This window comes from Leucobacter faecis (assembly GCF_054456635.2).
This window is the reverse complement of record NZ_JBTJEP020000013.1, coordinates 1-57,671: the sequence shown is the minus strand read 5'-3', so window position 1 is coordinate 57,671 and position 57,671 is coordinate 1. Positions and strand designations below refer to the sequence as shown.

Sequence of the window (57,671 nt, the reverse complement as noted above, 5' to 3'; positions counted from 1 at the left end):
CCCGACCTCAAGGCTTCGTTTCAGTTCACGATCACGGCCCCCGCACGCTGGCAGGTCGTGAGCAACCAGCCCACCCCAGAGCCCTTTGCGGCTGGTGTTCGCCACGGCGAGCAGCTCGCAACGTGGGAGTTTGAGCCCACCCCTGTCATGTCGAGCTACATCACCGCGCTCATCGCGGGCCCCTACCGCGTCGTACGCTCAGAGCTCACGAGCCGCGACGGGCGCACGATTCCGCTTGGCGCGTTCTGCCGCGAATCGCTGGGCGAGTTTCTCGACGCCGACTACATCTTCGAAAAGACCCGCGAAGGCTTCGCGTTCTTCGAGGAACAGTTCGACTACCCGTACCCCTTCGATAAGTACGACCAGCTGTTTGTGCCCGAGTACAACATGGGCGCGATGGAGAACGCGGGCGCCGTCACGTTCACCGAGGCGTACGTGTTTCGCAGCCAGGTCACCGATGCGATGCGTGAGCGCCGCGTCGTCACGATCTTGCACGAGCTCGCGCACATGTGGTTTGGCGATCTCGTAACGATGCGCTGGTGGAACGACCTGTGGCTCAACGAGTCGTTTGCCGAGTACATGTCGACCCTGGGGGTGGCCGAGGCGACCGAGTGGTCTGAATGCTGGACCACGTTTGCCGCGTCTGAAAAGTCGTGGGCGTACCGTCAAGACCAGCTGCCGTCGACTCACCCGATCGTCGCCCCCATTCGCGACCTCGAAGACGTGATGGTGAACTTCGACGGCATCACCTACGCCAAGGGCGCGTCGGTGCTCAAGCAGCTGGTGGCGTGGGTGGGCCGTGAGCCGTTTATGCGCGGCGTGCACGACTACTTTGTGAAGCACCAGTACTCAAACACCGAGCTGCCTGACCTACTGCAGGAGCTTACGGCGCAAAGCGGCCGCGACCTCACCGAGTGGTCGAAACTGTGGCTCGAAACCGCGGGCGTCAACACGCTGCGTGCTTCGTTTACGCAGGGCAGTGACGGCGCGTTTGAGAGCTTTGCCATCGATCAGACCGCTGCAAGTGAGTACCCCACGATTCGCCCGCACCGCGTCGCGATCGGCCTGTACCGCATCTCGGAGGGTGCTCTCACTCGCGCGCACCGCGTTGAGGTCGACATTGACGGCCCGCGTACCGAAATCGCCGAGCTCGTGGGCCTCGCCCAGCCCGATCTGCTGCTGATCAACGACGACGACCTGACATACGCCAAGATTCGACTCGACGAGCGTTCGCTCGAGACAGTCGAGGGCCATCTGGGCACCATGCCAGATTCGCTTGCGCGCGCACTCGTGTGGGGCACGCTGTGGGATGCGACGCGTGACGGCGAGCTGCCCGCCTCGCGGTTCATCGATACCGTGCTCGCGCACATCGCACGCGAAGACGCTTCGACGACGCTGCGCACGCTCTTGAACCAGCTCGTACTCGCTGCGTCAAGCTACGTTGCACCGTCGCGTCGCGCGGCCACCCTCACGCGCGTGGCCGACGCGCTCTGGCAGCTCGCGAGCAACGCAGATGCTGCGTCAGACCGCCAGTTTCAGTTCGTGAAGACGTTCGCTCACCTCGCACATACGCCCGAACAGCTGGGCCACGTCGCGGCCCTGTTCGACGGGTCGGCGACGCTGCCCGGCCTCACCCTCGACACCGACCTCGGGTGGGAGCTGCTGTTTGCGCTCGTTGCGGGTGGGCGCGCGGGCGAGGAAGAGATCGCCGCCCGCCAGGCGGCCGACCTGACCGCAACTGGCAACCAGGCCGCTGCACACGCCCGTGCGGCGCTGCCGACCCTCGCGGGTAAGGAAGCGGCCTGGGCCTCGGTGTTTGACGAGAGCGACAAGCCCAACGCGATTGTGCGCGCGACCGGACTCGGGTTCTCTCGCGCCCACGACCTCGCACTGCTCGAACCGTTCGTAGACCGTTTCTTTGCGGCGCTCGTGCCGGTCTGGGAGTCGCGCAGCCACGCGATCGTCGAAGAGCTCGTCGAGGGCTTCTACCCGTCGGCACTCGCGGGTGCGCCGCTCGCGGCCGCCTCGCGCGCGTGGCTTGACGCCAACGAGGAGGCAGCGCCTGCTCTGCGTCGCCTCGTAGTTGAGCTGCTCGCAGGGGTTGACCGCGCGATCGCTGCTCAGCAGGTTGACGCGGGGGCGTAAATGGATGGGCTAGCCAACGGTGTCACCGAGGCGGCGGGTAACGCGTTCGCCGATTTTTTGGTGACGTTCAAAGTGCCGCTGAGCATTGTGATCATTGTCATCGCAGCGGGCGTCGTGAACTGGCTGTTGCGGATGCTGCTCACGCGCACCGTAAACCAGATCGTGCGCGGCGTGAAGAAAGCGCAAGACGTCGATGTGACGAGCGAGATTCAAACCTCGCCGTACATTAACGCGCGTGCGGTGCAGCGCACGCGCACCCTCGGCACCGTTGGCCGCGCCGTCATCACCTGGACGATCGCTACGATCGCCCTGTTTCTGATTCTCGGCCAGCTACAGGTCAACGTCGGCGCGATTCTCACCTCGGCGGGTATCGTCGCCGCCGGTCTCGCGTTTGGCGCCCAGAACATCGTCAAAGACATCTTGAACGGCGTGTTCATGGTGTTTGAAGACCAGCTGGGGGTGGGCGATGTGGTCACCGTGGGTGAGATCAGTGGCACCGTTGAAGACGTAGGCATTCGCGTGACGCAGGTGCGCGCACTCGACGGCACCCTGTGGTTTGTGCGTAACGGCGAGATCCTCACCCTCGGTAACTCATCGCAGGGCTGGGGACGCGCCGTCATCGATGTGACCGTCGACACCGACAACGATATGAACGAGGTCGAACGGGTAGCGATGCTGTCAGCACACTCCCTGCTCACCGACCCCGAGGTCGCCCGCAAGGTGACGGGTGAGCCTGAGGTGTGGGGTATCGAGAGTGCATTCGGTGACCGCGCCACGCTGCGACTCGCGCTGCGCACACGACCCGAGTCACAGTGGGCCGTGCAGCGCGCACTTCGCGCCGCACTGCTGCGCGAGTTTCACAAGGCCGGCATCAAGCTGGCCGCCGAGCTGCCCAAGTATCCAGGCGCACAGCCCTGACTCGGCGCACCGCCCTGACTCGGCGCACCGCCCTAAGAAGCCCACACAACCACGATTTCAGGAGGCCACCGCTTTGACCGAACTTCCCATCACTCCCGCAACTTCCGACGCTTCAAACGCTGTCGCGCCAGCGCGCACCCTCGGCGCGGGCGAGGCGGGCGGCGCCGTGACCGAGTCGTTCTGGGCGCAGGTCGGCGGCACCGACACCTTTGAGAAGATCACGCGCAAATTCTATGAGGGGGTGCGCCAGGATCCCATCATGGCCCCGATGTACCCCGAGGACGACTGGGAGGGCGCGATCTGGCGGTTGCGCACCTTCCTCGAACAGTACTGGGGCGGCCCCACGACCTACTCAGACAACCGCGGGCACCCCAGGTTGCGCATGCGCCATCAGCCATACCCCATCACTCCGGCCGCGCGCGACCGGTGGCTGCACCACATGTACGCGGCACTCGACGAGGTGGCGCTCCCGCCCATCTATGACGAGCCGTTTCGCGACTACATTGACCGCGCGGCGCACTCGCTCGTGAACCGCTTCGAATAGCCGCCGGCCAATCTTTGGGCGTGTCTGATTTGACCGCTACGGGCAGCATTTATTAAGCATTTCGGCTACGGCGCGTCGCCAGTGGTGCACTGGCGTGCAGCGGTGGCTGCCCGACCGGCCATTTTCGACACTTGTTAGGGTGAAACGGTACGAGCTGTTGGCCGGTGCTCGCCGGTACAGTACTCATCAGTACTCGACGGCGCCGACACTTCTAACGAAGGATCGAAGCTTTTGCCCGTGGCATCCGACCAACCACCCATCGATCTAGACCCAGACGCCGGCCGGGCGGCCGCGGCGCCGCCGCCGCCCCGCTGGCCCGTGCTCATCGGCTCAGCCGCGGTGATCCTCGCCATCGCACTCTGGGCGATCTTCGCGCGAGATCAAGCCGACTCAGTTATTAATGCCCTCGTCGGGTGGACCGCCGAGAATTTCGGCTGGTACTACATTCTTACTGCGGGGCTCGTCGTCTTCTTCGTCGTTGTCGTCGCGTTCTCCCCCGCCGGCCGCACCCGGCTCGGCCCAGACCACGCGAAGCCCCAGTTCAGCATGTTCACGTGGGCATCGATGCTGTTCGCGGCGGGCATTGGTATCGACCTGATGTTCTTCTCGGTGTCAGAGCCCGTGGCACAGTATGTAGCGCCGCCCGAGGGTGACGGCGGCACCATCGCCGCCGCCCGCCAGGCGATCGTGTGGACCTTCTTTCACTACGGCCCCGTCGGCTGGGCGATGTATGCGCTCATGGGCGGCGCCTTCGCCTATTTCGCGTACCGCCGCAACCTGCCGCTCAACATTCGTTCGCTGCTGACCCCCATCTTTGGTAAACGCGTTGACGGCTGGGGCGGTCACACGATCGATATTCTCGCCGTGCTCGGCACCGTCTTTGGCATCGCCACGACGCTCGGCATCGGTGTCGTGCAGCTCAGCTACGGCATGCACGTGCTGTTTGGCACGCCCGACGGCGTCGCCGCGCAGATCGCCCTCATCATCTTGGCGGTCGCGATGGCTACCCTCTCGACCGTATCGGGCGTCGAGAAGGGGATCCGGCGCCTGTCAGAAGCGAACGTGATCTTAGCGATCGCGCTGCTTCTGTGGATCACCATTACGGGTGACTCGCGCCGCATTCTCGAGGGCCTCGTGATGAACGTGGGAGACTTCATGACCGGGTTTACGGGCATGCTGTTTGACACGTTTGCGTGGGAGCGGCCCGACGACTGGATGCAGGGCTGGACCCTGTTCTTCTGGGCGTGGTGGGTCGCCTGGGCGCCGTTTGTGGGCCTGTTTCTGGCGCGCATTTCACGCGGCCGCAGCCTGCGGCAGTTCATCTTCGGCGTGCTCATTATTCCGTTCGCGTTCATCGCGATCTTCATCTCGATCTTTGGTAACTCGGCCCTCGAGATTGTGCTCGGCGGTGATGGCGCGTTCGCCGACACGGCGATGAATCTGCCCGAGCGGGCGTTCTTCGACCTGCTGCAGCAGTACCCCGCCGCCCCCGTCGTGATCGCGGTCGCGCTGCTCACGGGCCTGCTGTTCTACGTCACCTCGGCCGACTCGGGTGCCCTCGTGCTCTCGAACCTCACCTCGAAGGTGGAAGACCCCAAGCAAGACGGCAGCAAGCCGCTGCGCATCTTCTGGTCGGTCGCGACCGGGCTGCTCACGCTCGGCATGCTGCTCGTGGGCGGCGTGCCCACCCTGCAGCAAGCGACACTGATCATCGGGTTGCCCGTATCGCTGCTGCTCTATCTCGTGATGATCTCACTGTTTCGAGCGCTGCGCACCGAGGCCCAGCACCTCGAGGGGTACGAGGCTACGATGCCCGTGCGCTACGCGCCCGCCGAGACCAGCTGGCGCAGGCGGCTGCGCCGCTCGACCACGTTTCCGCACCGGGCGCAGGCCGAGCGCTATATCGACTCGGTCGCAGAGCCCGCCCTCATCGACGTCACCGACGAGCTGCGCAAGTCTGGCGTTGAGGTCGACTTCGAGCGCGCCAACGTCGAGGGCCTCGACGTGCCGTCGCTGCTCGTCACCGCGAAGTTCCCTGAGCAGCAGGACTTCACGTACCAGATCTACCCGGTCGCGCACGAGCTGCCCACCTTCGCCTACCGCAATGTGGGCGGCGCTGAATACTACTTCAGGCTCGAGGTGTTTACTGTCACCGGATCACACGGTTACGACGTTTACGGATTCGACAGCGACCAGATCATCGCAGATGTGCTGGGCCACTACGAGTCACACCTCGAGTACCTGCGCATTTCGGCGGGCGGCAGCGACGCATCCATCGGCGAGAGTGAACTCGTGATCACCGACTGGAGCGACGACTTCGAGCATCCCGAATCAGCTACCTAACCCACTTGATTGTCGCAGCGTTTCGCTGCAGAGCAGGAGAACCCCATGACCGCAACACTCTTCATTGACGGGGCCTGGTGCTCCGCGACCGCGGGCGGCAAGCGCCAGATCCACTGCCCCGCCGACGGCGCGTTCGTCGCCGAGGTTGACGAGGCAGGGCCCGAAGACACGATCGCGGCGATTCGTGCCGCACGCACCTCGTTCGACGCGGGCGTGTGGGCGCAGACCCCGGCATCTGAGCGCGGCGACTTTTTGCTGCGCGTGGCCGCCCTGCTGCGCGAGCGCAAGGAAGAATTTGCGCGCGCAGAGGCCCTCGACACGGGTAAGCGCATCGTCGAAGCCCGCATGGACATGGACGATATTGGTGCCTGCTTCGATTACTTTGGCAAGCTCGCCGCGCAAAACACCGGCCGCATCGTTGACGCGGGCGACCCCAACGTGAACAGCCGCATCGAGGTCGAACCCATCGGAGTCTGCGCGCTCATCACGCCCTGGAACTACCCGCTGCTGCAGGCCGCGTGGAAGATCGCCCCGGCGCTTGCCGCGGGCTGCTCGTTTGTGCTCAAGCCCGCCGAGCTCACCCCGCACACCGCTATTCTCATGATCAAGCTGCTCGATGATCTCGGGCTGCCCGCGGGTGTTGCTAACCTCGTGCTCGGTGCCGGATCAACGGCGGGCGCACCCCTGTCAACGCACCCCGACGTTGACCTCGTATCGTTTACGGGCGGCCTCGAGACCGGCAAGCTGCTCGCAGCGAATGCGGCGGGCAGCGTGAAGAAGATTGCACTCGAGCTCGGCGGCAAAAACCCCAACATTGTGTTCGCCGACGCCGACTTCGATGCGGCCCTCGACAACGCTCTCAACGCCGTCTTCGTGCACTCGGGTCAGGTGTGCTCGGCGGGCACACGGCTGATTGTCGAGGAGAGCATCGCCGAGCGTTTCGTGGACGAGCTCGTGCGCCGGGCTGAGGGGATCCGTTTGGGCGGTCCCTTCGACGACACCGCAGAGACGGGCACCCTGATCTCGGCCGCGCACCGCGACAAGGTGCACGCGTACGTCGAGGCCGGTATCGCCGAGGGCGCACGCCTGCGCACCGGCGGCAAGTTTGGCGAGGGCGACCTTGAGGGCGGCTTCTACTACCCGCCGACCGTGCTCGACCGCGTCGTGCGCGGCATGAGCGTGGTGCGTGACGAAGCATTTGGCCCCGTCGTGACGGTCGAAACGTTTACGACCGAAGACGAGGCAATTGCGATCGCCAACGACACGATCTACGGGCTCGCGGGCGCCGTCTGGTCGAACGAGGCGGGCCGCGGCGAACGCGTCGCGAAGCAGCTGCGCCACGGCACCATTTGGATCAACGACTTTCACCCCTACCTGCCGCAGGCCGAGTGGGGCGGGTTCAAGCAGTCGGGCTTTGGCCGCGAGCTCGGCCCCACTGGCCTCGCCGAATATCAAGAGATGAAGCACGTTTACCACAACCTCGCTCCGGCCGTCACCGGCTGGTTCCCCGAGCACTAGAAAGGCGCATCAATTGAAGACCACACACTCATTTGACTACGTAATCGTGGGCGGCGGCTCGGCCGGCGCCGCCGTCGCCGCTCGCCTGAGCGAAGACCCGAGCGTCACCGTGGGCCTGCTCGAGGCGGGCGTGCACGACGCCGACGAACAGGTAGTGCTGCAGCTTGACCGCTGGATGGAGCTGCTCGAGTCGGGCTACGACTGGGACTACCCCATCGAGCCGCAAGAAACCGGCAACTCGTTCATGCGCCACTCGCGGGCGAAGGTGCTCGGCGGCTGTTCGTCACACAACTCGTGCATCGCATTTTGGGCGCCGCGCGAAGACCTCGACGAGTGGGCGAACAAGTACGGTGCCACGGGCTGGGAGTCTGACAAGACGTACGCGCTCTACACGAAACTCGAAACGAACGAGGACGACGGCCCGCTGCACGGCAAGACCGGCCCCGTCAACATCATGAACGTGCCTCATGCAGACGAGTGCGGGGTCGCGCTGCTCGATGCGTGTGAGCAGGCGGGGATCCCCCGCGCCCAGTTCAACACCGGCAACACCGTGATCAACGGTGCGAACTTTTTTCAGGTGAACCGGCTGCCGGACGGCACGCGAGGATCGTCATCGGTGTCGTACCTCCACCCGATCCGGAGCCGCGAGAATCTTACGGTCTTGACCGGAGTGCACGTGCGCGAACTCGAGTTCGATGCCGAGAACCGCGTGACGGGCGTGCAGTACGTCGATAACGCGTTTGGACGTGCGAGCCGCATTGCGGCGACGCGCGAGGTGATCGTCTCGGCCGGCGCGATTAACACGCCGCAGCTGCTGATGCTCTCGGGCATCGGGCCGCGCGAACACCTCGAAGAGGTGGGCATCGAGGTGCGGGTCGACAGCCCCGGCGTGGGATCGAACCTGCAAGATCACCCCGAGGGCGTCGTGCAGTGGGAGGCGAAGCGCGAGATGGTGCGCGAGTCGACGCAGTGGTGGGAGATCGGCATCTTTGCGCCGACCGAGGAGGGGCTCGATCGCCCCGACCTGATGATGCACTACGGTTCGGTGCCATTCGACATGCACACGTACCGCGCCGGCTACCCCACCGCCGATGACATGATCTGCCTCACCCCCAATGTGACGCACGCCCGCTCGCGCGGCACGGTGCGGCTGCGATCGATTGACTACCGAGACAAGCCGAAGGTCGACCCGAAGTACTTCTCGGACCCCGAGGGGCACGACCTGCGCGTGATGATCGCCGGCATTCGTAAGGCACGCGAGATCATGGCGCAGCCCGCGATGGCCGAGTGGGCGGGCCGCGAGCTCGCCCCCGGCGCCGCAGCGACCACCGACGAAGAGCTCACCGAGTACATCTACAAGACCCACAACACGGTCTACCACCCGGTGGGCACGGTGCGTATGGGCCCCGTCGATGATGCGATGTCGCCGCTCGACCCGCAGCTGCGCGTGAAGGGCGTGCAGGGTCTGCGCGTCGTCGATGCCTCGGCGATGCCCGAGATCGTCACCGTGAACCCCAACATCACGGTCATGATGATGGGCGAGAAGTGCGCTGAGCTGATTCGCTCGGGCAACTAACGTTCGTTTTGTAGCACCGCGGGGAGCCGAATTTTCTCGGCTCCCCCGGCTGCGCTACGCTAGTGAAGTCGCCTCCGTAGCTCAGTGGATAGAGCAACAGCCTTCTAATCTGTCGGTCGCTGGTTCGAGTCCAGCCGGGGGCACTTATTATTTGATGCGTGAACCTCAGTTGATGAAGACGAAAGGGGCGCTCTTTGGCTCAGCGTTTTTCTTTCTCCTCTACCCGAGAATCTTTGACGCTCGCGCGGCGCGCGCTCCGCTCGTGGACGCGGCGGCAATACCTCGTCGCGGTATCGATCGCGCTCGGGTTCGCAGTGCTTGTGGGAGTGGTCACCGTGCTGATTCCCAACCCGCTATTTGCACGCGAGATCGCGACTGTGTGGTGGAACTACCCGGTGTTGCTCGTCAACTCAGTGGGCGTCGGAATGCTCGCCGCCACCTACGTGTCTCCCAGCGCAACGGGTGCGCGTGATACGACTGAAGCCACTCCCGCAGACCGTCGCACAGCACGATTTGGGCTCGCGGGGAGCCTTCTCACGTGGTTCGCCGTTGGCTGCCCAGTCTGCAACAAGATCGCGCTGCTCGCACTCGGCTACGCCGGTGCCATCACCTGGTTTGCGCCACTGCAGCCCATTCTTGCGCTCGCGGCGGTGTTACTTACCGGCATAGCGCTCGTCTGGCGTTTGAAGGGTCAAGTTGCCTGCTCAGTCACTCTGCCCGCCACTTTCGCGAGGGGGGAAGAACCATACCCCTTAACCGAGATGGAGACCAATCGATGACGTTACGGCCAGCCCCGAAGTCGCTCATGAACGCACGTAAAGGCGAAGTTACGTTTCTGATATTCGGTGCGAGTGTCTTCGCGCTGGGCATTGCTGCTGCCAGCGCGGTCTGTGTTGTCTGCGCCTACCCGGCAATTGTCGCGGTGGGCGGATAGTGCAGCACGCGCATAAACGAAGACGCTGGGCACTGCGACCTTGCCGAGTGACCCCATAACTTGATGACGAGCGGGCATTGGTGAGTGAACCGCCCGCTGACCTGCCTGATCCACATGAGTCAGGTAATGTGGTTCTCGTAACGCCCCGGGACTATTCGAGCTTTTCGGCTCGGACCCCCGGGGCAACAGCCTTTCTCCAGACAGATCTTCGTGATTGCAGGTTTTGGCCCGGCTAGGCTCGACGAATACCGGGGTCGCGCATCACACGTCGATCTATCAGTCACAGTGGGCAGGCGCGCCGCGCATTGATAACCTGGTGGAGTGTCAGAGCGGGCTGAAGCAGTGGATGCGCGGGTCGAGTTACTGAAGCGTATAACCGTGTTGGAGAACCAGCTCTCCCAGGCGAGAAATGAACTTCGACTGCTCGACAGTGTCTCAACACCGAGCAGGAACCTCACATCAGAGACTGAGAACGGCATCCCCTCCCCCGCCCACGTCCACGCCGGATCGAGTCCTGCAGAAAAAATGGCGCTGTTCAGCGCGCGCTTCATTGGGCGAAGCGATGTCTACGCAAACCGGTGGCTCAGCAAGAAAACCGGCAAGTCCGGATGGAGTCCGGCAATTCGCTACGGCAGTGACTACCGCAATCCAAGGCCGTCAGATTACCTTCCGCTCACAGCTTCTGTACTCGAACGCCACCTTCGGCGCGATCCCGATATTGAATGGCACGCAGGTTTGTACCCGCTGCTTGAGAATGACCAGTGCCGCCTGCTCGCCTGTGACTTCGATGACGGTGACTGGCGCCGCGATGCGGCCGCATATGCGGCGGCATGTAAGGAAGCGGGGTTCGACGTACTCGCCGAGATCTCGCGTTCGGGGGAAGGCGCCCACGTGTGGATGTTCTTCGACTCAGCGGTTCCCGCTGCGACAGCACGCGCCGCAGGCGCGCAGCTGTTGCGGCGCGCGATGGCGTCGTGCCCGAGCATGAGTTTCGAAAGCTACGACCGCTTCTTTCCGTCCCAAGACAAACTCCCTACCCAGTCCACCGGACGAGCGCGGTTTGGCAACCTAATCGCGTTGCCTTTGAGCGGCAATTGCCGGGCCCGATCCACCTCTGTATTCGCCGACCCCACAACGTGGGTTCCGTTCAAGGATCAATTCGCTGAGCTTGCAAAAGTTCGGCTCGCTGACGCTGAATCGTTGACCAAAATCATCGGAGCGGGGGCAACTAACCTGCTTGGGCCGGCAGAGAACCTTCCACTCCGGCCCCAGCGTGCGGCAATTCGCGCTGCGGCCAAGGAACACCTTGCCGCACCGGGTGCAGAACAGAATGTTCGACTGCGACTCGACTCGGTCTTGCATGTGCCGACCGCATCGCTGCCGGGCACCGTCATCATCGACCTCAAACATCTGGCTTCTATTCCGAATCCAGAGTTCTACCTCAGACAGGCACAACGTCGCAGCACTTATGGAACACCGCGCTTGGTCACCTGTTTTGAGCATGACGGTGAAGAATTACGGATCCCGCGCGGATTACTTGATGAGACCAGTCTGCGGCTTGAAGATGCCAGCTTCAAAGTCAGTGTCACGAAAACACGTCGCAAACGAACTTCGATCGAAGTCAAATTCAGCGGAACGCTCCACAAAGATCAGCGGGCTGCAGTTAGCGCGATGGACAAACACGAAACCGGTGTACTCGTTGCACCCCCAGGGGCGGGCAAGACCGTGATCGCCTGCGCGCTCATTGCGAAACGACAAAAGCCAACCGCGATCCTCGTCGGCAATCGCGAGCTACTGGCACAGTGGCGCACGCGACTACAGGAGTTTCTATCACTTACTGAAAGCCAAATCGGTCAGCTCGGAGCTGGTCGCCGTAAGCGGCGCGGGGTGGTCGACCTCATCATGTGGCAATCGATCGCCCACCGTGAAGGTGACCCCACCATTTTGAACGAGTACGGGCAGATCATTATTGATGAGTGCCACCGGATCGCGGCGCCTGCGATCGAGGCTGCGCTGCGCCAAGTTGATGCTCCCAGGTGGCTGGGCCTGACTGCCACTCCGTACCGTGCCGACAAAATGGACGGGCTGATCACCATGCAGTGTGGGCCGATACGCCACACCATGATGCAGGAAACCGTAGTAAAGCGAGAGCTCCGAATTCACGACACGCAGTTCGCCACAGATGAGACGGGCAGTGATGGGCCGTCGATACAAGCGATCTACACGGAGCTTGCCCATGACGAAGCGCGGAACACACTCGTGGTAGATAGCGTCCTTGATGCCGCTACTGACGGACGCTGCTCACTAGTTCTCACTAACCGGATCGATCACCTCGACACACTCATGGAGAGCATTCGTCAGCGCTCGAGCACACCCACATTCTCCCTGCATGGCAGGCTTTCACCGGCTGAACGCCGTGAAGTCCGAGACGCCCTCGCCGCACTCGTCGATAGCCGCGAGCCATTCACGCTCGTTGCGATTGACAAGGTTGCGGGCGAAGGGTTGGATCTACCAACGCTTGACACACTGTTTCTCGCTGTGCCGATTTCCTTTAAGGGGAGGGTCATACAGCAGCTCGGGCGAATTACCCGCGGCGTGGCGGCGACGTCGGGAAAGGTTGCGCTTGTGCATGATTTTCGGGACGGTAACGTGCCTCTGTTTGAGGCGATGCACGCCCGACGCCGTAGGGTGATGCTAAAAGATGGATTCACCCCCGCACCCTGAGCCGCAGCAGGAAGCAGCGCTCACCCAAACGTGCATGCGCGCGCGTAGACGGCGCATGAACAAGCTGGTATCTTAGAAGTGCAGCGCAGGTAACCCGCCAGGCATTTTATGCACCGCCGGTGAAGCGTATGACCCCCAGGCTCGCTACGGCGTCCTGGGGGTCGCATCTTTGCAGGAGGATCGTGGACATTCAGCTACACCGTCTTTATGCAGAGAACAGAGCGCCCATAGCGTTCCTCGATGAGTCCTACGAGCTGCGCGAAGGCAAGACTTTCTATATCATCGCATCGGCCATCGTTTACCCGGACGATCTCGACCGCAGTCGAACAGCCCTACTTGAGTTTTATGGTGGCGACACAATGCATGCTTCTCCGATGTACCGTCGGAATGAACTCACTTCCCTCCGCAGTGCCCTATCGCTCGCAGCCAGCCAGCACGATGGTATGGATGTTGTCGTACAGACGGCCGTCGATCTAGATGATGATCATGGGCATAGTGCACGCCGGCGATGCCTTTCATTTATCGCGCCGCTACTTCATAAGGAGGAAGGAACGACGCTTTTCGTGCTTGACTCGCTAGAGACTCCGGCCGCCAACCGTCATGACCGGTTCACGTTCGGCGATCTCCGGCGGGCCGGGACGCTTCACCGTGACGCAACTGAATACCATGCGCGCCCATCAGCTGAGCCGTTGCTCGGCCTACCTGATTTGCTTGCTTGGGCGTACCGTCAACAAATCACTCGCAACGATGCAAGCTGGTTTGCACCGTTGGCGCGCGATACCCGTGTTCACGAGCTCGAAGGCGGCTAATTTTTCATCCCAAGCACGGCTACCTGATCCGGGTCGAGACCCAGGCCCGCGCCACAGCCCCGGTGTCGCGGCTGAGGCCGGTGCCCACGACCATGCCGATCGCGATGGCGAAGATGCCCGCGACCGTTTGCAGCAGGGCGCTGCCTCCCCCGGCCGTGCCCGAAACGGTCTCGGTGAGGCCGATGAACCCCATGGTGCCGGGCACCATCATCCAGTACGCGCAGGTGAGCATTACCGATGGCTGCGGGGCCCGCGGCAGGTGCGAGACCAGGTAGATCGCGGGCACCGAGATCACGGCACCAATGAGCCCCGAGAGCGCCGCACCGAGCAGCATATGGCCGAGCAGCTGGCCCGCGTAGGCCACGCTCAACGCAAACAAGATCCAGATTAGCGAGCCCCTGGGAGCCACTGAGTAGAGGTAGTAGCCGATCGCGACGAGCACGATGCCGAGCCAGGGCGCCCACGCGCCCAGCCGGTCACCGCTTGAGGTGTGCGGGTGCGACATACCCGAAACGACCATGCCCAGGTATAGCCCAAATGCTAGCAGCGCCAGCGAGGCGAAGCCGTACAGCATGCGGCTCGCGCCCGCGATGATCTGGCCGTTTGTCAGCTCGACCGTCGCGATCGTGAGCGTCAGCCCCGGCAGCATACTTGCGATCGCGGGCGTGACCAGGCTGAGCACGCTCTGACTTGCAAGTTCGGGGGCGATAAGCCCAGCAATCGCCGTCGCCGTGAATGCCGCTACGACGGGCAGCACCAGCGCGAGCGTGGGCACGCGTGAACCCTGCAGCACGATGAGTCCCACGAGCAGCCCGAGGGCAGCGTAGACCGGCAGCGCGGGCAGCGTGGGGCTGAGCACGAGCCCAAAGCCGAGCGTCAGCAGCACGTGGCCCGCGAGCGACGCCCAAAACCCAAAGCGCGGCGGCGCCGCACTGATTCGTTTGACGCGCGCCGAGACGTCGGCGGGGTCGAGCTGCGACGCAGCCGCCGTGTGCATGAGTCGCTCGACCGCATCAACCTGATCAAGCCGCAACGGGGCGTGATTGGCGTCAAACACCGATGTCTTGACCGGGTCGCTCGACGGGTCCTCGATCAAAATGAAAGTGGGCAGCACGATGATGCGCAGGTTGAGGCTGCCGTAGGTGCGCGCGAGCGACAACAGAGACCCCGCCACCTCGTTGGTGGGTTGCGAGCCAGCAAGCAGCACGCGCCCGAGGAGCCCGAGCATTCCCACGAGCTCGGTGGAGAGGGCATAAGACAGCGTTGTCTGGTCGTCTTTTTCGAGCACCGACAGAGCGCGTTGCAAACGCGTGCGGCGAAGTTTCACTGTGACCCAAATTTCACTGTGCTGCAGAATTCACGAGCACGTTCAACCCCCCCTGGCTGGCGCCGCTACTTCTTCTTCTTACGAAACCAGGGAAAAATCGAGCCGATCACCACGCCGGCCGCCAGGAGCACTAGGAACCACGCCCACCCGGGAGCCACAAACTGAAAGCTCAGAAAGTGCAGGGTCGCGGTGCCGCGATTCGAGAAGATGAAGATCAGCGCGGCTGCCAGTATGACGAGAGAGACCACCAACTTAGTGATGTTGATGCTTTTCTCTGTCCCGTTGCCGGTGTTGTCGCTTGCACGTCCCATGTGGCTCCCTCGCCATCCAGGTATTCATTGGATTGCCTATCGCGATTGATCCTATAGGAAAGCTACCCGGCGAGGACTCACCCCACAAAACTTGCGCACTGCATCGACAACCGTCAATATAGACACATGTCTATTCAAGCGCCTGTGCGGGTCGCCCCCAAACGAATGTCTACGCTCGACAAGTGGCTCGCCCTGTGGATCGGCATCGCCATGATCGCGGGGCTGCTGCTGGGGCGTTTCGTTCCCGGCCTGTCTGAGCTGCTCACGCGCCTCGAGGTGGGCGGGATCTCGGTACCGATCGCACTGGGTCTACTCGTCATGATGTACCCGGTGCTCGCGAAGGTGCGCTACAGCAAGGTCGCCGCGATCACCGGCGACAAGAAGCTGCTCGTCTCGTCGTTCGTGCTGAACTGGCTACTCGGCCCCGCCCTCATGTTCACGCTCGCCTGGATCTTCTTGGCCGACCTGCCCGAGTACCGCACCGGCGTGATCATCGTGGGGCTCGCCCGCTGCATCGCGATGATCGTGATTTGGAACGATCTCGCCTGCGGTGATGGCGAGGCCACCGCGGTGCTGATCGCCATGAACTCGGTGTTTCAGGTCGTCGCCTTCTCATTTCTGGGCTGGTTCTACCTCACCGTGTTGCCGGGCTGGCTGGGCCTCGATTCGCAGGGGCTCGATGTCTCGGTGTGGCAGATCGCACTCAACGTGCTCGTGTTCTTGGGCGTGCCGCTCATCGCCGGCTTCATGTCACGCTGGCTGGGAGAGAAGCGTCGCGGCCGCGAATGGTACGAGGGCACCTTTCTGCCCCGGATCGGGCCGTGGGCGCTCTACGGTCTGCTGTTCACCATCGTGCTGCTCTTCGCTTTTCAGGGCGAGGCCATCACTAAGAATCCGTTCGACGTGGCCCGTATCGCGGCCCCGCTTCTCGCGTACTTCGGTCTGATGTGGTTCATTGGCATGGCGCTCGGCAAAGCAATCGGGCTGGGCTATGCGCGCACCACGTCGCTTGCGTTCACGGCCGCGGGCAACAACTTTGAGCTCGCAATTGCCGTCGCGATCGGCACCTTTGGGGCGACCTCGGGGCAGGCGCTTGCCGGTGTCGTGGGCCCGCTCATCGAGGTGCCCGTGCTGGTGGGGCTGGTGTATGTCTCACTCTGGCTGGCGAAGACCTGGTTTAAAACCGACCCCTACGCGACCGGAACGAGGGCATCATGACCGCACTCACTGACGTAACCGAGGCCGCTTCAGAGGTGTCTTCGTGCGCTCCCGTCACAGACCACGCCATCGGCACGGAGGCCGCGCAGAGCGTTGCGAGCACGCTGAAGGCGCTCGCCGAGCCCCTCAGGCTGCGCATCCTCTCGGCGATCGCCACCGACCCGCGCGGCGAGTCGTGCGTGTGCGATCTGGCGGCCCTCGCAGACGTCGCCCAGCCCACCATCTCCCACCACCTCAAGGTGCTCAAAACCGCTGGCCTCGTCACTTCGACGAGGCGGGGCACGTGGGTTTGGTACAGATTTGTACCCACTAGTACCGCCGCGGCGACCGCGCTGCTCGGCTCATTTCAGCATTCCCCAAAGGAACCAGCATGACCCTCACCACCCCTTCTGTCTTATTCGTCTGCGTACACAACGCGGGCCGGTCACAAATGGCCGCGGGTTACCTGCGGCACCTCGCGGGCGACCGCATCGAGGTCTTTTCTGCCGGATCAATTCCCGCTGACCACATCAACCCCACCGCGGTCGCCGCGATGCTCGAAGAGGGCATTGATATTACCGCCGAGGCCCCCAAGGTCCTCACCGACGCGGCTGTGCAGGCCGCCGATGCTGTGATTACGATGGGCTGTGGTGACGCCTGTCCGTTCTACCCCGGTAAGCGTTATGAAGACTGGCAGCTCGAAGACCCCGCGGGGCAGAGCATCGAGGCTGTGCGCCCCATCCGTGACGCCATTAAAGCGCGGGTCGAGCGCCTCATTGCAGAGCTGCTGTAGCTAGGACATTCCACTAGACGCACGGCGCCGGGCAACAGAAAAGGGGGTTCAGTGTTCTCATGAACACTGAACCCCCTCATTCTTCGGCAGATGCTACTGCTTACCGAGGATCCCGTCGCCGCCCTCTACGTTCAAGAGCGTGCCGGTGACGTAGCTCGATGCCGCCGAGCACAGCCACACGGCAGCGGCAGCCTGCTCTTCGACACCCGCCATGCGCTTCATCGGAATGCTTGCCGCGACAGCGTCATAGGCCTCGGGTGACGACTGCTTCCAATTCAGCAGCGAAGTGGTGAGCGTCGCACCGGGGCAGAACGCGTTGACGCGAATGCCCTTCGAGGCATACTCGAGGGCCGCGGTCTGCGTGATGCCGTTGACGGCCCACTTCGACGCGTTGTACGGCGACAGGCCGGGAGAGCCCTGCTTACCCGACATCGACGACGTGTTGACGATCGCGCCCGAGCCCTGCTTCTCCATCTGGCGCAGCTCGTGCTTCATAAACTGCATCGTGCCAAACACATTTAGCGAGAAGATGCGCTCCCAGGTGGCGCGCTCCTGCTCGGTGAAGGGAGTCGTGGGCGCCCCAATACCGGCGTTGTTGTGCGCGAAGTCGAGTGCACCCCACTTCTCTACGACGATTGCGACGGCGCGCTCAGCGAGCGTCTCGTCTGAGGCGTCACCCACGAGAATCTCGGCTTCGGCGCCCGCCTCGCGCACGAGGCACGCGGTCTCTTCAAGTCGCTCTGCGCTAATGTCACACAGCAGCACGTTGGCGCCAGCCTGCGCGAAGGCCACGGCGCTGGCGCGGCCGATCCCGTCGCCCGCACCGGTCACGAGGCCCGCTTTGCCTGCGAGTCCAAGGTAATCGTTCATGTTCTCCCTGCTTTCGTTCGAGGTGCCCGCGGGCCTAGTACAGCTTCTGCGTGCCGCCGTCGGCCATGAGTGTCTGCCCGGTCATGTACTGCGACTCCTTCGAGAGCAGAAACGCGATGATCGGGGCAACATCTGACTCCGGATCGCCAAAGCGGCCGAGCGGGGTCGACTTCAGCACCTGCTGGTACTGCTCGGGCGCAGCCTTCGACCACGCCTCAACCCCCGCGGTGAGCGCGAGCGGCGACACCACGTTGACACGAATGCCGTCGGCGGCCCACTCGTTCGCGGCCACACGCGAGAGCCCACGGATGGCCTCTTTCGCGGCGGCGTAGGCGGCCTGCGTCGGCTGGCCGCTCATCGCGGCCCCCGAACCGAAGTTCACGATCGCACCGTTCGCCTTGGCGAGCTCAGCGTGCGCCGCCTTCATGAAGTTGAGCGTCGCTTGGAATCCCGTGTTGAACGAGAGATCCCAGTCGCTCTGCTCCAGCTCGAGCAGCGGCTTTTGGCGTGAAGCGTGTGCGTTGTTGACGAGCCCGGTGAGCTTGCCAAAACGCTCGACAGCCAGCGCGACCGCCTGCTTTGCGGTCTCGGGGTCAGACACATCGCCCGCGAAGAACGCGACCTGCTCGGGCAGCTCGGCTACGAGCGCCTGGCCTGCCTCTTCGTTAATGTCAACTGCTACGACCTGTGCACCACGAGCAACAAGAGCGCGGCTGGTGGCCCCGCCAATTCCCGAGGCACCGCCGGTGACAATGATTACGCCCCCGGCGAGCTGATCCTGCGACATAGATGAGTCCTTTCGTTGACTTATGGCCGGGATTTGTATCCGTCGCCGGCCCTCGGCGGAGTCAAATTTGCGCGACCAAAAGCCGCGTGGCGGTTAGCCCGCGTGCTGCCACGCGCCCTTTGCCACCATACGCTTCTGCGCCGCAAATGCTACGAGCACGATCACGATGTTGATCGCGAGCATCACAATGATTGCGAAGAGTACGGGCTGGTAGGTCTTCGTCGCGTCGTACACGAACCCGTATGCGGGTAGCGCCACGATCGAGGCCAGTGCGAGGCCCGTCGAGGCGGTCGCGTAGATCTGCGCGTAATCACGCTTGCCAAACAGCGAGGTCACCATGGCGGGGGCGATGATGCCAATCGATGCGCTAATGAGCCCGAACAGGGCGACTGCGACGCAGATCACGATTGGGTTGTTCGTCACAATCAGCAGACCGATCGCAATAATGCCGACGATCATCGTGAGCACGGCCGTGAATTTCGAGCTGAGCATGTCGACAAGCGCGCCCAGGATCAGGGAGCCGACGAGCACGCCAAGCATGTAGATACTCATGACCGTGCCGCTGAAGGACTGCTCAAACCCGAGCTGCTCAAGGTGGTTCGGAATGTGCTGCGAGAACGAGGCCACCGAGGTGATGAAGAAGAAGAACAGCGCAAGCATCAAGAACGGTACAGACTTGCGCGCGACGGCAATCTCGATGCCCTCAGCCGAGACCGGCTTGGCCGCCACGGGAGCGCTTGCATCAAACTCAGCCTCGGGTGAGGCTTCGGCACCCAGCGGACGCAGGCCAATCGACTCCGGTGACTTGCGCAACAAGAGCAGGGTGGCAGCCACCACGATGGCCAGCGAGAACCCGCCAAGCACCATGTAGGCAATACGCCAGCCGTACGCACCAATAAGGAACGACGTAACGGGCTGCGCAATCGCACCGATTAGGCCGCCAGCGGCCGAGAGCACGCCCAGCGCGAGGCCGTTGCGTGTCTTAAACCACTGGTTGATGAGCACGGGGCCCACGATGACCGTGATGATCGTGCCGCCCATACTGAGCGGCACCGCGAGGAGGTACCAGCCCCACACCGCACTCATCAGACCGAACAGCATGATCGCGCCGGCCTGCAGTGTGATGGCTCCGAGCACCACCTGGCGCACATCGTACTTGGCGAGCAGCTTGCCGCCGATGGGCAAGAACACCATGGTCACGATCGCCGCCACCGAGAAGTACAGTGTGAACTGCCCCACACCAAACCCGAGGTCCTTCGTCACCGGAGCGATAAACAACCCCGAGGTGTTGTTCAGCGCCCCCTTGCCCAGACCGACGATGATACTAACTGCGACGAGGATCCACCATGCGTAGTGAATCCGCTTCGCGCTCTTGGGTGCGCTCACGGCTCTCCAATATTCTGCGATAAAACGAATAAAGGCCTGTTCGAGAACCGGTTTTTAACGCGTGTAGCGCAAAACTCCGGGCATGAAACAGACCAGTGTAACTCTAAGTAATATTAGCCGATCGGCGGCGCCACATTTCACCAGGGTGTCGCGAAGGTTTCAAGCAGGTTACGCGACGCGGCGGGTGTCCCAGGCTTTGCCGCGCTCACCAAGCAGGTGAACGTGCAGGTGCGGCAGCACCTGCTTCGTTGATTCCTTCAGCTTTTGTTTGACGTTGGCGAGAAACAGTTCTGGTGACATCAGCTTTCGCCGCCGATCAGGCAGCCCGATTGAGACCACCAGATGAATTGAACGACTCTTCAGCACCCTCGCTGCGATAGTTGATTCTGGTCCGCCCTTTTCTCGAGCCGACACAAGCCCAGCAAGTGTATCTAGCGCCTTGAGTGCGATCTTGCCCGGCAACTCTTCAGGTAGCGTCGTCCCTGGGTATGCGTAGTCCTTCACTTCGACGAGGTACGCCCGAAACCCGTCTGTCGCTACGAAGTCACAGCCCGAGAGCTCATCTTTGCCCGCCTTGATGCGCACCTGCTGCAAATTCTCACGATAGTGACGCCACTCGTCATACTGCTCGGCCACCCACCCCGCATCGAAGATGAATTCATAGCGCTGTTCGGTAAGCTTCACGCGTGTCATGTGAGTTCCAAATATCTCACTGACTGAGCGAGCTCTGCATCGAGTGCCGAAATATCACCAATGCCTTCGACGCTGCTATCCGACTCCGCTACTACAAAACCCTGATCGTCGCGCTGGAGGCCAACGAAGACGCTCTCAAGCGCTCGCTGCTCGGTGAGCATCTCAATTTCTCGCAGCAGAAACAAGCTGTGGGTAGCAATAAATACCTGCACGCCGGACTGCGCAAGCTCGACAATAGTTTCTGCGACTTGCTTCAATGTTTTGGGGTTGAGATTGGCCTCTGGCTCATCCCAAAACAGATAGCCACCTTCAAGCAAAGTACCTGACGCCACGAGCCGTGCAATCATGCCAAGCTTGCGAAACCCCTCAGCCACTAGGTGCATCTCAATTTTGCCAAGGCCTGGCTGCGACAGATAAAAGCGGCCGCTCTCTTCAACAACAGCACCGCCCAAGGCCTCCTGAATCGGCGCAAGTACCCGTTGAACGGTCTGCTCCCTGGGGCCGCGCCTTACACCCCGCCCAAGCAACACAGCAGTGTCACGCCACGTTTCGTCGAACTCCATCACGCGCTCGTCATAGAGCGCCGCAAGGCCCGGGTAGATAGACAGCAGCTCACGTGTTGGGATGAACGCGGGGGTCTCACTGAGGTACCGATCTGGCACCTCGGCAGTCTGCACTTCAGTTGCAGAGCGCGTTGAGAACCCGAAGTCAAGCGCCCCTATGTGGTTAAACTGCAGACGAATTTCACTTCGAGTGTGCCCCTGCTGTCGGTTTGTGAGTCGCCCAAGAGAGTCCGGTCTAAATACGCCCCGCAGCTTAGAGGCAAGTGCCCTGTTAAACCTAGCTTTTGTCGGGCGCTCATCTTCCACCTGACTCAACGGCGCCGTTGCTGAATACAACAACTTAATGAGTTGTGACTTTCCAGCCCCGTTCTCGCCGACGATCACGTTGAGGTGGGGTGAAAACGTTACATCGAGTGACGCGAAGGGCCCAAAGTTTGTCACTTGAGCGCGTGCAATCGGATTTACCGCCATCGGGCGCACTCCTCACTAATCATTCCCTAATACGCAAGCCTGCTGTCAGACTATCGCCTGCACTTTCGCTACACACCCACCTATATCAACAAATTGCACTCCCAGGCAGATCGTGCATAATTGCACTTTGTGACCCAGAGTGCAGCGAACCAAAGCCGTGAGGCCAAGATGCGGCGCACCCGCATCGCGATCACCGAGCACGCGCGCAAACTCACCGCCGCCCACGGACTCGCCGGGTTCACCGTTGAAGACGTCTGTGAACCCGCAGGTATCTCGCGGCGCACCTTCTTCAACTATTTTGCGTCGAAGGAAGCCGCCGTCATCGGTACTCCCCCCGACGCGCTTGAGAGCGATGCCATACACCGCTTCATGGCGAACGGCACCGCCGACGGCACGATCAGCCCCACGCTACTCGACGACATCGTCGAGGCGACCATCGAGTCACTGGATGAGGTCTTCGATATCGCTGGCACGATTACCCACGTGCACGAGATCGTCAGGCGGGAGCCCGCGTTTCTCGAGAAATTCATTAGTGAATCAGAAGAACTACACGCCCGGTTTGCCGCGCTGATCGCTGAGCGCGAGGGCCTCCCCCTGAGCGATCCACGCCAGCGGCTCGCAATCCAGCTCGTCGGCGGGCTCTTGCACTCAACAGTGCACGAGTTCTTTCACGCTGGCGGCACCGGCAGCATCGGGCCGGCGCTGCGCGAGGCGCTCGCGCTCAGCCGCGAACTGTTCGCGCAGCCCCCGGCACCGACACCCGCCTAAAGCTGCACGCCACACACCACACCCACCACGCCCCGAAAGGGACCTCTTCTATGCCCGCTTCCGCCCCACGGAGCACCGCGCACACCGCGCACACCGCAGACACCGCAAACACCGCCAGCCCCGCCCCGCTGCTGCTCACCCAGCGCCGCATCTGGATCATCTTCTCGGCGCTCATCGCCGGCATGATGCTCTCGAGCCTCGACCAGACCATCGTGTCAACCGCCATGCCCACGATTGTCGGCCAGCTCGGCGGTGTCGAACACCAGGCGTGGATCACGACTGCCTACCTGCTCGCGACCACCATCGTGATGCCGATCTACGGCAAATTCGGTGACGTGCTCGGCCGTCGCACCCTATTTTTGATCGCGATTGCCACGTTCACGATCGCGTCGGCGGGCGCCGCGCTCGCCCCCGATTTCACCTGGCTCGTAGCGTTTCGCGCGATGCAGGGCCTCGGCGGCGGCGGGCTTATGATCCTGTCACAGGCGATCATCGCCGACATCGTGCCCGCTTCAGAACGCGGCAAGTACATGGGCCCGCTCGGCGCGGTCTTTGGCCTCTCGGCTGTCGCGGGCCCGCTGCTCGGTGGCTTCTTCGTCGACCACATGACCTGGCAGTGGGCGTTCTACATCAACATTCCCGTCGGCATCGCGGCCTTCGCGATCGCCTGGTTCGCGCTGCGCCTGCCCAGCAAGAAGGCCACCAAGAAGATCGACATTGCGGGCGTCGTCACGCTTTCGATCGCCACGACCTGCCTCATCTTCTTCACCGACTTTGGCGGCAACCGCGCCTACGGCTGGGGCGCCCTCGAGACCTGGATGTGGGGTATCGGCCTCATCGCCGCCGCGGCTCTCTTCGTCATCATCGAAGCGCGCGCAGAAAACCCGATCATTCCGCTTGGCCTGTTCAAGAACCCGATCTTCTTGAACGCTACCGCGATCGGGTTCACACTCGGGCTCGGCATGTTCGCGGCGATCGCGTTCGTGCCCACGTTCTTGCAGATGTCGTCGGGCACCTCTGCGGCCGTTTCGGGCCTGCTCATGCTGCCCATGATGGTCGGCATGATGGGCACGTCGATCTGGTCGGGCATCATGATCACGAAGCGGCAGCGCTACCGCGTGTACCCGATCGTCGGCACGCTCGTCACGGCCGCCGCGATGGGGGCCATGACGACGCTCGCAGCAAGCACCCCCATCTGGCTGATCTGCGTCTACCTGTTCGTATTTGGCGCGGGGCTCGGCCTCATCATGCAGGTCGTCGTACTCGTCGTACAAAACGCCGTCGATGCGACCATGGTGGGCACGGCCACGAGCACCAACAATTACTTCCGTGAAGTGGGCGCGTCCTTAGGCGTCGCGATTTTCGGAGCAATGTTCACGACACGTCTCAGCGACAATCTGGGCGCCGTGTTCACGGGAGCGGGCATGGCGAACGCCGAGCAGGCCGTCGCCACGATCGACCCGCAGTCGCTCGCGCAGCTGCCCGCCCGGGTGCAAGACGGCGTGGTCACCGCCTATGCCGACTCGCTCGCGCCCGTGTTCTGGTACCTGATCCCGTTCATTCTGCTCGCGTTCTTGCTTGCCCTCTTCCTCAAGCAGATCCCGCTGTCTGACCAGGCCGGCATGGTCGCGCGCGGCGAGGCGATCGGCGGCGCGGAGGCCGAAGCCCTCGCGGCGGCAGATTCGCTCGGGGAGGCTGAGCCGCTTGCGGCGGCTGAGCCGCTCGCGCCCGCGGCAGCTGCGGGCGCGCAGCTCCCTGCGCAGCAAGGCACCGATCCGGATCGAGAATCACCCACGACCGAAACTCGATAGGATCAGCGGGTGACGACCGCCCCCAAAACAAAGCTTCCGTTCGAGGTGTGGGCGCTCGTAGCAGGCGCGTTCACCGTGGCGCTCGGATACGGGGTGGTCGCGCCCGCGATCCCGCAGTTCGCGCTCGAATTTGGGGTGTCGAACTTTGCGGCGTCGGCGATCGTGAGCGCGTTTGCGGGCATGCGACTCGTGTCAGCGCCGCTTGCGGGCTGGGTCGTGGCCCGGTTTGGTGAGCGGGCCAGCTACACCGCGGGCATCTTGATCGTGGCCGTGTCGACGGGGGCGGCGGCGCTCGCGCAGGACTACACGCAGTTTGTGGTGCTGCGCGGGGCGGGCGGTATCGGCTCGACCATGTTCACGGTCGCGGCGACCGCGCTGCTCGTGAAGCTCAGCCCGCTGAACGCGCGCGGCCGCGTGGCGAGCCTGAACGCGGCCGGATTCTTGCTGGGCGGGCTGCTCGGCCCCGTGTTTGGCGGCATCGTGGCCGGCTTTGGGCTGCGCGCGCCGTTCGTGTTCTACTTCGTGATGCTGCTCATCGCGGCCGCCGTCGTCGCGATCGCGTTGCGCGGGTCGAAAGCGGCGGGCAGCCCCTCCCAGAAGCCGGGCGACGTCGCACCGATGCTGTTCATCGACGCGGTGCGGGTGCCGCAGTACCGGGCGCTGCTCGTGTCGGTGTTCTCGTTTGGCTGGGCCTCGTTTGGCGTGCGCGTGTCGCTCGTGCCAATCTTTGTGGCCGTCGTGTTTAGCGGCGACGCCGCGATGGCGGCCTGGGTGCTCGCGGCGTATGCGGCGGGCAACGCGATCTTGATTTTTCCGTCGGGGAGGTGGACCGACACCGTCGGCCGCAGGCCCCTGCTCATCACCGGCATGATCGTGCTGGCGGTGAGCTACGCGGCGTTTCCAGCCTCACCCAACCTTCTGTTGGCGATGGCTGCGATGTTCGCGGCGGGCGCGGGGTCGGCCCTCGCCAACCCCGCCCAGCAGGCGGTGCTCGCCGATGTGCTCGGCGGCCGCAGCGGCGGCGGGGTCGTCGCCGGGTACTCGATGGCCAGCGACCTGGGCGGCGTACTCGGCCCGCTGATCGCCGGCGCCCTCGTCGATGTCGCCGGCTTTGGGTGGGCGTTTGGTGTCACCGCGATCTTGCTCGCGCTGGCGCTTTGCGGGTGGACGCTCGTGTCAGACATGCACACGCCCGCCCGCCGCGCTGGCACAAAGAATATGCGCGAGTAAATCCGTTTAACGAGCTACCATAAGCGGATTTACTCGCGCATATTTTCGGCGACGCTGCTCGGTCGCGCTGTGGCTAACGCAGCGGCTAGCCCTCGAGGTCGTCCTCGCCGGGCATCCAGCTGAGGCCGGGCTTGCCCCAGCCGTTGCGACGCTCGGCCTTTTGCGCGCCCCGGTTCTCGGGGTGCACGAGCCGGTCGACGTAGAGCAGGCCGTTCAGGTGATCGAACTCGTGTTGCATGATGCGCGCGAACCAGCCGGTCGCCGTGATCTCGAACGGATTGCCGTCGATGTCTTGCGCGCGCAGCAGGGCACGGTTTGACCGGCGCAGGGCGAAGCGCTCACCCGGAAACGACAGGCACCCCTCGACCTCTTCTTCGCCCGGCAGCCCCGGCTCGAGCGGTTCGATCCACAGCTCGGGGTTGATCGCCACGCCGCGAGCGGGAGCCTCGTCTTGATCTTCGTAGATCCACACAAACACGCGCTTGTTCACGCCCACCTGCGGGGCGGCGAGCCCCACGCCGGGTGCGGCCTCGGTGGTTTCGAACATGTCGTCGACGAGGGTGCGCAGCGCGTCATCAAACTCGGTGACAGTTTGGGCGGGGGCGTGCAGCACGGGCTCGCCTGAGATCACAATGGGAAGAACAGCCATGCCCTCAATCTTATGATGCCGACGCGCACTCCCCCTGCACGGCGCCTGGCCTTGCGCTTGGCCTTGCGCTTGGCCCTGCGCCTACGCACGCTGCGCGACGCTTGCCCGATCGCTAGACTGGGGCGGTCACCCCGTGCACTTCGGCGCGGGCATCTCACGGCAAGGAGCGAGAGTGTCGAACACCCCAGCAGAACAAATCGTTTGGATTGACTGCGAAATGACCGGGCTCGACACAGACCGCGACGGTCTGTGCGAAATCGCCGTGATTGTTACTGACTTCGACCTCACCCCGCTCGACGCGGGCTTCGAGGTCGTCATTAATCCGGGGGCTGAGGCGCTCGCGAACATGAACGATTTTGTGCGCGGCATGCACGAAACTTCGGGGCTCTTGCCCCGGATCGAGGCGGGCGTCACCCCGGCCGAGGCTGAAGAGCAGGTGATCGCGTACCTGAAGCGTTTCGTCACGGCGGGCCGCCGGCCGCTCGTAGCGGGCAACACGATTGGCATGGACCGCCGCTTCATCGCGAAGTACATGCCCGCGCTCGAAGAGAAGCTGCACTACCGCAGCATTGACGTGTCGACGATCAAGGAGCTGAGCCGCCGCTGGTACACGGCCGCCTACTTTGGTGCGCCGAAGAAGCGTGGTGGGCACCGGGCGCTCGCCGATATCGCCGAGTCGATCCAAGAGCTCGCATACTTTCGTGACACCGTCATGCTCGCGCAGCCCGGCCCCAACAAGGCAGACTCGGCCAAGGTGTCGGCAGCAGCGAGCGAGCGCTACGCTGCGCTCATCGACGGGCCGGTCACGACCGACGCGGAATAGTCGCTCCCCTGCGGCTGCGCGCGCCCCGTCATTCTGCGCACTCTCCCACCGTCATTCTGCGCGACGAAGGAGTCACTGAATCCACCGTCAACCTGGGTGACCACGACGGTCACGTCGAGTGTCGTCTCGCCGTCAGACACGATCAAAAAGAGACTCCGAGCTAGAAGTTCCTAGCTCGGAGTCTCTTTTTCATCTACTTCAAAAATTCACAAGGACAACAAGGCGCTCCCGACGACTACCACCAGCATGATGATATCCAGCGCCAGAAGAACTGCAAATGGAACCGGTGAGCCAGTAGTCCGAGCCATTGCAATCGAATGATGAACGCCAACTCCAATCAGCACAGGAACAGCCAAGATGACAGTGAGAGGAGCAAGAAGCACCGCGACCACAAACGCAAGCGAAGCAACCGCCAGGACGCTCCCCAGCCCGACGTTCTCTTTGCTGAAAACTTCATCCTGAACTGACATCATTCCTCCTTCCGTTTAACCGATGCCGCAAACGCCAACTTCTCCGAAGTGTGCGCCACCAGGACTGCCGACAACTCGAGCGCAGCCGACGGGAGACTGAACAACAACACCAGCGACGTTGAACTCGAAGTAGTGCGTACCAGCTGCGTAGCCCCAGCCTCCTACGATGCCTTGGCTTGATGATGAGCCGGTGTAATTCCAGCCGACTGCACCGGAATAACCGCCACCATCAAGATACGTTGCCGAGCTCACTCCGCCATTCCAACAAATCTGCCCAGTTGTCCAAAAGTCATATAGAGCCACCCCAATAGCGCTGAGGCCTTGACCGCGTACCGTCTCAGTACCACAAGTAGCGAAAGTAGCCATACCGTCCTCATCTATGACCTCCGTGATACGTGCCTCCACAGGAGTCACCGCATAGATAAACAGCTCGCGTTCGCTCGCGGAAAGTGCCTCCACTGCCGCAGCGGGGTCAGCAGCTTGCTCAACCTTCTCGTACACCTCCCAAGCTGCCGCATCCCTGTCTACAGATCCTAAAGCCATTGCAGGGGATGCAGTAACAGCTAAGCCAAGCATCAACCCTATGGATGCGATTGCACCTGCGAAGATACGAAACCTATTCTTAATGAACACTTCTCCTTTGAATCTCTTGTTACGCTAGCGTCTATCGCTGTCGTATCGGGATCGCAACATCCCTTATAACACCATCTCAGTCACTCACGGAAAACTCAACGGGCGCAGGTCCGAGTACGTAATGAAGATGCGCAAACGGTCGCCAACTTCCGAACGATTTTCGTCATCCTCCCTCATCGTCTTCGCCATTGCGTCGCGCTCCGGTGTCATGACGGCCGGGCGGCCGCCGATGCGACCTTGGGAGCGTGCGTGCTCGACGTTTCGGCGAGTATTCTCACGGCTCAAATCGACGCGGAGCTGCGCGAGCGTCGCCATGATCTTGCGCATAGCTTCGCCCATCGCTGTTGACGAGCCTTTACTCATCCACGGCTCATCGAGGCCGCGCAATTTCCCGTCTCGCGCTGCATGGTCACGGATGACCGAGATCGCGATGCTGTCGGCGTAATGACCCTCGGCGCCGGCATCGTCATCTTCGCTCGGCGCGGGCTTGAACGGCCAGTCACCCTCGGCCTCTGCCAGCCGGTATGCCTCAGCCAGCAACACCGTCAGCTCGGCCTGCAGCGCCCGCATGCGCGCATCAGCCTCCACGACCCGGGAGACAAGGTCGTTCAATCGCCCCCGGTTGGGGCTTTCGGCGCTGAATGGATGTTGCATGATTTCATTACAACAGCGACCACCGACATTGAGACCCCAAAAAATCGGCGTAATTACGCGGCAAAAAGAAACTCATCGAATCTTCTCGGAAACCCACAAAAACGAGACCGATGTTTAGGTTAGCCGTCTACAAAGATCGCGGCTCGACTGAACGAAGAACGTCGCCCTACGCGCGGGCGTACCGCAGCAGCAGGGTTGAGCCCGAGCGCAGCACCCGTGCCAGCTGCATGTCACGCGCAGTGGCAGGGCCTGTGGCGATCCGGCGCGCATCGCCCGCCTCGAGGCTCGGTTCGATCGTGAGGCACAGTTCATCGACCGCGCCCGCGTCGATGAGCGCGCCAAAGAACGTGGGCCCGCCCTCGCACAGAATGCGCGTGAGGCCGCGCGCGCGCAGGGCGGCGGCCGCGCGCGCTCCGTCGACTCGGTCGCCCGCGTCGTTTGCGGCCACGACCACCTCGGCGCGTCCCTCGAAGAGGTGGGCGCGGGCCGCTGAAGCCGCGGTGGTGAGCAGGATCGGAGGCACCGGCGCATCGGTGAAGATAGGAGACTCGGGGTCGAGATCGAGCGAGCGTGACGCGATCGCAAACACCGGGTGGGCGGGTTTGCCGTGTGCCTCGCGCCAGCGCGCCGAAGCTTGGTCGACGCGCATCGCCGTGTAGCCCTCGTCGCGCACGGTGCCGGCGGCGACGAGCACCACGTCGCACACGCGGCGCAGCAGCCCAAAGAGCCGCTTGTCGGCCGCCCCCGAAAGCCCTCCAGAGAGGCCGTCGCGAGTCACCGCGCCATCGATACTCGACACGAAGTTCATGCGCAGACCGGGGTGATCGAGCTCAGCGAGCAGCGCCTCGTCGGTGAGCGCGCGCCTCGTGTCGGGGAAGATGCCGTCGATGACGGGCACCTCGAAGCTTGCTGTCTCGAGGCCGACTTCCTGAGCGTGCTCGCTGTGCGTCATGGTCACTCCTTCGGGCGGCGCTGCACGTGTATGTGCGCGCGTATGTGCCTGTTACACGTTGTGTGTCGGGTGCGTGTTGTGCTCGAGGCGCACAGGCGCCCGCCACCCCAGAATAGCCTCGGTCATGCGCACCGCGTCAACGCTCTCGGAAATGTTGTGCATGCGTACGATGCGCGCGCCGTTCATGATGCACACCGTCATTGCCGCGAGCGAGCCCGAGAGTCGTTCGAGCTTGGGCTTGTCGATCACCTCGCCCACGAAGTCTTTGTTCGAGACGGCCGCCAGCAGCGGCAGCCCGAGCTCTTGCAGCTCGCCGTAGCGGCGCGTGAGTTCAAGCGTGTGCAGCGTGTTTTTGTCGAGGTCGTGGCCGGGGTCGAGAATGAGCCTGTCGCGGGGAATGCCCGCGCGCTCGGCTCGCGCCACCCGCTCGGCGAGAAACGCTTTGACCTCGTCTACGACGTCGTCGAACTTGGCGGCGGGTTTTTCTTCGCGCCACGGGCCGACGCTGTGCGTGAGCACGATGGAAGCGTCAGACCCCGCGATCACGCCGGCCATCTCGGGATCACCGAGCCCGCTCGTGTCGTTGATCACGGCGGCACCGGCGTCGATCGCGGCCCGCGCGACCGCAGCCCGGTTCGTATCGACCGACACGACGATGTCGCTTACGCGCGCTACCGCTTCAACGAAGGGGGCGACGCGGTCGATCTCCTCCTGCGTGGAGACGGCGGGGCCGCGCCCAAACGGCACTCCGCCGACGTCGATCCAGTCGGCGCCCTGCGCGTCGGCTTTGAGCGCTGCTTCGACGGCGCGGTCGAGCGCAAACGTGGCACCCTGATCGTAGAACGAGTCGGGCGTGCGGTTAATGACCGCCATCACGGCGACCTGGCGGTCGAAGTCGAAGCTGCGCTTGCCGATCTGCCGGGCGCTCATGCTCGCGCTCCCGCGAGATCCTGCGCCGTCACGCTGCCGCGCAGTACGCGCGTCTCGGCACGAGTGGCGGGCCCCCCAACGCCTCGCATTGACATGCAGAAGTGCTCGGCTTCAAGGCGCACACCGACACCAGCCGGATCGAGGGTCTCTTCGAGCCAGTCTGCAATCTGCGTGGTCATGCGCTCTTGCAACTGCAGCCCACGCGCAAAGTACTCGACGACGCGCACGAGCGTCGAAAGCCCCACGACCTGCTCGCCCGGCACAAACGCGACGGTTGCGGTGCCGCGAAACGGCAGCAGATGGTGCTCACACATGCCGGTGAACGGCACATCGCGCATCACAATCGGCCCGTCGTACCCGTCGCTGGGAATGAGCGTCGCCGCCGGCGCCTCCCCGCGCGTGAGCAGGTCTGCAAGCGTGTGGGCGACCCGCTCGGGCGTGCGGCCCAGCTCGCCCGACTCAAGGTCGACGCCGAGGGCGGTGAGCAGCTCGCCCGCCGCGCGAGTAGCGGCCGCGAGGTCGGGCTTAGTAGCAGGCGCGTGTGCCTGGTGCGCAGAAGCGACCGCGGCAAGATTGGGCGTCACCGCGGTGTCGGATGTGTGCAAAACCATGCCCTAAACCTATCAGCTATTCTTCTACTTTTTAGAAAAGGTGCCTGTGCGTACTGCGCGCGCTGCTGCATCGTTCTGCCGCACACCCCGTAATGAACTAGAATTTTCACGAAGCCCCGGTGGAGCGCTACCTGCCAGTCTCGACTGACGAGGTATTCTCGCCGGGGCGCAGATCCGCTCCTACCTTCCAACAGCAGCGGTCGCCGCAGCGCGGGCCCGCGCGTGCAACCCCATGTCGATGAGCACCTGCGCGAGCGGCGCCAGGTCTTCCATTTGCAGCAGCGCCTTGATGCCGGCCCCGTGACCAATCCCCGAAGCGTAGATTGCCTCTTCGAGTTCAATCGCAATTGTCGGCGACGCGTTGAAATCCACTGCGGTGTTGGCCATAGCTTCAGCCTGCACGGCGTCGTTTTCAACAATGTGTCGCAGCACCGACTCGGTCACACCCACCGCGTCGACCTCGTCGACACCGGTGCCCGTGAAGAGCGTGTTGATGCGATCGATCACCTCCTGCAGCAGACCGTACTTGGTCTCGCGCGGCGCACCAGAGCCCGCGGCCGTGATCCCTGCCAGCTCACCCGGCGCGCCTGGGCTGAGCGCGAGCGAGGCCGATTCAAGCTTGCGCAACCGGTAGTGGGTGAGCACGATGTCGTCTGAGGTGATCGAGGCAGCCGCGGTTTCTTCGGGTGCGATCACACGGCGGTAGACGCGCAAGAAGATCGCCCACTTCTCGATATCTGTGTCGCCGTAATCGAGAATCTGCGAGAAGAAGTCGTAGGCGCGCACAAACGCATTCACGGTGCCCCGAAACTCCTCGAGGCGCCCCAGTTCGAGGTCGTCTTCGTCGAACTGCGCCGCCTTTAAGCGATCCTTGAACCGCTGCTTCGACGTAGTGATGCGCGAGTAGAGCTGGTTGTGGCTCGTTTTGTTGAGCCACGCGTCGGCGACACCGTCAATGTCGTACTGATCGATAATGCCCATCGACTGCAGTTTGCCCAGCATGTCGTGCACCACGTTTGGGTCAGACTCCGTCTGCAGCACGGCATCTTCGTAGTACGTCTGGAACGCCTCGAGAATATCGGCCGGTTCATTCACAAAGTCGATGACATACGTGTTCTCTTTGCCCGGGATCACCCGGTTGAGGCGCGACAGCGTCTGCACGGCGGTGATGCCAGAGAGCTTCTTGTCGACGTACATGCCCACGAGCAGCGGCTGGTCGAACCCCGTCTGAAACTTGTTCGCGACGATCATCACCTGATACTCGTCACCCCGAAACGCGTCTTCGAGCGCGCGTCCTTTCAGCCCGGGGTTGAGGTTCGCCTCGGTGAACTTCTCGGGCCCCGACTCGGGGTCGTCCACGTCACCCGAAAACGCGACGAGCGCGCCCACCTGCTGTTCAAGCCCGCGTTCTTTCACGTACGCGTCGATCGCGAGCTTGTAGCGCACGGCCTCTTTGCGTGACCCGGTGACCACCATGGCTTTGGCCCGGCCGCCGAGCTCTCGGCGCACATTGGCTCTGAAGTGTTCGACGATCACGGCGACCTTCTGGCTGATGTTGTAGGGGTGCAGTCGCACCCACCGCATCGCCTCAGAGTTCGCCTTCGACACGTCGACCTCTTTGTCGCGCTCCCCCGCCTGCGCGATCGTGAATGCGAGGTCATAGGGCAGGTAGTTTTTGAGCACGTCAAGAATGAAGCCCTCTTCAATCGCCTGCTTCATCGAGTACAGGTCGAACGCGCGGGGCTTTCCGCTCTCGTCTTCACGGCCAAACAGCTCGAGTGTTTTACTCTTGGGCGTAGCGGTGAACGCGAAGAACGAGATCGTGCCGATGCCCACTTTGCGCGCCATGAGATCGGCGAGCACGTCTTCGGCGTCGATGCTCACATCTTGATCCGGATCATTCCCAAGACCCGCAGTGAGGAGCTGCTTGAGGGAGGCTGCGGCTTCGCCCGACTGGGAGGAGTGCGCTTCGTCGGCGATGACGGCGTAGCGTCTACCGCGGAGCCCCTCGTTCGCCTCGATCTCTTTTATCGCGTGCGGAAACGTCTGCAGGGTGACACCGATGATTTGTTTGCGTGCGATGAGCGCTTTGGCGAGTTGTTTCGATTTGGAGTCTTCGCCGCCGCGGGTGATCGGTTCAAACACTCCCGCTGTGGTTTCGAGCTGTTCGACGGCGCGCTGCAGTTGCCCGTCGAGCACCTGCCGGTCACTCACCACGATGACTCCGTCAAACATTTTGTGTTCAACGCCTGAGGTGCCTGCCGGGCCATGCAGGGAAGCGAGACGGTGGGCGGTCCAGGCGATCGAGTCAGTCTTGCCTGAGCCTGCGGAGTGCTGAATCAGGTAGTTGTGCCCCACGCCCTCGCTCAGCACCGCGCGTTCAAGCTTCGTGACGGCGCGCCACTGGTGGTAGCGGGGAAACCGCAGTGAACGGTCGTAGGTTTTCTTGCCATCGATCGGGTCGCGCTTCTCGTCGAAGCGGTAATGCAAGAACCTACCGAGCAAGTCGAGCCAGGCCTCGCGTTCGAGGGTTTCTTGCCAGAAGTAGGCGGTGGGGCTCGTGTCCTCGATCGGGTCGTTACCGGCGCCGTTGTTGTTGCCGCGGTTGAACGGCAAGAAGCGCGTGTTCTTGCCGTCGAGCTTGGTGGTCATGTAGATCAGCTCGTTTGAGACGACGAAGTGCACGAGCGCGCCGCGCCCAAACTCGAGCAGCGGCTCGCCCGCCGGCAGCCGGTCTTTCTCATACTGTTTGAGCCCGGCTTTCGCGTTTTGGGTGAGATCTGTCTTGATCTCGATCGTCGCGGCGGGCAGCCCGTTGACAAACAGCACAAGGTCGATGCGATTGCCATTTTTGGTGGAGTACTCGACCTGGCGCATTACGCGCAGCCGGTTCGCGGCGTAGCGTTCACCCACTTTGGGATCGAGGACGACCGTCGGTTTCGCCTGAAACAGAGAGAACTTCGCGTTCGACTCCCGCACCGGCTTCTTCAGTGCGTTGAGGGTGCCGCCACCGTTGATGGGGTCGGTGGCCTGCACCTTGGTGATGCGGTCAAGCAGCTGTGCTCGTGCCTTCTCGTGCTGCACAGCCGAAGCCCCCGGCTTAAGGATCTTCTCAAGCTCAGTGGGCTGGGTTTCTTCAAGCCACGCGAAGATGTCTGCAGGGAAGAGGGCTCGAGTCTTGTCGTAACCGTCGTCGTTGGGTGAGTACTCCCAGCCGTGGGCGGCTAGGTGTGCGACGATCTCGTCTTCGAACGTGACCTCATGCTGAATGCCCAATTACTCGACCCCTTCGTGAGCGCGTGAACCGTGCTGCCTCACATCGATCTTGCCAGTGACAGCGGCTGAAATGAGCGCGGCGCGGCGCTCCTTCGACAAAGCGATCGCCTCACGCGCATCTGCAATCGTCGCGTCAATCTCTGCAGTCTCACGATCGAGATGGTCGGATATTAGTTCTTGTTCCAACAATTGCGGCCAAGCAACTTCCGTTTTAGAGACTTTGTCCACAGTGAAATGTGGCATCGAGGTGACACTCGCCGCCATCTCGATGTAGCCCACTTCTCTCAAATGAATGAACTGGTATGCAACGAACCGTCCGGAAATCACTCGTCCCGTGGGTCGCAAGCGAATGATGGAGTTCTGAAATCCCCACCCGTCAAAATCTTGATCGACATGTGCAGCGCGGCCAAAGCCACCTACCCCTCCTTCGACGATTATTACGTCGCCTCGTAGAAGTTGAAGTCTTCCAAGTTCGTACGCCGAGAAGTACATCTCTTTCAAGCTCTCGAGCGCCAAAGCTCCTCCAGGCTGCACGTTTGCAGCCCGCAAGTATGGCGCCTTGATCTGAGCGTCACGGGATGGTTTGTCTTGGAGCATCTTTCCAAGACTGATTTCCCCGTAGTGCTTTGCTTGTCCTATCGACCAATTTTCTGGCACTTCACCTAGCCACGGGACGCCGCTGTCTTTCATGGGGGCGGAGGGGTCGAGGCCCTTCGTGACGGCGTGCGAGATCGTCGCGGCGCGGCGCTCGGTCAGCAGTGCGATGAGTTCTTCTTGGTCGGCGATGAACGCGTCGATCTCCGCCGTCTCACGATCCAGAAACGCTGCGATTGCGGTTTGGTCTTCAAGATCAAAATTCACAACTGGTTTAGAAAGTGATTCGGGGACCAACACATAGGGTTGTGCTGCGCCACCTTTCAGCCAAAATTGTTCATCATTAAGGACATACCAAACAAACCGTGGACTCCAACCTTGAGCGATGCCCCACGAGGCCGTATTCGCAACGGTACCCCAGTGCGGCAGTTCAGAAAGGAACACTTTGCCGCATCGAGCGCCCACTGCACTCAGTATGATCCCAGGCCCGCTGGCCGTCGCGTAACTTGCGGGAAACCAAACATCCTGACCAGACGCACTAAAGCCCGGTACCAGGTTATCGCCCGGCACCGACGAAGCTTGACCTTTGATTAGGCCAGAACTGGCTTTGATCCCGCGTAGCATCCATTTCGCAGGGATCGGATGCAGGTTCACGCGCGCACCTGCTCGAGGCGGGCGCGAATGCGACCGAGCACCACATCAAGGTCGCGGTCGATCTCTGCGAGCGGGCGCGGCGGCACGTACTCGTAAAAGTGCCTTGTGAAGGGAATCTCGCAGCCCTCCTTCGTCTTCGCTTCATCCACCCAAGCGTCGGGCGCAAACGGCGTCACCTCGCGCGCGACATACTCGTGAATGTCTTCACCCCACGGCACGTTCTCGGTGTCGCGCAGTGAGGTGTCTGGCTCGGGCCTCCCCTTCGCGTCGAGCACGACCGGCGCATCGGGATCCGGAACAGACAGCGCCGCCACAAACGCCTTGAGCTGCGCCGCAGAGAGGGTGATCTCGGCCGCGGCAAGGTACTGCTTGACCGTCTTTGTGAACGCGGCACGGTCGGTCGTGGGCTCCACAGCAAAACCGACAGCGGCAGCGGCAGGATCGGGGAACGTAAGCTTCAGCTTCGCGATCGCCTTCACCTCGTTCGCCGTGCGCAGCCGCTCGCTCGTGAGCGCCCAGTTGAGCCGCAGCGGGCGCTCGACCGTGATGGTGCGATACCAGAACGCCTCGCGATCGAAAATCTTCGACACCTTCGACTCTTCGAACGCGCCGTAGCTGCGCGCGATCTCAGCGATATCGGCCTCGCCCAGCTCGTTACGCTTCGACCCCAAGCCCTTGCGCATCTTGCGAAACAGCTTCGTGCCGTCGATGAGCTGCACCTTGCCCTTGCGCTCCGCGCTCTTGGCCGAGTCAAGGATCCACACGTAGGTCGCGATGCCCGTGTTGTAGAACATGTCGGTGGGCAGCGCCACGATCGCGTCGAGCAGGTCACGCTCAAGAATCCACTTGCGAATGTTCGACTCGCCCGAGCCCGCCCCGCCCGTAAACAGCGGCGAACCGTTGAGCACGATTGCCGCGCGGCCACCGGCACCGGCCTCGTCTGCTGGGCGCATCTTCGAGATCAAGTGCATGAGAAACAGCATCGAGCCGTCAGAGACACGCGGCAGCCCCGGCCCGAATCGGCCCGCGAACCCGCGACGCTCGTGCTCGTCGATCACGTCTTTCTGTTGCTTCTTCCAGTCCACCCCAAATGGCGGGTTCGACAGGCCGTAGTTGAATGTGCTGCCGTCGTGTCCGTCGCTGAGCAGGGTGTCGCCAAACACGATCGCGTCGACCGACTGCCCCTTCACCGTCATGTCGGCCTTGCAAATCGCATACGACTGCGGGTTGATCTCTTGGCCCGCAAGGGTCAGCGTCGCCGTGCGGTTCATGTTTCTGATGTGGTCTTCTGCGACGCTCAGCATGCCGCCGGTGCCGGCCGTCGGGTCGTAGATCGAACGGGCAATGTGCGGTGTGGTCAGCGCCTCGGCGTCGGGCGACAGCAGCAGGTCGACCATCAGCTCGATCACGTCTCGCGGGGTGAAGTGCTCACCAGCGGTCTCGTTCGACGCCTCAGCAAACTTGCGAATCAGCTCTTCAAAGATGTGGCCCATCTCTTCGTTGGGCACCTTCGCGGGCGACAGGTCGACCTCTGCGAAACGCTGCGTCACCAAGAAGAGGAGCCCGTGCTCTTCGAGCTCGGCGATGCGATCTTCGATCTTGTACTTCACAAAGATGTCGCGCACGTTTTCGCTGAAGCTGTTTACGTACTGCAGAAGGTTGTCGGCGAGGTTCTCGCTATCACCGAGCGTGGACTCGAGATCGAAGCGCGACTCGTTCCAGAACGTGTACTCGTGCCCCGCCTTCTTCTTGAGTAGCGCCGGCCGTACCGGAAGTTGCTGCTCTTTCGCTTCGATGACCGCACTGTAGACCGCCTGTTTGGTGGGCTCGAGCACTGCGTCGAGGCGCCGCAGCACCGTGAACGGCAGAATGATGTCACCGTACTGGTGCGCTTTGAAGCTGCCGCGCAGCAGGTCGGCGATCGACCAGATAAACGCGGCGTGGTTGTTGCTCGTCACAGGGAGTCCTTCTTCTTGCTTCTCGTGCTCGCGCGCTATGTGCGCGTGCCCCTATTGAGTATGCCCGAGACCTGGGACACGGGTGGCCGCAACCTATGCATGCCTGCCCCACCTCGCTCGCAGACCACACCGCCTTCATCAACCACGTGGCGCGGCAGAATAAGCCGTTCGACCGCCTTCGCGGCCCGGTCGCCACCCACCAGTCAGGTTCGCGATAGAGACACTCATCAAACTCATACGATGCGATGAGTGCACAGATCGGTGTGACGATGTGCTCGGGCTCGCAATCGCAAACAAGATGCCCGCGTCGCGAAGTTTTCTCACCGCATGCACCGCGGAGTCGGTGAGCCGCTTGTCACTCGTAACGAGGGTGCCGTCAACGTCTGAGAGTAAGAGTCTGGTCGCGCTGCGGGTTTCGCTCAACGCCGGCACCTCCTTCGCTATGCATTCAACGTATCAACTCCGAGGGTTGTTTTGACCAGCGGGGCGTACACCCTACCCAGTACGGCAGATAACACCACACTCCTCATCGCTTCGGGGCCATAAGATAGCGTCATGAGTTCACCTCAGAAACACGACGATCCGGCGACGCAGCTAGACGACGCGCTCACTTCTTCAGAGCGTTTCGCTCTCGCCCAAGAAACGTTCGGCACTGCCCAAGAAGAGTTTCAAGCGATCATGGATCGCGACTTTCCTGATTTCACCGTCGATGCTTACGCCACCCAGAAGGCGGCGGCTGAAGGCATCTCACGTGAGAACGTGGCAACGAAGATGTGGGCCGAAGCGCAGGCCTTCCCAGCTCGGCTTGATCTCTCGGGTGATGGCAAGCTCGGCTTCGACGACGCGGGGATCGCCGCGAAGCGAGTACTGGCCGGGGCTGGAAAAGCATGGCAGAAGGTCACCGATTTCGACCGAGAAGACCTCGCAAATTCTGCGAACGGCGCACGGGACGCGGTGGCGGGCGCGGGCAAGAAGGTAGCCGGCTTCGACTACCGTGGTGCGACACGCAAGGCGACGGACCGTGTGCGCAGCGCAGCGCGCGTAGGCGACAATGACGTGTTTCGCACGAGCCGCAACACCGTGGCCAAGCTGGGCAAGACCGCGACGGGTATTCAGGGACTCCAGGACCGCCGTGAAACGGTTGAGCTCCAACGCGTTTCTGAGGAGTATGTGGCCGCTGCCGAAGCGTTCACAGAAGAGCACCGCGCTCAGTTGTATACGAATATTGAGCAATTCGGAGCCCTACGTCTCGAGTCCCTGCACGATACACTGGGCCGCTTCTTGCAGATTCTGCGCGATCTGAACCAGCGCAATCGCGTCAACGAGTACGAACTGCTCGATGGGGTGGGCATCGACACGCAGAGCCTCGAGTCAATGGCCAGGGTTGACATGACCGTCTCGCAAACCCTGCGTAACACTGCCGCAACCGGAACGCTCGGCCTAGCCGCCGTGTTCGGCACCCCTGCCCTCGTAACGAGCGCGGTCGGCATGGCGGCCACCGCCTCGACTGGCACCGCCATCTCAACACTGTCGGGCGCAGCCGCATCAAACGCTGTGCTCGCATGGCTCGGCGGCGGCAGCCTGGCCGCGGGCGGTGGCGGAATGGCTGCCGGGGCCGCGGTGCTCACTGGGATCACGGTGGGTGCCACCGCCGGCGTGGTCCTATTGGCCGCTGGAGTGCTCGTCTCCACGCACTACGCCAGAAAACTCACCGAAGCGAAGGAGTACCAGAAGGAAGCAGCGCTCGCTGTCGCGGGGCTAGAAAACGCCTGGTTGGTGATGGGCGGCATCATCGCGCGCGTCGATGAGCTCTCACTGGTGACCACCGAATTGCGTGATCGCATCGCGCCGCTACTTTCCGAGCTGGAGGAGCTTGTGCCTACCTTCGACGCGGCGAACACGAATCATGCGAGCCTGTTCAGCCAGTGCGGAGTGCTCGTGAAGACGATGGTCGAGCTCGCACAGGTGCCCTTGCTTGATGACGACGGGGCACTCACTGACGAAAGCTTGACCATCAGCACGCGCGTGCGCACAGTTTTGAACACGGAGATCTGACGATGAACGAGAACTATAAGCGGGTCTTTGTGGCCCTATACGATCAGTTCGGTGATCAAGGCATCGCTTGGGCTGCACAGAAGGTGGCCGGGCATTTCACGGCCAGCCCCGCCGCTCTAGCTGCCGATTCCGATGCCGACGCGAACCCAGACTCGAGCCCCGACGCCAACGCGCCGCATGACGAAAGCTCCTTCGAGGCCCCCGCCGATGACGCGCGGTATCTCGACGGCGATGCGTTCGTTGCCGACACAGAGCGTTCGGTGCGGGGCATCGCGGCCGATGCAATCAACTCCCCGCAGCAGGTCGCCGACGCGGTCATGCGGCTTGTGATGATCGCGGGCGAGGTGCGCAAGTTCGAGGAGGCTCAGGTCACCAAACGACTCAGCATCGCGGCAGACCGTGACGTCGCGATCGCTCAGCTCAAAGCAGAACACCAGCTCTTACAGGACTACCTTGACCGTTCATTTGATGAGCGCGCCGACAACTTTACAAAACTGTTCGCTGTCGTCGACACTGCACTCGACACAAATAACATGGAGGCTCTGGCACTGGGCCTCGAATCGGTCGTTCGTTTGGCAACCTCGTCGCCGTTTAAAGATCTGAGCAATGTTAAGGAAACAGCCGCGGCGCTGGCAAACCCAGACCACGAGTGGAGCTTCTAGGCTCGTCGCTTGGCGTAAATTTCAGACCGTTACTCAATAACCCCACCCGCAGACCAGGCAGCGACCACCTCCCGCACTTCTGCCACAGTGCGCGCACCGAGCGCCGCCTCGGCCATGCGTTCGCAGTCGTCGCGGCTGTATTGCGCGAGCGACCGCTCCACCGTTCCCAGCGCACGCGGAGTCATCGACAGACTCGTCACCCCGAGCCCCAGCAGCACGGGCGCGAGCAATGCGTCGCCGGCGGCTTCACCGCACACACCCACCGGTTTGCCCGCGCCCTGGCCAGCCGCCCCAATCTGGCCGATGAGCCGCAACACTGCGGGCTGCCACGGGTCGTTGAGGTGGCCGAGCGCGGGAGACAATCTGTCGGCGGCCATCGTGTACTGCGCGAGATCATTCGTGCCGATACTCACAAAGTCGACGACTTCACACAGCTCGCGCGCCATGACCGCCGCCGCGGGCGTCTCAACCATCACCCCTGCGCGCGCAAGCCCAGCGGCACGCGCCCGCTGCACGAACTCTGCCGCTTCTTCGAGCGTCGCGATCATGGGTGCCATCACCCAGACCTCGGCCTGAGCCTGCGCTGCGGCGAGCGCGAGGGCGCGCAGCTGGTCATCGAGCAGGTCTGGCTGCTGCCACGACGTGCGTAGCCCGCGGATCCCCAGCGCCGGGTTGTCTTCGTGGCTAAGCGATGCGAACGGGAGTGGTTTGTCGCTGCCCGAGTCGAGGGTGCGCACGACGACCTTGTTACCAGCGACGCGACCGGCGTCGCGACCGGCGTCGCGACCGGCGTCGCGACCGGCGTCGCGACCGGCGTCGCGACCGGCGACGCGACCGGCGTCGCTACCGGCGTCACTACCGGCGACGCGACCGGCGTCACTACCGTCGACGCTACCGTCGACACTACCGGCGAAAGGGGTGAGCACGCGCAGGTATTCTGCGACCTGTTCGTCTACCGTGGGCGCGGTGTCGCGCTGCAGAAAGCAGAACTCGGTGCGAAACAGCCCGACCCCGTTCGCGTGGGCGCTGGCGGCCTGCTCGGCTTCTGCGCCACCGCCGACGTTTGCGAGAAGTTGCACGGTCTCACCGCTCGCGAGCCTCGCGACGCCAGAGAACTCAGGCGCGGCTCTTGAAGCCCCGAAAGCCCCAGAGGCGGTCTCCTTGAGCCGGGCGAGGCGTTCAGCAGTGGGGTGCAGCTCGATCACCCCGGTGTCGCCGTCGACGAGCACAGTGACACCCTCAGCGATAAGGGTAGCGCCCGCCACGTTAGTGACGGCGGGCAGCCCGAGCGAGCGCGCAATGATCGCGGTGTGTGAGGTGGGGCCGCCCTGTTCGGTGACGAGGGCGACGCAGCCTGAGCCCGCGAGGGCGTGGGCGTCAGCGGGGGCGAGGTCGGTGGCGGCCAGCACATACGGTGACGATTGGGTGGGAAGACGAGTGCCAGGCTGCCCCGTGAGCTGCGCGATGATGCGGTCGCGGGCGTCGTACAGGTCGGTGACGCGCTCCCCGGCGCGGTCGCCCTGTGCGCGCAGCTGCTGCGCGGTCAAAGCGGTCACCTCCCAGATGGCGCGGGCGGCCGTCACGGCGGAGTCGTTGATACGCGCGGTCGCGTCTTGGAGCAACTCTGGGTCTGTGGCGATGAGGCGGGCGGCCTCGAGGATCGCGCGGGCGGGTCCCTCGGCTGCGTCCGCAAGCGTACCGAGGTCTTCGCCCGCCTGCCGAGCGGCGGCGGCGAGCACGCGGGCCTCGCCTGCGCGCTCGTCGGGCGCGATCGGCGTGGCCGAGGGCTCGCGTGTCACTGCCAGAAGCTGCACGACCTGCGCGGCGGCGGCTCCCCCGCTCACACCGCGCCCCTGCAGCGTCCCGTCCTCTGGCGACGCGCTCTCCTCTGGCGACGCGCTCTGCTCTGGCAGTGCCCCCGGCGTCTGCTGACTGACTGGCTGGGGCTGGGGCGCGCGCGTCTGGGGCGCGCGCGTCTGGGGCGCGGCGGCTTCAACCGCCTCCCCAAACCCTTCATCGAATAACCGTTCGAGCGCGGCGAGGGTGGCGGCAGCCTCGCTGCCCGTCGCGGTGAGCTCGATCTCGTCGCCCTGCCGAGCTCCCAGCGTGAGCAGCCGCGTGAGGCTCGCAGCGCCTACCGCTACCCCGCCCGGCAGCTTGCGCAGCGTGACGCGCGCTGCCCGCGACGCCTCCGCGATGAGCGCGGCGGGCCTGGCGTGAATGCCCAACGCGTTACGCACGGTCACTGTCGTGTGCGCGGCGGGGGTGTGATCCGGATCATCACCCGCCCCGAGCGTGAGACCACCCGTTGGCGCGCTGTCGGCTTGCGTGGGCGCCCCAGCTCTCGCGGGCGTCTCGGCTTGCGTGGGTGCTTCGCCCAGCTGCTCCGCTTTAGCGGTGAGCGCGTGCGCCGCTTCGTGCGCGACTTCGTCGAGCGAGGCGCCGCTCGCCGCCGACACCGTCGCGGTCAGGAGCCCCTCGACGAACGGGGCTCCCACGAGCCGGGCCTGGGTGTCACTTACGCGCAGTTCGAGCGCGAGCTCGGCGCTCAGCACGGCGGAGCCCAGGTCCATGAGCACGACGATGCCGGTGCAGCCTGGGTCTTGCGCGAGTGCGTCAATCGCGTCTGCCACGGCCATCGCGTCGGTGCCGAGCACGGGAAGACCGGCCCCGTCTACCCCTGCGCCGGCCGCGACCTTCATGAGTGTGCCGCCCGCGGGCACCATTTGCAGGGCGAGCTCGACCGCCGCGGCGGCCAAGCTGGCGCTGTGTGAGACGACGACGATGCCAATCACGATGCGATGCCAATCACGATGCGTAGCCCATCACTTCGTGCGCCCGGTCACTTTGCACGCTGTGCTGTGGCGGCCGTCGCGGCGGCGAGGGCTTCGAACAGGAGGGCGGTGGAAGCGGCGCCCGGGTCGATGTGACCCGCGCTGCGCTCACCCAGGTAGCTGGCGCGCCCCTTGCGCGCCACCATAGGTGCGGTCGCGTCGCGCCCCGCTTGCGCAGCGGTAGCGGCAGCCTGCGCCGCGGTCCCCGCGCTGTCTCCGCTCCCCGCCGCCGCTTCGAACGCTTCCACGGCCGGCGCCATCGCGTCGACGAGCGTCTTGTCCCCCGGCACGGCCTTGCCGCGCGCCATGATCCCGTCAAGCCCCGCGCGCAGGGCCGCCGCGAGCTCGCTGGCGCTGGGCTCCGCTACGGGGCCCGCCGCGACCGCGGCCCGCAAAAAGAAGGTGCCATACAGTGGGCCGCTCGCACCGCCGATGGAGCTGACGAGGGTCATACCCACCGCTTTGAGCAGCTCGTTCGCCGCTACGGGGCCACCCGCGGCCTCCGCGAGGGCCGCGGCCTTTGCGGCGGCAGCCTCCATGCCGCGGGCCATGTTGCTGCCGTGGTCTGCGTCACCGATGGCCGAGTCGAGTTCGGTCAGCCAGTCACGGTTTGTTTCTACACCGGCACAAAACAGGTCGATCCAGGTGGTGAGCGTGGTGCTGGCCATCACTTACCCCACCGTAGGCCGGGCGTGACCACGGGTGCATCCCACAGCCGCAGCATCTCGTCGTCGGCGGCGAGCACGGTGACCGAACACCCGGCCATATCGAGCGAGGTGATGTAGTTGCCGACGAGATTTCGGGCGACGGTGACCCCCGCCTCCTGTAGCAGCGCGGCCACCTCGGCGTACATGAGATACAACTCAATTTGCGGGGTGGCCCCCATGCCGTTGAGCATCACGATGGCGGGCCCTCGCGCGTCAAGGTCGGCGAGGATCGGTGCGAGCAACTGCTGTGCGATGTCAGCGGCCCCGGCGATCGGCTCACGGTGCCGCCCGGGCTCACCGTGAATACCGATGCCGATCTCCATCTGGTCTTCGGGCAGGTCAAAGGTGGGCTTGCCCGCCGCGGGCACCGTGCAGCTGGTGAGCGCCATGCCCATCGACCGGCCGCGCTCGCTCACCCGCTGTGCGAGCGCCGTAACCTCGGCCAGGCTCTGCCCCTCTTCGGCCGCCGCCCCCACGATCTTCTCGAGCAGCACCGTGAGCCCCACCCCACGCCTGCCAGCCGTAAACAGTGAATCCTGCACCGCCACATCGTCGGCTACCAGGACGCTCGCCACTTCGACCCCCTCGAGCTCGGCGAGCTCTGCCGCCATCTCGAAATTGAGCACGTCACCCGTGTAGTTCTTCACGATGTGCAAGACGCCAGCACCCCGGTCTACGGCAACGGTAGCGGCCTGAATCTTGTCGGGCGTGGGCGACGTGAAAATCTCGCCCGCCACGGCCGCATCAAGCATGCCCTCCCCCACAAAGCCGCCGTGCAGGGGTTCGTGGCCCGAGCCGCCGCCCGAAACGATCGCCACCTTGCCTGCCGCCTTGGCGTCGGTGCGCGTGATCACGCAGGTGTCAAGGTCGACGCTCAGCTCGGGGTGCGCGGCAGCGACCCCCTTCAGCGAGTCGACGAGCACCGTGCCCGGGCCGTTGATGAGTTTCTTCATCGTGCTATCTCCTTTGATTGCGGGGGTACATCTCGAGCGGTTACTTCATGACGGCGAGCACCGAATCAAGGATCGCGGCGAGCCAGTCGAACACGAGCACCGTGCCGCGCGTGGACTCTTGATCCGACAGTAGATCATGGTCCTCGGCCGACTCGAGCCCGATCCGGGCCGCCATCGCCAGCCGCAGCGCCGTGAGCGTGCGCGCCCAGGCGGGCAGGGACTCGGGCGTAATATCGACCGTCACGTCGTGCGCGTCATCGGGCACGCCGGCCCCCAGCCCCAGATCAGCCGTGACGCGCATCGCGTCTTGCAGCTTGCGATTCACGAGCCCTTGCTCGGTGACCCGGCGGTACGCCGAAGCGTCATCGGCGCTCTCGTACGCGTCAGGAAACAGTCGCGCCAGCGCCGGATCCTCGGGCAGCTCCTCGGTACCGCCCACTTCGAGGCTCGCAAACAAAGGATCCGGATCGAGCGCTGTCTTGCTGTGGCCCTGCAGCAGCTGGGTGAGCTGGGTGACGAGCTGATCGAGCATCGCCGCCTCTTCGATCTCGAGCGTGAGGCGCAGGCCACCGCCCGGAAGCGGCGCGATTCTCATGAGGCTCCTCCCTGCTGAACGGTGGCCCACAGGCCGTACTCGTGCATCGCTTCAACGTGCAGCTCCATCGCGGTGCGAGTGCCCTCGGCCACGACAGCGCGGCCCTGGTTGTGCACCTGCAGCATCAACTGTTCAGAGCGCGCCTCGTCGAACCCAAAGTGCCGCCTGAACACGTACGCGACATACGACATGAGGTTCACCGGGTCGTCCCACACCACCGTCTGCCACACGGGCTCGCGCTGGCGCTCTGCCTGATCGGCCAGATGAGCGCCCGGAGACACCCGGCCCGTAGGCGCCGCACTTTCTGCGCGATCGAGCGTGGTCGCTTCTGCCCGCATTATCCCCACCCCAGTTCGTGAATGCGCGCTTCTGTGATGCCATAGAAATGCGCGATTTCGTGCACGAGCGTGATGCGAATCTCGCGCACAAGCTCGTCTCTGTCTGCGCTGTGTGCGATGAGGTTCTCGCGGTACAGCACGATGCGGTCGGGCTGCTCGCCGTACCCATAGACATTGCGTTCGGCGAGCGAGAAGCCGTCATAGATGCCGAGGGTGTCGCTGCCATCTTCTGGTTTGTCTTCGACCATAAAGATGACATTGTCGAGCTGTTGCATCATGTCATCGTGCAGCGAATCGAGGCCGTCGGCGACCATCGATTCGAATTCCTCTGGCGATATCTCGAGCATGTCTTCACACTACACAGAATGCGCTGCCGCGCGGGTGAAGACTTTGTGCGTGCAGCCCCCGCGCAGGCGCGGCGCGCGCGAGGTGCACGCGATTTGGCGAGGCCTGGTCGGCATGAGTTATGCTCTTACATGTTGCCCCAATCGCCCCGGCGAGAAGGAACAGCATGGTGGGCGTAGCTCAGTTGGTAGAGCACCGGCTTGTGGTGCCGGTGGCCGCGGGTTCAAGTCCCGTCGTCCACCCCAGTAATCACCCCCGACTTTCGAGTCGGGGGTGATTTTTTTGTTTGCTGGCATTGTGTTGCTCCCGGCCATCGCAGGATTGACTGCTGCTGGATCGTCAGCTACTCAATGCTCTATCTCTCCAACGAACCCGTGCGTATGTTCAAGGCGTTGGTCGAGGTGATGCGCAGATGTTCAGTTAGAGAACCCTGCGCTCGGGGCACAGCCCGAACTGCAAACCCGCCGCGTCGTCAAGACACGCCTCGCAGCGGACACAGGCCATTCCTCGGAAGATCGTGCTCGGCTGGTCTGGGTCGGGCAGTACCGGTGTCGAGTCGTAGGCGCCAGCAAATTGCGTGACCAGGCGAGGGTGCCTGCGCCCAAGCATGCGGTGAATCTCGGCCGCGGTGCGAGCCGGGTTCTGCTGCACGGATGCGAGCAGATCGATGCCCTCTATGTATGCCTGCTCGCTGAACCGCGATGCCATGAAATAGTCGGGGTTCACCGCGCTCATCCCATACGCCGCGAGATCCACGAGCGTGTCGAGCGGCTTCGACCTCGACACGCTTCGACCACGTCCACCGCAGACCATCCGAACGCGAACCTGCGATCAGCAGCGTTCGGGTGACCGGCGAGGCGAGCGCATTGGCGTCGAAAAAGAGTAGCGGCGCTTCACTCACCGAACAACTCGGCGTCGGTATCGACAGCGGACGCTTCCGCCATGCGACGCATCAGCTCGCGACTGTATCGCTCGTACTCATTCAGCGGGATGCGGTGGTGGGTGCCGACTTTGGTAGCCCGGATATCACCGTCAGCGATCCGACGAAGCACCGTAGACCGAGACATCCCCAACCGCTTGGCAACCTCGGAAGGAGTCAGCAGCTCTACACGGGTGGAGAAGTCAACTACCTCACCGTGCTTCTTCGCCGACTCTAGGAACGCGCGCATGCGCGCCCAGTCGTCATTCGACAGGTGCGCCGGGTTCACTGTCATGCTGTTCATGCCCCCAGCGTACTCCGCATTGAGCACTTACGCATCATCAAGTGTTCACGATGCTAGTCGAACCTCGGAGACTCGAGCAGACCTATGTAACTTTCAGCGCCCACCCGAGGCCACGCGTGGGGCCAAAACTGGTGGTTATGAGCACGCATAACCACCAGCTTTGGCCCCGCAGTGTCTATGCAGTGCGCCTACGCCACCAGATCAGTCCGCCACCGATCGCAGCGAGCACAAGAGCTCCGCCACCCGGTGCGAGCGGGCTGACCGCCTGCCCGGTGTGGGCAAGCGCCTCCCCGCCCTGATTCGCCACTCCAGCGACACCACTCACCGCAGGCTTCTTCGTTTGCTCGTTGCCGTTGCCCTGGCCGGGAGTCGTGCCGTCTGGGTTTCCGTTTGCGTCGTCGCCGTCACTATCACCATCGGGATTTTCTGGTTCAGCGTTTTTAGCCCACACAGAGCCCCAGGGTTCACCGATCGCGACCGATCCACACACGGGAGTATCCGCATCGACGACATCGTCTAGGGCCGGCAAAACGAGCCCTGTGCCTGATGAGTCCGTCACCATGCTGCCCCACCCGGCGAAGGTGTAGCCGTCGCGCAGCAGAAAATCGAGCTCTGCCCGCGTTGCGAGCGTCGCCACGTTTCCGATTGCGCCCGTGGTGCAGCTGGCCAGCGCGAAGGTCGTTTCGCCGAGCAGCACCCCAGTCCCACTCACATCAATAGTGGTGAGGTCACCTGCAAGAAAATCGACAGAGTCGTACAGCTCCCAGCCACTATCGCCATCAACGCCGTTATTGCCGGCAGTTCCATTGGATCCGAGATGGCCCGCGGAGCCATTGAGCCCCGACACACCATGCTCGCCACCCGCGCCGCCGACACCGGCTCCGCCGCCCTGGCCACCCGCACCGCCTGAGCCAGGAAGCCCAGATCCACCCCCAACAAAGGGTGAAGCGTTAAGATCGGGGACATCGTAGGCGAGCATCAAGATGCTGCCCTGGCCGGCGTACCCCGCTCCGCCGTCACCGCCGGCGCCACCATTGCCGCCAGCACCACCTGCGCCACCGTCACCGCCGTGGCCACCAGCGCCCGTGCCGTCGCCGGCGCCACCGTTGCCTGCTGCGGCACCGATGCCGCCCATACCGCCAGCCCCACCGATACCGCCGTCGCCGCCCGTGGCCGTAAATTTGGTCTGGTTCATGTCGGCAATAACAAGCGCACCCTCATTGACGAGCCCGATACCACCAAGCGTGCCGGAGTCGCCGTCGAAGCCTGCGCCACCGCCACCGCCACCGCCACCATCGCCGCCATAGCCGTCGTGCCCGACAGCCGCGTCACCCCCGTTCTCGCCCAGCTCGCCCGGTGCACCATTGGCGGCGTTCACACCCTCGCCGCCGCCGCCAGCAAACACCTGTAATTCCCCGGCCCCCGAAACGCTCAGCACCGCACCGGCCGAGATCACGAATCCAGGCTCACCTGTAGCGAACGTGGTCAGCACGAGTTCGTGCCCGTTGAGGTCTAGCAGCAGCGTGCCCCGCTCGAGCGTCACCTGCTCCAGGGAGAAGGTCGAAGCGTAGACATCTGCGTCAAGCTCCGCTCGCACCATCGCCCCTGATCCGGCATTGGCGGCCTCAATGGCCGCAAACCAACTGGCATCGTCGGTGATTTGCATCGACCCGGGGGCCGCCATCGCGGCAGGCATCGACATCAGCGAGAACGCTAGCCCTGTCACTGCGGCCGCGCCAAACGCGACCGCACCCGTCACTCGCCCACGCCGCTTCTCCCGGCCCGACCTTACTGTAGTGCTCGCGCGTCGCGTGGCCCTCTCTCGATCCAAAAGTCCTCCCAAGCCCGTCTATTTTGGTTCGTACGGCGTCCAGTATATGACCGCGTACACCCACCGCCTTTACCACTGCTAGCGGGCGAGCGCTTCGCGATCACTGCCACGGAGTTGGCGCGCATCCCACGCTTGCAAGCAATCTCGGCCTAAGCGCACAGTTCGGGAACCACGCTCAACGGTGTTGGCAGTGCCGATCTCTTGGCACAAATTCAGGACGGAGCTTATGGACAGACGGACAGTGCCGCCAGCAACTTTAAATTGCGCGCTCTTCGCCAAACCGCCAATTTCGGTTGCGACGTTTCGCGCCCTGTCTGGTTTTGCCGAGCTTCAGTTAGTCTGTTGAGCGTGGCTGAAACAGTTCCGGCGAATTGGTATCCAGATCCGACCAAACGCCATGACCTCCGGTATTGGGATGGGAGCCTGTGGACCGATCATGTTGTCACTCAACATATTCAGGCAGTGGATCCGCTTAGCCCCCGTTTAGACGTAGTGAAGTCAGGTCAGGTTTCCGATCATCACCCCGACGTCACAAACAAGAAGGTGCCGCGTCAGGTTCGCAAAGTCAACGCGGAGACTGACCGCTGGCGAGGCGGCGGCACGATGCTCACGGAGAACGTGCTGGCAATAAACCAGAAGGCCAAACGCTTCGAGCAGCTGGTTGAATATGAGGTGTTTGATCAAAAAGGCCGCGCCCTTGGTGAGATCCGTGAAACCGGCTACAACCACCTCTTGTCAGCCTTCACTATTCATTCGGCTGCAACGCGAAAGCGGGAACTCGAGGTCGTGGATCATGCAGGCGAAGTCTTGTATCGGATCAATCGGCCTGCGAAGGTCTTCAAGCCCAAGGTCGAGCTTCTATTTGCCGACGGCACACACGCAGGCAGTTTCGCAAAGAACGGCCTAATCAGCAGAAAGCTTGCACTTGAGGTCGCCGAAACAACGATCGGCCATATTGAATTTCATGACCCACACAACTTTCGCGCGTCGGTGTTCGACGCTTCAGCACAGGTTGTCGCTTCGATCCATAGAACCTGGGCAGGTCGGCGAGCAGAGAAGAAGACTAGAGCAGATAACTATGTGCTTGAGATCAAGCACCCTACGTTAGAGAATCCCCTCTTGGGCCTCGTACTCACTGCGCCGGTCGCCATAGATCTCCTATTCCAGCAGGGCGAGCCAGATAAAGAAGATGCCAAACGCGAACGCCGAAACCGGCGCTGGTACGGAGCGTAAGCCCCTTCAGCGTACATAGCTGAGCGCTTCAAATACCCAGAACTCGAGCCTTCGCTGAAGCAAACTCAAGGTCTCCCAGAACTCCCTGCCGATGCAACTCGGCGAGCTGTTCAATCTGCTCTGTTTGACTGACTGCCACGGACGGGCCGAGAAGTTTGTCTTTTGCCGCTTGAAACTCATCATCGGTGAGCGCTTGAGTGTAAAGAAGGTTCTGCAGATTCTGTAGCGCCCGAGCGGTATCAGGGTCTGAAATCGCGTTGATCTGAGCGACCGTAGCTGCCTGAGAATCTATGGCACCGGCAGGACCCGAAGCGCGGCGCCCGAACCCCGAGAAGAAGCTCGCGACATTGGCTGCGCGCCGTCGTGCTTTCGCTTCTTTCTTTTCACTCGCAATTCGATTCTCGACTTCAGACGTTGAAGGCCCCCGCCCTCTGCCCATCCAAACTGAAACAACTAGCGCAAGCACGAGCACCAAGCTTGCCCAGAAGACCCCGCTGTAGTCACCCGATTCACCACCGGCCATTATTGAGAGGAAAAGGAACATAAGCACGATGAAGGGCAACAAGTACTGCATGGGCGTCATGGAACAAGGAGCAGCGAACGGCCTACGCGGAGGACGGACATCGCCTGTCCACGTCGAACCGTCGGAATAACGAGTACCGCCTTCCACGCCGGGATCCGGGTACCAGCCTGCTGCTCTCGGTGCGGGGTCATGTGCGCGTGGAAGAACCGCGTCTTTTCGCACAGGCATCGCACCTTTTGCAGCTGGTGAACTCACAGCTGGGCTTTTACCGCTTGTTTGAGTTCCTACGGAAGCCACGTCGGATACCATTCCGATCGCTGCGAGAGCAGCTGCTCGTGCCCCCTCTTTAGCCTTGGTGAACATCGATGAAGACTCTTTTTCCAGGGGCTCAGAGGCAGGCCGTTTCACCTGAATCGGCTGGGCATGAGGCACGAGCGGATCAACCGAACGTGAGCTCCCCGTCACAACATGGTCCGTCCAACGGATCCCATCCCAGAATCGCTGAGCATGACGTCCCGTTGGATCGGGATACCAGCCTTGTGGAGGAGTTGCACTCATAGCTCGAGAATACCAGCGAGCTGTTTGGGCCACAGCGTATCGACAAGGCTTGAACATCGGACTCGCGCTAGGCTTCAGGGAGATCGAGAAGGCCCTCGTAAGGAGACACAATGGGATTGTTGAGTGCAGCGAGCAGTGCCATTGGTGGCACGTTTGGAGATCAGTGGAAAGACTTTTACACGGTTCCCGACGGACTGCACCCAACATCAGCAGTGTTCGCGGCCGTTCAGCAGAGCATGAACAACGGTCGAGGCGCGAATCTGTGGGGGTCTGCCGGAGTGATCTCGAACGGGAGCAAGATTCTTGTTCCAGAAGGATACGCCCTCATCCTCATGGAGGACGGCGGTGTAACCGGGTTTGTAGCACAGCCAGGTGCGTACGAGTGGCGTTCTGATGCTCTCGACTCACAGTCGATATTTGCCGGAAATGGAATCGTTAGCCCGCTCATAAAGCAGTCTTGGGAACGGTTTAAGTTTGGTGGACGACCGCAATCCCAGCAGTTCGCTTTTTTCGTGTCTTTGAAGGAACTCCCCAATAACCGATTCGGTACGCCGATGGAGATCTATTGGGATGATGCTTACCTGAATGCGCAGGTAGGCGGACACACTCGAGGCACCTACACCGTCAGGATTACCGACCCAATCCTTTTTATGCGGAACTGGGTTCCCGCAAAGTACTTGCAACCTGGCATTATCTTCGATTTCACCGACCCGAATAATGACGCCGCCAAGCAACTTTTCAACGAGGTTGTGGGAAGCCTTTCACAGGCTTTTTCTCTGTATGCGAATGACCCGAGTCGCGGGAACCGCATGACGAAGATTCAGCAAGATTCGGCAGGGTTCGCGCTGTCGCTCGCAGAAATTGTTGAGAAGAACTACAACTGGCGTTCAGGTCGCGGACTCGAGATCGTGAGCACTGCCGTGCTGGGGATTGAGTACAACGACCGGACACGCGACCTGCTCGATACAGTGCAGCGCGCGGATGCTTTACTGGGCGCCCGTGGGAACTCCAATATGCAAGCCTCTGTCGCGGCAGGACTTCAAGCTGCGGGAGAAAGCGGAGACGGCGCAAACGGCATGTTCGGTCTTGCGATGGCGACAGGAATGATGGGTGTCGCTGGGCTCCAACAGCAAGTGCCTCCAAGCACGCAAGCGACGACTACAGCCAAAGAAGAACCAAACGTGCCAGAGGATGCCACCCTGTCCTTCACGAAACTTAAAGAACTATTTGATTCAGAACTGATCACCCAATCCGAGTACGAGGCCGCTAAAGCGAAGCTTCTAGGTCTCTAACTACCCTGTATCTAACCGCCTATCGCCTTACCACTGCTAGCGGGCGAGCGCTTCGCGATCACTACCTCGGGGTTTGCGAGCATCGAAACGGTCGAGCAGGTATCCGACCACGATGCTGGCTGCCACCGCCACCAGCACCGTCGCTACACCTGTGAAGCGCGCACCGAGCGGCCCTCCCAACGAAAGCACCAGCCCCACTGCCGTGAACGGCAGCCGATACCCGCCCGCAATCGCCCCGGCAGCCCCGCCGACGCGGCGAGGGTCGATGCCGCCGCCAACGTCGGCGCGAAGGCGCGACCGACCAGGTCGCCCACTGCGAGCAGCGGCACAAACAACCCACCCACACCGCCCGCTGCCACCGTCGCGATCGTCGCCACCGCCCGCAGCGCCGCGACCAAAAGCAGCACCCACAGCGACGCTTCAGCGCCCTCAGCCCACGAAATCGCCCCGCCCCCGGGTCCAAGCGCGGCTCCCGGGCCCGCAATGATCCGGATCAAGATGATGCAGCAAAACAGCGCGAGCCCACCGAGCAGCACCTTGAGTAGCGGCTTCGATGACCAGCGCCGGGCGCGGTAGATCCCGGCTCCCATCACGGCCCCAAAGACCCCACTTCCTGTGCCCACCAACAGCGCAATGAGCAGTGCTTGGCCGGGGCCCTGGGGCCCCGCCAGTGGAGCGATCAACCGAATGAAGTCGAGATGCAGCGAAGCGTTCGCCGCCCAGCCGATAGTGGCCCCGAGCCCCGCAGCGATCGCTCGCAACACCGAGACGGGGGCACTATTGCGCCTGCCGAGCTCGAGCATAAAAACCAGCCCCACGAGCGGCAAACCCATGAGAGCGGCGACACCAGCTGCGCCACCGCTTATCGCTGCGGGGCGCGCAAGGTCTGCCAGTCGTTTGCCCCAGCCACCAAGCGACGCTCCCGCGGCGACCCCCAGGTGCGCGGCAGGCGACTCTGTGCCCATCGGCGCACCAGAACCGACCGTGAAAATGATCGCCAGTGCGCGCAACGGCGCCAACTGCCAGGGAAACCGCTCTTCATGCCCCGCGGCTCGCACCACATCACCCGTCAGGTCTGCCCGCAGCGCATTCGACGGTGCACGGAGCCAAGCCATGAACCCCTGCGGTGCGAGCTCGTGCTCGACCAGCTGCTGTTTTGCGCGGCCCTGCGCAAACAGGTAGAGCAGCAGCGCTGAGACGGTGACTCCCGCAAACGGGGCCGCGAGCGTCACCCAGTTGTCTTGGCGTGACACCAGGTCGAGAAGGAGTTTGATGAGCGAGGTCACGCCCACCACAAACGCGGCGCCGAGCACGCCGCCCACAATGCCGCCGAGCAGCGTGTGGGTGAGACCTCGAATCAGCTTCACACCCGCGTAACGGTCGTTCATCGTGCTAGATTAGCGGCTTTCTCGCGCCACGCCGCCGCACACGTCCGTCTGATGTCGTGCCTCACGGATGAACTGCGTTTGGCACCCGATGATTGCCGCAGGAAGCAATCGATTAGCTGAAGAGCGTGTTGCTTGAATGCGAAAGACGCACACAGCGGCCTCGCCCCTAATCTTGAGAAATCCGCCGCGAACGCCAGCAGTGTCCTCCTCACCGCCCTTCAAGAGCGGTATGTGGTCGCTCGGGCCGTTACAGCGGCAAGGGTCCGCCCTTACCGCTGCTCATCCGGCCGCTCCCACCACCCCGCCCACCGGGCGATTCGTGGCATGACGCCACAATTTACACAGATTATGGGTCGCCGTGATGAGCTTCCATTCCGCCTGTGCAGCCTCAAAACCACGCCGACTCAACTCACCTAGCCCGCGCCCTGCGTAACGAGTTTCCTGAAGAGAAGGGACTCTCCGCGCGCAACATCGATCGAATGCTCGCTTTCTACCGCGAGTACCCTTATCTCGAGATTTCGCCACGGCCTGTGGCGAAAAGTGAAGACGTCCCGGTTACCGCCGAAATTTCGCCGCAGCCTGTGGCGGAAATCCCCACTGAGCTCCTCCTCGCGGTCCCGTGGGGGCACCACGACCTGTTGCGCAGCAAGGTCAAGGATCGCCCCACGCGCGCCTGGTACATGCAAGCTTCCGTCCAGAACGGCTGGAGCAGGGCGGTCCTCTTGGCTCAAATTAGCGAGTGCCAACGCGGAGGGTCGACGTGCAAGATTAGCGGCTTTCTGACGCCACGCCGCCGCTTTGTCACCGGTTACTGACACACTAAGCACATGAGGCATTTTGACGACAGCTCTGAGGTGGCCGAGCTCGCTCGGTTGATTCTTGATGCGCGGGATCGGCCGCTCGTTGTCGTCAGCACGGTCGATGCCTCGGGCAGCTTCGGGTACGACCCCGCGCACGTCGCCCATGAGCTAGACGGTGACGCCGACGTCGTGACTGTGTTAACCGGCCCGCTCACCTACGCGCTCGAATCGATGCTGCCACCCAAAGCCCACGTGTTTAATGGCACCGCTCGCTCGTACCCGCCCTCGTTTGGCACAGACCCCGATTACCGCCGCTCGATTCTGCGGTTTCCTGACCGGCACCCCGTCGACGAGCTCGTTGATGACGCGCTTGCGCAGGTCACAGCGGCGCCTTCCGCCGAACCTTCCCTTCGCCCCGTCTGGGCTCAAGCGATCGTCGAGCGTGTCTCGGGCGCGACAGGCAATGTCGCCCGCCTCGCAGACGGCCGGCAAACACTCATTAACTCCGACAGGCTGCCACCTGCAATCTCGCTTGGCGACGGGCTCGTCGTGGGCGCTCCCGTTTCTGGCTGGCTGCTCGACAAACATCTCTCACCCGAGCCGGCCTCGCCCCAAGACGAGATCGACCGGTTTACCGACGGCTCAATCACCCTCGCACGCGTCGTGAAAGTCACCGAGCGTCGCGCCACGCTCGTGCTGCACCCGCTCCTGGAGCACTTCATTTTGCGCCGCCGCGACGTGGTCAAGGGCGCAGACGACCCGGCCGAAGATGACGACGGCGTGCTCGTGTCAGACGTCGTGCACCTCGGGCAGACGGTACGCACCCGGGTAGTGCGCACCGGGGCCGAGCTGGCATTGACCCTCATCGACGTCGACCACGAGGCCGCACTGGTCACACCGCTGCCCCTGCTGCGCGACGGCACACCGTGGTTGCACGAGGGCGTTGATGCGCCATGCCCCGAAGCATCCGAGCGAGCCACACCACAGGTGATATCTGAAGCTCCGGCTCTGCCCGACGCTGAGCCCGACGCTCCGCGTGCCGCCCGCGTTCAGCAGGAACCGGGCAACATGGCCGAACAAAACCTGCACGCACTAGCGCTAGAGAGCACTGTCAACTCGACAACGCATTCGCCAGCGGCCACTGCGTCAGTCGCTCTGGCCTCGGCGCACGACATGCACGCTGTACGCGATGAGCTCACCTCGCTGCGCGGTGCCTTTGAACGCTTTAGCCGCGAAATGCGGGCGGGCACCGACCACGAGACGATCGACCAGCTCCAAGACGAGGTCAACAGTACCCGCGCAGAACTCAGCCGCGAACGCGAGCGGCGCACCGAGCTCAGCCTGATGGTCTCGCGCCTCACCCAAGAGCTGCGCGAAGCTCGCAGCGCCTCGCCCAGCGAGATCCGGCCGGATCGTGCCTCCCACCGCAGTGACTGGCCCGATGCCGAATCATGGTTGCGCCACGAGATAGTGTGCGCGTGGGTGGCGCGCACGACCGCCTCCGATAAGCACTCGTTTCCCCTCAAACGCTACGAGATCGGCCCGGGCTTCGCGGCCAGTGTTGAACAGCTCGACGAGCGGTCATTCAGCAAAGCCATGCGCGCTGTTGCCGACGTGGTGATGAACCGCGCGGCGCATATCGCGTCGCGCGAGCTGCACCAGCTGCGCACCGGAACAGGCGGCGGCGATCCGTACGTGCGACGCGAAGACGGGTCGACCTGCTGGCGAGTGTCGTTAGAGTCGCACACACCCCAGGCCCGCAGACTGCACTACTGGAAGCTACCGAGCGGCATCATTGAGCTGAGCAAAGTTTCACTGCACGACGATTTTGAACCCTAACCAGGCGCCGACCGCAAGGGGGTGTACGGGGTCGGCCCCTCAGGCTTACCGTCGAGGCATGAATATTCTCTTTGTCATCATCATCATTATCGCCATCGTGCTCGCGGTAGTCGGTGGACTCGTAGAGGCCGTGAACTTCTTGCTCTGGGTGGGCATCGTGCTGCTGATTCTCGCCGTCATCGGTTGGCTTCTGCGCAGCCTGACCGGGCGTAAGAACTAAGGCGTCGCGGCCACCCATCTCAATGATCGCGCAGTAAACGGATTAGGTCGCTCTTCTTGAGTGCCGAGTAGCCCGTGAGCCCAAGCTCTTTAGCTCTGCCGCGCAGTTCGCGCACGGTGCGCTGCTCGTAATCTTCGGCTTCGCCACCGCGACGGCTCACTTCTGAACGGCCCTCAGTCGCTGCCGCATTCGAGATGCGGGCAGCCTTCGACTCTGAGGCGCCCTCTTTGCGAAGCCTGTCATACAGCTCGGGGTCCTTCAGCTGTGGTGTCTGATTCCCGACTTGGCTCACGGTTCGGGGTTTGTGAACCCGGGAAGCTCGTGACCGGGGATTTCTAGTTCCAGGTCGCGGC

The 57,671-nt window shown here is 63.0% G+C and carries 54 protein-coding genes, 2 tRNA genes and 1 pseudogene (1 of these 57 running past the window's edge); 25 read left to right on the top strand and 32 right to left on the bottom strand.

All coding sequences use genetic code 11. The annotated features are described in order from the left end of the window. The 10 genes from pepN to ACXR2T_RS10935 form a co-directional block, all read left to right on the top strand. On the top strand, positions 1-2,145 hold the 3' portion of the coding sequence (gene pepN / locus ACXR2T_RS10980; protein WP_458839386.1) for an aminopeptidase N. 417 nt of this gene lie to the left of the window's left edge; the window shows 2,145 of its 2,562 coding nt (coding positions 418-2,562); the start codon falls outside the window, past its left edge; the stop codon is at positions 2,143-2,145. Continuing rightward, a complete protein-coding gene (locus ACXR2T_RS10975) occupies positions 2,146-3,063 on the top strand; it encodes a mechanosensitive ion channel family protein (protein WP_458815745.1) in 918 nt (305 codons plus the stop codon). 73 nt (positions 3,064-3,136) lie between these two features. Further along, positions 3,137-3,607, top strand: a complete 471-nt coding sequence (locus ACXR2T_RS10970; RefSeq protein ID WP_458839388.1) for a globin — start codon at positions 3,137-3,139, stop codon at positions 3,605-3,607. A gap of 237 nt (positions 3,608-3,844) precedes the next feature. Further along, positions 3,845-5,950, top strand: a complete 2,106-nt coding sequence (gene betT / locus ACXR2T_RS10965; protein ID WP_458839390.1) for a choline BCCT transporter BetT — start codon at positions 3,845-3,847, stop codon at positions 5,948-5,950. Positions 5,951-5,995: 45 nt separating this feature from the next. Further along, positions 5,996-7,468: an aldehyde dehydrogenase family protein gene (locus ACXR2T_RS10960; RefSeq protein WP_458839392.1), complete on the top strand. Its 1,473-nt coding sequence runs from the start codon at positions 5,996-5,998 to the stop codon at positions 7,466-7,468. 13 nt (positions 7,469-7,481) lie between these two features. Next, positions 7,482-9,044, top strand: a complete 1,563-nt coding sequence (locus tag ACXR2T_RS10955) for a GMC family oxidoreductase (RefSeq protein ID WP_458839394.1) — start codon at positions 7,482-7,484, stop codon at positions 9,042-9,044. Positions 9,045-9,114: 70 nt separating this feature from the next. Beyond that, positions 9,115-9,187, top strand: a tRNA-Arg gene (locus ACXR2T_RS10950). 51 nt (positions 9,188-9,238) lie between these two features. Next, positions 9,239-9,823 carry a hypothetical protein gene (locus ACXR2T_RS10945; RefSeq protein WP_458839395.1) on the top strand — a complete coding sequence of 195 codons (585 nt, stop codon included), beginning with the start codon at positions 9,239-9,241 and terminating at the stop codon, positions 9,821-9,823. Between the two features lie 476 nt (positions 9,824-10,299). Further along, positions 10,300-12,702, top strand: a complete 2,403-nt coding sequence (locus tag ACXR2T_RS10940; protein ID WP_458839397.1) for a TOTE conflict system archaeo-eukaryotic primase domain-containing protein — start codon at positions 10,300-10,302, stop codon at positions 12,700-12,702. Between the two features lie 182 nt (positions 12,703-12,884). Then, positions 12,885-13,511, top strand: a complete 627-nt coding sequence (locus ACXR2T_RS10935; RefSeq protein WP_458839399.1) for a hypothetical protein — start codon at positions 12,885-12,887, stop codon at positions 13,509-13,511. Positions 13,512-13,530: 19 nt separating this feature from the next. Here ACXR2T_RS10935 and ACXR2T_RS10930 read toward each other — a convergent pair whose 3' ends face one another. Together ACXR2T_RS10930 and ACXR2T_RS10925 are read right to left on the bottom strand one after the other, a co-directional pair. Further along, complete coding sequence (locus tag ACXR2T_RS10930; protein ID WP_489945526.1) at positions 13,531-14,799, bottom strand: threonine/serine exporter family protein; 1,269 nt, start codon at positions 14,797-14,799, stop codon at positions 13,531-13,533. A 104-nt stretch (positions 14,800-14,903) separates the two neighbouring features. Then, entirely contained in the window at positions 14,904-15,149 is a 246-nt protein-coding gene (locus ACXR2T_RS10925) for a LapA family protein (protein WP_458815725.1), read from the bottom strand. A 126-nt stretch (positions 15,150-15,275) separates the two neighbouring features. Here ACXR2T_RS10925 and arsB point away from each other — a divergent pair, with 126 nt between their 5' ends. Genes arsB through ACXR2T_RS10910 form a run of 3 tightly spaced genes read left to right on the top strand, consistent with a single transcriptional unit; the run spans position 15,276 to position 17,139 of the window. Continuing rightward, entirely contained in the window at positions 15,276-16,367 is a 1,092-nt protein-coding gene (gene arsB / locus ACXR2T_RS10920) for an ACR3 family arsenite efflux transporter (protein WP_458815723.1), read from the top strand. Next, positions 16,364-16,741 carry an ArsR/SmtB family transcription factor gene (locus ACXR2T_RS10915; RefSeq protein WP_458815721.1) on the top strand — a complete coding sequence of 126 codons (378 nt, stop codon included), beginning with the start codon at positions 16,364-16,366 and terminating at the stop codon, positions 16,739-16,741. The genes arsB and ACXR2T_RS10915 overlap by 4 nt, the downstream gene beginning before the upstream one ends. Next, positions 16,738-17,139 (top strand): arsenate reductase ArsC, encoded by a 402-nt coding sequence (locus ACXR2T_RS10910; RefSeq protein WP_458815719.1) that lies wholly within the window; start codon positions 16,738-16,740, stop codon positions 17,137-17,139. The genes ACXR2T_RS10915 and ACXR2T_RS10910 overlap by 4 nt, the downstream gene beginning before the upstream one ends. A 93-nt stretch (positions 17,140-17,232) precedes the next feature. Here ACXR2T_RS10910 and ACXR2T_RS10905 read toward each other — a convergent pair whose 3' ends face one another. The 5 genes from ACXR2T_RS10905 to ACXR2T_RS10885 form a co-directional block, all read right to left on the bottom strand. After that, positions 17,233-18,009: an SDR family NAD(P)-dependent oxidoreductase gene (locus ACXR2T_RS10905; RefSeq protein WP_458839403.1), complete on the bottom strand. Its 777-nt coding sequence runs from the start codon at positions 18,007-18,009 to the stop codon at positions 17,233-17,235. Between the two features lie 34 nt (positions 18,010-18,043). Beyond that, positions 18,044-18,796, bottom strand: coding sequence for an SDR family NAD(P)-dependent oxidoreductase (locus tag ACXR2T_RS10900; protein WP_458839405.1), 753 nt, complete (start codon positions 18,794-18,796; stop codon positions 18,044-18,046). Positions 18,797-18,889: 93 nt separating this feature from the next. Next, positions 18,890-20,182: an MFS transporter gene (locus tag ACXR2T_RS10895; protein ID WP_458839407.1), complete on the bottom strand. Its 1,293-nt coding sequence runs from the start codon at positions 20,180-20,182 to the stop codon at positions 18,890-18,892. 168 nt (positions 20,183-20,350) lie between these two features. Further along, the gene (locus ACXR2T_RS10890; RefSeq protein WP_458815711.1) at positions 20,351-20,875 is read right to left on the bottom strand and encodes a cysteine--tRNA ligase; all 525 of its coding nucleotides are present in this window, start codon (positions 20,873-20,875) and stop codon (positions 20,351-20,353) included. Continuing rightward, entirely contained in the window at positions 20,872-21,909 is a 1,038-nt protein-coding gene (locus ACXR2T_RS10885) for an AAA family ATPase (RefSeq protein ID WP_458815709.1), read from the bottom strand. The genes ACXR2T_RS10890 and ACXR2T_RS10885 overlap by 4 nt, the downstream gene beginning before the upstream one ends. A gap of 129 nt (positions 21,910-22,038) precedes the next feature. Here ACXR2T_RS10885 and ACXR2T_RS10880 point away from each other — a divergent pair, with 129 nt between their 5' ends. From ACXR2T_RS10880 to ACXR2T_RS10870, 3 genes are read left to right on the top strand one after another with little or no spacing between them, the layout of a single operon-like run. Then, the gene (locus ACXR2T_RS10880) at positions 22,039-22,677 is read left to right on the top strand and encodes a TetR/AcrR family transcriptional regulator (protein ID WP_458839408.1); all 639 of its coding nucleotides are present in this window, start codon (positions 22,039-22,041) and stop codon (positions 22,675-22,677) included. 50 nt (positions 22,678-22,727) lie between these two features. Next, the gene (locus ACXR2T_RS10875) at positions 22,728-24,488 is read left to right on the top strand and encodes an MDR family MFS transporter (protein ID WP_458839410.1); all 1,761 of its coding nucleotides are present in this window, start codon (positions 22,728-22,730) and stop codon (positions 24,486-24,488) included. Between the two features lie 9 nt (positions 24,489-24,497). Continuing rightward, a complete protein-coding gene (locus ACXR2T_RS10870; protein WP_458815703.1) occupies positions 24,498-25,718 on the top strand; it encodes an MFS transporter in 1,221 nt (406 codons plus the stop codon). 85 nt (positions 25,719-25,803) lie between these two features. Here ACXR2T_RS10870 and def read toward each other — a convergent pair whose 3' ends face one another. Then, positions 25,804-26,367 (bottom strand): peptide deformylase, encoded by a 564-nt coding sequence (gene def, locus ACXR2T_RS10865; RefSeq protein WP_458815701.1) that lies wholly within the window; start codon positions 26,365-26,367, stop codon positions 25,804-25,806. Positions 26,368-26,539: 172 nt separating this feature from the next. Here def and orn point away from each other — a divergent pair, with 172 nt between their 5' ends. Further along, positions 26,540-27,190 (top strand): oligoribonuclease, encoded by a 651-nt coding sequence (gene orn, locus ACXR2T_RS10860; protein ID WP_458815699.1) that lies wholly within the window; start codon positions 26,540-26,542, stop codon positions 27,188-27,190. Here the strand turns inward: orn and ACXR2T_RS10855 are convergent. The 11 genes from ACXR2T_RS10855 to ACXR2T_RS10805 all read right to left on the bottom strand — a co-directional run bounded on the left by ACXR2T_RS10855 (position 27,145) and on the right by ACXR2T_RS10805 (position 38,354). Continuing rightward, positions 27,145-27,330, bottom strand: a complete 186-nt coding sequence (locus tag ACXR2T_RS10855) for a hypothetical protein (protein WP_458815697.1) — start codon at positions 27,328-27,330, stop codon at positions 27,145-27,147. The two genes, orn and ACXR2T_RS10855, sit on opposite strands and share 46 nt — an antisense overlap. A 66-nt stretch (positions 27,331-27,396) precedes the next feature. Then, positions 27,397-27,663, bottom strand: coding sequence for a hypothetical protein (locus ACXR2T_RS10850; RefSeq protein WP_489945525.1), 267 nt, complete (start codon positions 27,661-27,663; stop codon positions 27,397-27,399). A 12-nt stretch (positions 27,664-27,675) separates the two neighbouring features. After that, complete coding sequence (locus ACXR2T_RS10845) at positions 27,676-28,293, bottom strand: hypothetical protein (protein ID WP_458839414.1); 618 nt, start codon at positions 28,291-28,293, stop codon at positions 27,676-27,678. Positions 28,294-28,377: 84 nt separating this feature from the next. Beyond that, entirely contained in the window at positions 28,378-28,947 is a 570-nt protein-coding gene (locus tag ACXR2T_RS10840) for a hypothetical protein (protein WP_458839416.1), read from the bottom strand. 166 nt (positions 28,948-29,113) lie between these two features. After that, entirely contained in the window at positions 29,114-29,899 is a 786-nt protein-coding gene (locus ACXR2T_RS10835; RefSeq protein ID WP_458839418.1) for a pyrimidine reductase family protein, read from the bottom strand. A gap of 51 nt (positions 29,900-29,950) precedes the next feature. Continuing rightward, positions 29,951-30,829, bottom strand: a complete 879-nt coding sequence (gene folP, locus ACXR2T_RS10830) for a dihydropteroate synthase (RefSeq protein ID WP_458839420.1) — start codon at positions 30,827-30,829, stop codon at positions 29,951-29,953. Further along, positions 30,826-31,440, bottom strand: a complete 615-nt coding sequence (gene folE / locus ACXR2T_RS10825) for a GTP cyclohydrolase I (protein ID WP_458815685.1) — start codon at positions 31,438-31,440, stop codon at positions 30,826-30,828. The genes folP and folE overlap by 4 nt, the downstream gene beginning before the upstream one ends. A 180-nt stretch (positions 31,441-31,620) precedes the next feature. Further along, positions 31,621-34,716, bottom strand: coding sequence for a type I restriction endonuclease subunit R (locus ACXR2T_RS10820; protein WP_458839422.1), 3,096 nt, complete (start codon positions 34,714-34,716; stop codon positions 31,621-31,623). Further along, positions 34,717-35,964, bottom strand: coding sequence for a restriction endonuclease subunit S domain-containing protein (locus tag ACXR2T_RS10815; protein WP_458815681.1), 1,248 nt, complete (start codon positions 35,962-35,964; stop codon positions 34,717-34,719). It abuts the gene before it with no gap. Continuing rightward, entirely contained in the window at positions 35,961-37,922 is a 1,962-nt protein-coding gene (locus ACXR2T_RS10810; protein WP_458815679.1) for a type I restriction-modification system subunit M, read from the bottom strand. The genes ACXR2T_RS10815 and ACXR2T_RS10810 overlap by 4 nt, the downstream gene beginning before the upstream one ends. Positions 37,923-38,060: 138 nt before the next feature. Next, positions 38,061-38,354 (bottom strand): HAD family hydrolase, encoded by a 294-nt coding sequence (locus tag ACXR2T_RS10805; protein WP_458815677.1) that lies wholly within the window; start codon positions 38,352-38,354, stop codon positions 38,061-38,063. A 123-nt stretch (positions 38,355-38,477) separates the two neighbouring features. On the opposite strand from ACXR2T_RS10805, the gene ACXR2T_RS10800 reads away from it, so the two are divergent. Both ACXR2T_RS10800 and ACXR2T_RS10795 read left to right on the top strand, forming a co-directional pair. Further along, entirely contained in the window at positions 38,478-39,977 is a 1,500-nt protein-coding gene (locus ACXR2T_RS10800) for a hypothetical protein (RefSeq protein ID WP_458815675.1), read from the top strand. Between the two features lie 2 nt (positions 39,978-39,979). Continuing rightward, positions 39,980-40,639, top strand: a complete 660-nt coding sequence (locus ACXR2T_RS10795) for a hypothetical protein (protein ID WP_458815673.1) — start codon at positions 39,980-39,982, stop codon at positions 40,637-40,639. Positions 40,640-40,668: 29 nt separating this feature from the next. On the opposite strand, the gene ACXR2T_RS10790 is transcribed toward ACXR2T_RS10795, so the two are convergent. Genes ACXR2T_RS10790 through ACXR2T_RS10765 form a run of 6 tightly spaced genes read right to left on the bottom strand, consistent with a single transcriptional unit; the run spans position 40,669 to position 46,413 of the window. Next, positions 40,669-43,434: a phosphoenolpyruvate--protein phosphotransferase gene (locus ACXR2T_RS10790; protein WP_458839424.1), complete on the bottom strand. Its 2,766-nt coding sequence runs from the start codon at positions 43,432-43,434 to the stop codon at positions 40,669-40,671. A 47-nt stretch (positions 43,435-43,481) separates the two neighbouring features. Continuing rightward, on the bottom strand, positions 43,482-44,141 hold the full coding sequence (dhaL, locus tag ACXR2T_RS10785) for a dihydroxyacetone kinase subunit DhaL (protein ID WP_458815669.1): 660 nt from the start codon (positions 44,139-44,141) through the stop codon (positions 43,482-43,484). Then, entirely contained in the window at positions 44,141-45,133 is a 993-nt protein-coding gene (gene dhaK / locus ACXR2T_RS10780; protein WP_458839426.1) for a dihydroxyacetone kinase subunit DhaK, read from the bottom strand. The genes dhaL and dhaK overlap by 1 nt, the downstream gene beginning before the upstream one ends. Positions 45,134-45,173: 40 nt before the next feature. Beyond that, positions 45,174-45,728: a DUF2017 family protein gene (locus tag ACXR2T_RS10775; protein WP_458815665.1), complete on the bottom strand. Its 555-nt coding sequence runs from the start codon at positions 45,726-45,728 to the stop codon at positions 45,174-45,176. Next, complete coding sequence (gene clpS / locus ACXR2T_RS10770) at positions 45,725-46,066, bottom strand: ATP-dependent Clp protease adapter ClpS (RefSeq protein WP_458815663.1); 342 nt, start codon at positions 46,064-46,066, stop codon at positions 45,725-45,727. The genes ACXR2T_RS10775 and clpS overlap by 4 nt, the downstream gene beginning before the upstream one ends. Then, entirely contained in the window at positions 46,066-46,413 is a 348-nt protein-coding gene (locus tag ACXR2T_RS10765; protein ID WP_458839428.1) for a metallopeptidase family protein, read from the bottom strand. The genes clpS and ACXR2T_RS10765 overlap by 1 nt, the downstream gene beginning before the upstream one ends. Positions 46,414-46,580: 167 nt before the next feature. Between ACXR2T_RS10765 and ACXR2T_RS10760 the strand changes: the two genes are divergently transcribed. Continuing rightward, positions 46,581-46,656, top strand: a tRNA-His gene (locus ACXR2T_RS10760). A gap of 175 nt (positions 46,657-46,831) precedes the next feature. Here ACXR2T_RS10760 and ACXR2T_RS10755 read toward each other — a convergent pair. The 3 genes from ACXR2T_RS10755 to ACXR2T_RS10745 form a co-directional block, all read right to left on the bottom strand. After that, the gene (locus tag ACXR2T_RS10755) at positions 46,832-47,197 is read right to left on the bottom strand and encodes a hypothetical protein (protein ID WP_458839430.1); all 366 of its coding nucleotides are present in this window, start codon (positions 47,195-47,197) and stop codon (positions 46,832-46,834) included. Between the two features lie 107 nt (positions 47,198-47,304). After that, positions 47,305-47,634, bottom strand: a complete 330-nt coding sequence (locus ACXR2T_RS10750) for an excisionase family DNA-binding protein (RefSeq protein ID WP_458839432.1) — start codon at positions 47,632-47,634, stop codon at positions 47,305-47,307. Between the two features lie 175 nt (positions 47,635-47,809). Next, positions 47,810-49,393, bottom strand: a complete 1,584-nt coding sequence (locus ACXR2T_RS10745) for a hypothetical protein (RefSeq protein ID WP_458839433.1) — start codon at positions 49,391-49,393, stop codon at positions 47,810-47,812. Positions 49,394-49,813: 420 nt separating this feature from the next. Here ACXR2T_RS10745 and ACXR2T_RS10740 point away from each other — a divergent pair, with 420 nt between their 5' ends. Then, positions 49,814-50,698: a phospholipid scramblase-related protein gene (locus tag ACXR2T_RS10740; protein WP_458839435.1), complete on the top strand. Its 885-nt coding sequence runs from the start codon at positions 49,814-49,816 to the stop codon at positions 50,696-50,698. Between the two features lie 28 nt (positions 50,699-50,726). Here the strand turns inward: ACXR2T_RS10740 and ACXR2T_RS10735 are convergent, their stop codons facing one another. Together ACXR2T_RS10735 and ACXR2T_RS10730 are read right to left on the bottom strand one after the other, a co-directional pair. Then, positions 50,727-51,272, bottom strand: coding sequence for an SHOCT domain-containing protein (locus ACXR2T_RS10735; protein WP_458839450.1), 546 nt, complete (start codon positions 51,270-51,272; stop codon positions 50,727-50,729). Positions 51,273-51,305: 33 nt separating this feature from the next. After that, positions 51,306-51,779: pseudogene (locus ACXR2T_RS10730) on the bottom strand (DUF2510 domain-containing protein); the annotation flags it as partial. 110 nt (positions 51,780-51,889) lie between these two features. Between ACXR2T_RS10730 and ACXR2T_RS10725 the strand changes: the two are divergent. Continuing rightward, the gene (locus tag ACXR2T_RS10725; RefSeq protein ID WP_458839437.1) at positions 51,890-53,071 is read left to right on the top strand and encodes an SHOCT domain-containing protein; all 1,182 of its coding nucleotides are present in this window, start codon (positions 51,890-51,892) and stop codon (positions 53,069-53,071) included. 143 nt (positions 53,072-53,214) lie between these two features. Here ACXR2T_RS10725 and ACXR2T_RS10720 read toward each other — a convergent pair whose 3' ends face one another. Next, on the bottom strand, positions 53,215-54,459 hold the full coding sequence (locus tag ACXR2T_RS10720; RefSeq protein ID WP_458839439.1) for a chloride channel protein: 1,245 nt from the start codon (positions 54,457-54,459) through the stop codon (positions 53,215-53,217). A gap of 380 nt (positions 54,460-54,839) precedes the next feature. On the opposite strand from ACXR2T_RS10720, the gene ACXR2T_RS10715 reads away from it, so the two are divergent. The 3 genes from ACXR2T_RS10715 to ACXR2T_RS10705 are packed head-to-tail and all read left to right on the top strand — an operon-like array spanning position 54,840 to position 57,318. Further along, complete coding sequence (locus ACXR2T_RS10715) at positions 54,840-55,274, top strand: DUF1016 N-terminal domain-containing protein (RefSeq protein ID WP_458839441.1); 435 nt, start codon at positions 54,840-54,842, stop codon at positions 55,272-55,274. A gap of 12 nt (positions 55,275-55,286) precedes the next feature. Beyond that, the gene (locus tag ACXR2T_RS10710; protein ID WP_458839443.1) at positions 55,287-57,098 is read left to right on the top strand and encodes a hypothetical protein; all 1,812 of its coding nucleotides are present in this window, start codon (positions 55,287-55,289) and stop codon (positions 57,096-57,098) included. 58 nt (positions 57,099-57,156) lie between these two features. Further along, entirely contained in the window at positions 57,157-57,318 is a 162-nt protein-coding gene (locus ACXR2T_RS10705; RefSeq protein WP_458815649.1) for a hypothetical protein, read from the top strand. A gap of 19 nt (positions 57,319-57,337) precedes the next feature. On the opposite strand, the gene ACXR2T_RS10700 is transcribed toward ACXR2T_RS10705, so the two are convergent. Continuing rightward, complete coding sequence (locus ACXR2T_RS10700) at positions 57,338-57,610, bottom strand: DUF7218 family protein (protein ID WP_458839445.1); 273 nt, start codon at positions 57,608-57,610, stop codon at positions 57,338-57,340. Positions 57,611-57,671 lie beyond the last annotated feature (61 nt).

Coding starts and splice junctions, on each gene's coding strand:
- ACXR2T_RS10900 (WP_458839405.1), bottom strand. CDS start 18,796: ATGTCGCAGGATCAGCTCGCCGGGGGCGTAATCATTGTCACCGGCGGT.
- ACXR2T_RS10910 (WP_458815719.1), top strand. CDS start 16,738: ATGACCCTCACCACCCCTTCTGTCTTATTCGTCTGCGTACACAACGCG.
- arsB (WP_458815723.1), top strand. CDS start 15,276: ATGTCTATTCAAGCGCCTGTGCGGGTCGCCCCCAAACGAATGTCTACG.
- ACXR2T_RS10710 (WP_458839443.1), top strand. CDS start 55,287: ATGAGGCATTTTGACGACAGCTCTGAGGTGGCCGAGCTCGCTCGGTTG.
- ACXR2T_RS10975 (WP_458815745.1), top strand. CDS start 2,146: ATGGATGGGCTAGCCAACGGTGTCACCGAGGCGGCGGGTAACGCGTTC.
- ACXR2T_RS10890 (WP_458815711.1), bottom strand. CDS start 20,875: ATGACACGCGTGAAGCTTACCGAACAGCGCTATGAATTCATCTTCGAT.
- folE (WP_458815685.1), bottom strand. CDS start 31,440: ATGGTTTTGCACACATCCGACACCGCGGTGACGCCCAATCTTGCCGCG.
- dhaK (WP_458839426.1), bottom strand. CDS start 45,133: ATGAAGAAACTCATCAACGGCCCGGGCACGGTGCTCGTCGACTCGCTG.
- ACXR2T_RS10735 (WP_458839450.1), bottom strand. CDS start 51,272: ATGCAGTACTTGTTGCCCTTCATCGTGCTTATGTTCCTTTTCCTCTCA.
- dhaL (WP_458815669.1), bottom strand. CDS start 44,141: ATGGCCAGCACCACGCTCACCACCTGGATCGACCTGTTTTGTGCCGGT.
- clpS (WP_458815663.1), bottom strand. CDS start 46,066: ATGCGGGCAGAAGCGACCACGCTCGATCGCGCAGAAAGTGCGGCGCCT.
- ACXR2T_RS10800 (WP_458815675.1), top strand. CDS start 38,478: ATGAGTTCACCTCAGAAACACGACGATCCGGCGACGCAGCTAGACGAC.
- ACXR2T_RS10885 (WP_458815709.1), bottom strand. CDS start 21,909: ATGGCGGTAAATCCGATTGCACGCGCTCAAGTGACAAACTTTGGGCCC.
- ACXR2T_RS10750 (WP_458839432.1), bottom strand. CDS start 47,634: ATGAACAGCATGACAGTGAACCCGGCGCACCTGTCGAATGACGACTGG.
- ACXR2T_RS10875 (WP_458839410.1), top strand. CDS start 22,728: ATGCCCGCTTCCGCCCCACGGAGCACCGCGCACACCGCGCACACCGCA.
- ACXR2T_RS10925 (WP_458815725.1), bottom strand. CDS start 15,149: ATGGGACGTGCAAGCGACAACACCGGCAACGGGACAGAGAAAAGCATC.
- ACXR2T_RS10705 (WP_458815649.1), top strand. CDS start 57,157: ATGAATATTCTCTTTGTCATCATCATCATTATCGCCATCGTGCTCGCG.
- ACXR2T_RS10765 (WP_458839428.1), bottom strand. CDS start 46,413: ATGCTCGAGATATCGCCAGAGGAATTCGAATCGATGGTCGCCGACGGC.
- ACXR2T_RS10915 (WP_458815721.1), top strand. CDS start 16,364: ATGACCGCACTCACTGACGTAACCGAGGCCGCTTCAGAGGTGTCTTCG.
- ACXR2T_RS10835 (WP_458839418.1), bottom strand. CDS start 29,899: ATGACGCACAGCGAGCACGCTCAGGAAGTCGGCCTCGAGACAGCAAGC.
- ACXR2T_RS10720 (WP_458839439.1), bottom strand. CDS start 54,459: ATGAACGACCGTTACGCGGGTGTGAAGCTGATTCGAGGTCTCACCCAC.
- ACXR2T_RS10960 (WP_458839392.1), top strand. CDS start 5,996: ATGACCGCAACACTCTTCATTGACGGGGCCTGGTGCTCCGCGACCGCG.
- ACXR2T_RS10725 (WP_458839437.1), top strand. CDS start 51,890: ATGGGATTGTTGAGTGCAGCGAGCAGTGCCATTGGTGGCACGTTTGGA.
- folP (WP_458839420.1), bottom strand. CDS start 30,829: ATGAGCGCCCGGCAGATCGGCAAGCGCAGCTTCGACTTCGACCGCCAG.
- ACXR2T_RS10840 (WP_458839416.1), bottom strand. CDS start 28,947: ATGCAACATCCATTCAGCGCCGAAAGCCCCAACCGGGGGCGATTGAAC.
- ACXR2T_RS10850 (WP_489945525.1), bottom strand. CDS start 27,663: ATGATGTCAGTTCAGGATGAAGTTTTCAGCAAAGAGAACGTCGGGCTG.
- ACXR2T_RS10795 (WP_458815673.1), top strand. CDS start 39,980: ATGAACGAGAACTATAAGCGGGTCTTTGTGGCCCTATACGATCAGTTC.
- def (WP_458815701.1), bottom strand. CDS start 26,367: ATGGCTGTTCTTCCCATTGTGATCTCAGGCGAGCCCGTGCTGCACGCC.
- ACXR2T_RS10775 (WP_458815665.1), bottom strand. CDS start 45,728: ATGAGAATCGCGCCGCTTCCGGGCGGTGGCCTGCGCCTCACGCTCGAG.
- ACXR2T_RS10905 (WP_458839403.1), bottom strand. CDS start 18,009: ATGAACGATTACCTTGGACTCGCAGGCAAAGCGGGCCTCGTGACCGGT.